We start from the raw sequence: 57,671 nt of genomic DNA, 5'->3' as shown, positions 1-57,671 counted from the left end.
CAGGCGCCGTACTGACCGAACAAATCTTCACCATCCCCGGCTTCGGCAAGCTGATCGTCGATGCGGTCTTCAACCGGGATTATGCCGTCGTCCAGGGCGTGGTTCTCTGCACTGCCATCGGCTTTATCGCAATGAACCTCATCGCCGATATTCTCTACGTCCTCCTCAATCCGCGCATGAGGGCGGCCCTATGAGCACGATCGTCCAAGCGGCCACGACCGCCCCTTCTGCCAAACGTGCTCCCAACCGCGCCTGGCGCAAGCTGCGAGCCAACAAGGGCGCGCTGGTTGGACTGGCGATCATTCTCTTCTTTACCGCGCTTGCGGTGGTCGCACCGCTGCTACCGATCCCGGATCCGGTCGCCACCAGTTGGTCGGCGATCCGCAAGGCGCCATCAGCCGCTCATTGGCTCGGCTCCGACGATCTCGGCCGCGACATTCTCTCTCGCATGATCTGGGGCGCACGGGCGTCCCTGATGGCTGGCATCTTCTCCGTCGCCATCGCGGTCGCCATCGGTGTGCCCTTGGGTCTGATCTCGGGTTACTATGGCGGCTGGATCGATCAAATCATCTCGCGCATCACCGAAGCCTTTCTGGCGATGCCCTTCCTCATCACCGCCATTGCGCTTGCCGCCTTCCTCGGCCCCAGCCTGACCAATGCGATGATTGCGATCGGATTATCGGCAACGCCCGTTTTCGTGCGGCTGACGCGCGGCCAGGTGCTGGCGGTCAAGACGGAGGATTATGTCGAGGGCGCCCGATCGATCGGCTTGCGCCATTTCAGTATCATCACCCGTTATATCCTGCCGAACGTATTCGCTCCGATCCTCGTGCAGGCAACGCTCACCATCGCAACCGCGATCATCGCGGAAGCGAGCCTCTCCTTCCTTGGCCTCGGCCAGCAGCCGCCTGCCCCGAGCTGGGGTTCGATGCTCAACGTCGCCAAGAATTATCTCGAACAGGCGCCCTGGATGGCCATGTGGCCGGGTGCCGCCATTTTTCTCGTCGTGATCGGCTTCAATCTCCTCGGCGACGGCCTGCGCGATGCGCTCGACCCGCGCGAAGCATGAATAAACTGAAAGGATGCCCCCAATGACCGCATTCACCACCCGCCCTGAAATCCTCGGCACCTTCGGCGTCGTTACCTCGACGCACTGGATTGCGTCCGCCGTCGGCATGAGCATTCTCGAAAAAGGCGGCAATGCCTTCGACGCTGCCGTTGCCACCGGCTTCGTGCTGCAGATCGTCGAGCCGCATCTCTGCGGGCCGGGCGGCGACATGCCGGCGATCCTCTATTCGAAGAAGAAGGACAAAGTCGAGGTCATCTGTGCCCAGGCACCGGCACCGGCAGGCGCAACGATAGAGCATTACACGCGCGAGGGATTGAAGCTGATCCCCGGTGATGGCCTGCTTGCGACCGTTATCCCTGGAGCCTTCGATGGCTGGATGCTGATGCTGCGCGACTATGGCCGGCTGACGGTCCGCGACGTCCTCGAACCGGCGATCCACTATGCCGAAAAAGGCCATCCCGTCCTGCCGCGCGTTTCCGCCACCATTGCCGGGCTTGCCGAATTCTATCGCAAGGAATGGCCGACATCCTACGAGACATGGCTTCCGGGCGGTGCCGCGCCCGAACCCTGGTCCAATTTCAAGAACCCGGTTCTTGCCGAAACCTGGAAGCGTATCGTCGCCGAGGCGGAGAGCAAGAGCAATCGCGAAGCGCAGATCGAGGCGGCGCGCGATGCCTATTACCGCGGCTTCGTCGCGGAAGCGATCGACAGCTATGTCAGCAAGACCGAGGTCATGGATGCGAGCGGCAAGCGCCACAAGGGCGTGCTGACGGCCGACGATATGGCCAACTGGCGCGCCACCATCGAGGAGCCGCTGACCTATGATTATCACGGCTGGACGGTCGCCAAGATCGGTCCCTGGGGTCAAGGTCCTGTCTTCCTGCAGACGCTGTCGCTGCTCAAGGGCTTCGATCTGGCCGGCATGGACCCCACAGGCGCCGACTTCGTCCATACTGTCACCGAAGCCATGAAGCTCGCCTTTGCCGACCGCGAGGTCTATTACGGCGACCCGAATTTTACGCGCGTACCGCTGGAAACCCTGCTGTCGGATGCCTATGCCGAGGAGCGGCGCCGACTGATTGCGCCAGAGGCTTCGCTTGCCTTGCGGCCCGGCAAGCTGCCCGGCTTCGAAGCCCAGTACGATCTCACCATGAAGATGCTCGAGGCGCCCGAAGCCAAGAGCGGTCCGGTCTACGAGCCGACGATGTCTCATCTGACGGAGAAGCGCGGCGACACCGTACATATCGACGTCATCGACCGCGAAGGCAACATGGTGTCAGTGACGCCATCGGGCGGCTGGCTGCAATCTTCCCCGATCATTCCCGGTCTCGGCTTCTGCCTCAACTCTCGCGCCCAGATGTTCTGGCTGCAGCCGGGCCTGCCCTCCTCGCTCGCGCCGGGCAAGCGACCGCGCACGACGCTGACGCCGACCTTGGCGCTGCACGAGGGACGCCCGACGCTTGCCTTCGGCACGCCGGGAGGCGATCAGCAGGAGCAGTGGCAGCTCGCCTTCTTCCTGCGCTATGTCCATCACGGGCTGAATCTGCAGGAAGCGATCGACAAGCCGCTGTTCCACAGCACGCATTTTCCGAGCTCCTTCTATCCACGCACCCGCGAACCGGGCGGCCTGACGGCAGAGGCGAATTTCAGCGCTGATGTCCTCGATACGCTCCGCAAGAAAGGCCACAAGCTGACCGTCGCGCCGGAATGGACCGTGGGCCGCCTCACCGCAGCGCGGCATGACACCGATGGCCTCTTGCGCGCCGCAGCAACTCCGCGTTTGATGCAAGCCTACGCCATTGGGAGATAGAGCCGATGACCTGGTCGATCGTTGCCCGAGAGCCGGAAACCGGACATCTTGCCATCGCCGTCGCCACACGCTTCTTTGCCGTCGGCAGCATCGTGCCGCATATTCGCGGCGGCATCGGCGCGGTTGCGACGCAGGCCTTTGCCAGCCCGCTCTACGGCATCGACGGACTGGCCATGCTGGCAGCGGGCCATGCGCCTGGCGAAATCGTTGAGGCGCTGAGCGCTCGCGACGAAGGCCGCGAGCAACGGCAGTCCCACCTCATCGACAGCAAAGGCAACAACGCCGCCTTTACCGGCGCCAAGTGTATCGATTGGGCAGGCCATCTGGTCGACGACAATGTGTCTGTTGCCGGCAATATGCTGGCCGGGCCGCAGGTAATTTCCGAAACGCTTGCGACCTTCAAAAAGACTGCCGGCAAACCACTCGCGGAACGGCTGCTCGAAGCGATGCGCGCCGGCGAAGACGCCGGGGGCGACAAACGTGGCAAGCAATCGGCAGCACTCGTCATCCACCGCGACCAGGATTATGCCTGGCTGAACATTCGCGTCGACGACAGTGCCGATCCGCTCGCCGAACTCGAACGGCTCTATGCGGTTGCACAGGAACGTTACCTCCATGTTGCCGAGACCATGCCGACGCGACAGAACCCCAGCGGCATGACCGACCGGCGGGAGATCGACCAGACAATCGCCGCTCTTGAGGCCAGGAGGATTGCCGAGGGCAGGCCTTCGGCTTCCCATGCCACAATGGCAGCTCCATCGTGAACAACTTCGATTGAAGCTCGACCAATGGTAAAATCATAAAAGGGAACTTCATGCCGACCGTTGCAGCGCAGATGACCAATCCGGGCACCCAGCCTGTTCTTTCTGTCTCCAATCTCACCACATCGTTTCTCGTCGATGGCGAGTGGCGCACGGTTGTCAAGGATATCTCCTTCGACGTCATGCCGGGCGAAACGGTCGCGATCGTCGGCGAAAGTGGTTCCGGCAAGAGCGTGACCTCGCTCTCGATCATGCGGCTGCTTGCCAGGGCCAGCAGCCGCATCGAGGGCTCCGTGAAGCTCAACGGCCGCGATCTCCTGGCATTGCCGGAGGCAGAGATGCGCAAGGTGCGCGGCAAGGATGTCGCGATGATCTTCCAGGAGCCGATGACTTCTCTCAATCCGATCTTCACCATCGGCCGGCAGATTTCCGAGGCGCTGACCTGCCACGGCAATATTTCCAAGGCCGCGGCGAAGGCGGAAACGATCCGCCTGCTGGAAAAGGTGCGTATCCCCAATGCGTCCTCGCGCTTCGACGAATATCCGCACCAGTTTTCAGGCGGCATGCGCCAGCGCGTGATGATCGCCATGGCGCTTGCCAGCCGCCCGAAACTGCTGATCGCCGACGAGCCGACAACCGCCCTCGACGTGACGATCCAAGGGCAGATCCTCGACCTCATCAAGGTGCTGCAGGAAGAGGAAGGCATGTCCGTCCTCTTCATCACCCACGATATGGGCGTCGTCGCCGAAATCTCCGATCGCACGATCGTCATGTATCGCGGCGAGGCGGTCGAGACCGGCAAGACCGACGATATCTTCCATCGCGGCCAGCACCCCTATACCCGCGCCCTGCTGTCAGCCGTGCCGCGCCTCGGCTCGATGAAAGACCAGCCGCAACCGCTGCGCTTCCCGGTCGTGGACGCAAGCACCGGCGAGCGCAGCGAACCGAAGGCGCTCGCCGACACCGTCGATCACGGCAAGACCCCGGTGCTGGAAGTGAAAAACCTAGTCACCCGCTTCGATCTTCGAGGCGGCCTGCTCGCCCGTCCGACGGGCGCCATCCATGCCGTCGAGAATGTCTCCTTCGATCTCGCCCAGGGAGAAACGCTGTCGTTGGTCGGAGAATCCGGCTGCGGCAAGTCGACGACCGGGCGCTCCATCATGCGCCTCATCAACCCCAAATCCGGCGAGGTTCGCCTCGACGGCTATGACGTGATGAAGCTCAATACGCTCGATCTGCGCCGCATGCGCCGCAGCATCCAGATGATTTTCCAGGATCCGTTTGCCAGCCTCAATCCGCGCATGACGATCGGCGCTGCCGTTGCCGAACCCTTCGTCGAGCATCGCTTGGGCACGCGCGCCGAAGCGCGGGAAAAGGCGGCCGATCTTCTGGAACGCGTTGGCCTGAAGGCCGATATGATGAGCCGCTATCCGCACGAATTCTCAGGCGGCCAGCGCCAGCGCATCTGCATTGCCCGGGCGCTCGCGCTTGATCCGAAAGTGATCGTCGCCGACGAAAGCGTCTCGGCGCTCGACGTGTCGATCAAGGCGCAGGTCTGCAATCTGCTGATGGATCTGCAGCAGAGCCTCAACCTCTCCTATCTCTTCATCTCGCACGACATGGCCGTGGTCGAGCGCGTCAGCCACCGCGTCGCCGTCATGTATCTCGGCGAGATCGTCGAAATCGGCCCGCGCGCCTCCGTATTCGAAAATCCGCAGCACCCCTACACCAAGAAGCTGATGGCAGCCGTCCCGGTACCGGACCCCTCGCGACGCGGCATCCGGCGCAATCTTGCCGTCGACGAATTGAAGAGCCCGGTGCGCCCGGTCGGATATCAACCACCGGCGCGACGTTACCGCGAAGTCTCGCAGGGCCATCTAGTTCGAATGGAAGAGGCCGCTTGAGGCGACTTCCGGCCTTGACGCCGCCGAAATCCGGGCAAATATCGGCATCCTGTTTTCCATCTCATCTGGAGTTGAATGATATGACCGATAATGTGCTCGATATTCCGGTAAAGAGGATCGATGGCAGCGATACGACGCTTGCCGACTATCGCGGCAAGGTCATCATGGTCGTCAACGTTGCGTCCAAATGCGGCCTGACGGTGCAGTACGAAGGGCTGGAAAAGCTTTACGAAACGAAGCGCGACGAAGGTCTTGTCATCGCCGGCTTCCCGGCCAACGACTTCAAGGGCCAGGAGCCGGGCAGCGACAAGGAGATCCTGGATTTCTGCACCCTGACCTACGACGTCCAGTTCCCGATGTTCTCCAAGATCGCGGTTACAGGTGAAGAGCGCCATCCGCTCTATAACAATCTCATCGCCTCAGGCGTCGAGACGACAGGCGACGGGCCAATGCGCGAGCGCCTGGCAAAGCACGGCCTCGAAACCGGACAGGATGGCGGCATCGTCTGGAATTTCGAAAAATTCCTCATCGGCCGCGACGGCAAAGTAGCCGCTCGCTTTGCTCCCGATGTAACGGCCGACGATCCGCGCCTCCTCTCGGTTCTGGAAGAGGAGCTGGCACGTGCCGGCTGAGGCGCCCCAGCACCTTGCGAACCTGCAAAAATAACACATCACATCAATAGGTTGCGCCTGTTTTCAGGGCATGGCTGAGCTTGTTCAGCCGGATGGCGTAATTGCCTGCCATCCGGCCCAGGAGTATCCTTCCCCATCCGAATACATCGCAATGGAACGCTGCATCAATTCTGATGGGAGGATGTCATGCGCGAACCTGATATGCAAAAACTCGATACCCTTGTCGGGCGCCTGGTCGGCGATCTCGGCGCGGCGGTCTCAGGTGTGCTGGTAACGCTCGGAGATCATTTGGGCCTGTTCAGGGCCATGGCCGATGGAACGCCGATGACCTCGGCGGAACTAGCCGACAAGGTCGGCGTCAAGGAGCGCTATGTGCGCGAATGGCTGTCCGCTCAGGCAGCCGCCGACTATGTCAGCTACGACGACAACACCGAACGCTTCTACCTGACACCGGAACAGGCAATGGTGTTTGCCGAGGAAAACAGCCCTGCCTTCTTCGCGGGCGCTTTCGATGTCGTTCAATCCATGTGGGTCGACGAGCCGAAGGTGGTCAACGCCTTCAAGACCGGCAGCGGCCTTGGCTGGCATGAGCACAGCGCCTGCCTGTTTCGCGGTACGGAACGTTTTTTCCGAACGGGCTACAACAGCCATCTCATTTCGGAATGGATACCAGCGCTCGACGGCATGAAGGAAAAACTCGAGGCCGGAGCTATCGTCGCCGATGTCGGCTGTGGCCATGGCGCCTCGACCATCCTGATGGCAGAGGCGTATCCGAACTCGACCTTCTTCGGCTTCGACTACCATCTCCCGTCCATCGAACGAGCGAAGGCGGCTGCAAGGGAAGCAGGCGTTGCGGGCCGTATCACGTTCGAGCAGGCGACTGCCAAGGATTTCCCGGCTGCCGACTACGATCTCGTGGCAATGTTCGATTGCCTGCACGACATGGGCGATCCCGTCGGTGCCGGCAAACATATCAAGGAAACCCTCGCCGATGACGGCACCTGGATGATCGTCGAGCCTTTCGCACATGATTGCCTGAAGGATAACCTCAACCCGATCGGTCGCGTCTACTACGGCGCTTCAACGATGATCTGCACACCGGCCTCGCTATCGCAGGAGGTGGGACTGGGTCTGGGCGCACAGGCGGGTGAGCTGAAACTGCGCAAGGTTGCCATGGATGCGGGCTATTCGCATTTCCGCAAGGCGACCGAAACGCCGTTCAACATGATCTTTGAAGTCAGGGCATGAAAATCGTGCCGCGGCTTCGGCTAGCGCGCGGCACGTATCTCATAGACGCTGCCCATCTTCGCCGAACAACGACGCGAGCGTCGGCTGAAAATAGACCGGCTGCTCGGTATCGAGCGCGACATCCTCATCGGCGTCGATACGCACCGACAGCGTCTCGCCGCCGACCTGACCCCAGATCAGATTGTCCGAGCCCATGGGCTCGACGATGGTGAAGGTCGCCGGCAGGCTGGCGGCCCGCCCGCCCGCGGGCTGGAACTGCATCTGCTCGGGCCGGACGCCAAGCGTCGCCTTGCGGCCCTCGCCGGGTGTACCGGAAAATTCATAGCCGTTGAGATCGATCTTGCGGCCGTCGGGCAAGGTGAAGGCCGGCACGCCGCCATTGCTCGTCACCTGCCCCGACAGGAAGTTCATCGAGGGCGAACCGACGAAGCCGGCGACGAAACGATTGACCGGGCGGCGATAGATCTCCTTCGGCGAGGCGAACTGCTGGATGACGCCTCCACTCATGACAGCGATACGATCGGCAAGCGTCAACGCCTCGATCTGGTCATGGGTCACATAGATCATGGTCGAGCCGAGGCCGCTGTGCAGGCGCTTGAGCTCGACGCGCAGCTCGGTTCTAAGCTTAGCATCGAGATTGGATAGCGGCTCGTCGAACAGGAAGACATCGACGTCACGCACCAGGGCACGGCCAATTGCGACGCGCTGGCGCTGGCCGCCGGAGAGCTCACCCGGCCGCCGCTTGCGCAAGGGATCGATCTGCAGGATCTGCACGGCGCGGTCGACACGCTGAGCGATTTCGTCCTTCGCCATGCCGGCGATCCTCAGCCCGAAGGAGAGATTTCCCTCGACCGTCATCGTCGGATAGAGCGCATAGGACTGGAACACCATGCCGATGCCGCGATCTTTCGGCTCTTCCCAGGTCACGTTCTTGTCGCCAATCCAGATCTGGCCGTCGGTGATGTCGGTCAACCCGGCGATCGCATTGAGCAGTGTCGACTTGCCGCAGCCGGACGGGCCAAGCAGCACGATGAACTCGCCGGATTGTATTTCGAGATTGAGCGATTTCAGGACGCTGACGCTGCCGAAATCGATTGCAAGTTCGCGAATGGAAACATTGGCCATGAGCTATCCCTTGACTGCACCGGCGGTGATGCCGCGCACGAACCAGCGACCCGAGCCGAAATAGACGATCAACGGCACCAAAGCGGTGAGAATGGTCGCCGCCATGTTGACGTTGTAGAGCTTCTCGCCCTGGGTCGAGTTGACGATGTTGTTGAGCTGCACGGTCATGGGGAAGTTTTCCCGGCCGGCGAAGACGACGCCGAAGAGGAAGTCATTCCAGATACCGGTCACCTGCAGGATCGCCGCGACCACCAGGATCGGGATCGACATCGGGATCATCAGCCGGAAGAAGATCTGCCAAAGCCCCGCACCATCGATGCGGGCCGCCTTGAAGAGCTCCATCGGCAGGCTGGAATAGTAATTGCGGAACAGAAGCGTCAGAACCGGCAGGCCGAAGACCGTATGGGTGATGATGATGCAGGGCAGCGTCGAATAGATGCCGACGTCGCGATAGATCAGAACCAGCGGGTAGATAAAAACCTGATACGGGATGAAGGCGCCGAGCAGCAGGATGGCAAAGAGCACGTTCGCCCCTCGAACCCGCCAGAAGGACAGCGCATAACCGGTCAGCGACGAGATCAGGATCGACAGGATCATGCTCGGGATCAGGATCTTCACCGAATTCCAGAAGCCGACGCTGATGCCGCCGCATTCAAGCCCGGTGCAGGCTGTGCTCCACGCCTGAACCCAGGCATCGGCCGACCACATCTGCGGAAAGGCGAAGATATTGCCTTGCCGGATCTCCGGCATGGATTTGAACGAGGTGACGAGCATCACGTAGAGCGGCAGCAGGAAGAACAGTGCCGCAATGACGAGAAAGAGATAAAGGCCGATGCGGCCGGGGGTCAGATGCTGCGGCTTGCGCCCAGTCGGACCCTGCATGGCACCAGTGACGGAAGATGGCGTTGTCATCAGTTCCCCCTCGGCTTTTCGCGGAAATATTCAAAGTAGAGCCAGGGCGTCACCAGGATCACCACGGTGATGAACATCACTGTCGATGCGCCCGTTGCGAGCCCGATGTTGCCGCGCCCAAAGAGGTAATCCATGATGAACTTGCCGGGCACTTCGGTCGAGATTCCCGGCCCCCCGCCCGTGGTCGCCAGCACCAGCTCATAGACCCTGACGACAGCAATCGCCAAAAGCACGCTGGCTGTGATGATGGTCGGTCTCAGGATCGGGATGACGATGTGAAGATAAACGCGCCAGCTCGGTATGCCGTCGATACGCGTCGCCTTCCACAATTCGCGGTCGACGCCTCGCAGACCCGCGAGCATGATCGCCATGACGAGACCGGACGATTGCCAGATGCCGGCAAGCACGATGACATAGAGCGCGAGATCGCTCTGGACGATCCAATCGAAGCGGAACCAGGTAAAGCCGACGCTGTCCGCAACCTTTTGCAGGCCGAGCGTCGGGTTCATGATCCACTGCCAGACAAGCCCGGTGACGATGAAAGACATCGCAAAAGGATAGAGGAAGATCGTCCGGAAGGTGTTTTCGAAACGAACCTTCTGATCGAGCGCGACGGCGAGAAGAAAGCCGAGGATCAGACAGCCGACAATGAATAGAATGCCGAAGACGACAACGTTCTGCAGCGATATCAGCCAACGCGCCGTGGCAAACAGCCGCTCATATTGCTTGGTGCCGACAAAGATATTGACCGGCAACACCTTGCTGTCCGTGAACGATATCCAGATGTTCCAGACGACAGTGACGACATAGGCCAGAAGCACAATGGCGAAAGCCGGAAACAGGGCCACATAGGGCGAAATATGCATCTTCCTGCGACTGACGCTCGCAGGTGCGACAACCGCCTTTACGGCAGTGGCGCTCGTGTCTGGGCTGCTCATGGGCGCGCTCCTCCTCAGCATTCATGGAAACCGGCGGCAGGCTCACCTGCCGCCGCATGGATGTCGATCGAAGCTTACTTCGCCTGTTCGATGACCTGCGCAAACTGCGTGGCGAATTGGTCTGCCGTCATGCTGGGCGTCGTCCAGTATTGGGCGATGAGATCGCCTTCGGTCTGGACGATGTCCTGCGGGGTCAGCACGTCAGGAGCAAGGATCTGGCGGCTCGGGTCCTTGAGCGCGTTCAGGCCCTTCTGGGCGCAGGCGTCGAGCTTCGACGTATCCACGTCGAGACGCACGGGTACGGAACCCTTCTTGGAGTTGAAGGCAAGCTGGCCTTCCTTCGACATGATGACCGTTGCGAGCAGGGTCTGGGCATCGGTGGCGGTCTTGTCCTTCAGGACCGGGAAGACGAAGATATCGCCGCCCATCATGAAGTTGGATTCGCCAGGCCCGAGAATGCAGCCGAAATCCTTGTCGGCGACGAGGCCGGCATGGATGAACTCACCCTTGGCCCAGTCACCCATGAACTGGATACCGGCCTTGCCATCGATCAGCATGCCGGTCGCAACGTTCCAGTCGCGGTTCGGGCTGCCGGGATCCTGATAGTTGCGCAATTTGGCAAAGACTTCCGCCACGTGCTTGAACTTGTCGGACTTGACAGCATCCGTGTCGAGATCTTTCCACACCTTGGCATAGAGGTCCTTGCCGCCTTCGCCGAGCAGGATGGCGTTGAACATCGACTGCAATTGCCAGGGCTGACCGCCGACGGCGACCGGGATCAGGCCGGCGGCTTTGATCTTGTCGAGCGCGGCAAACATTTCATCCCAGGTCTTCGGCTCTTCCGTCACGCCGGCCTTGGTGAAAACGGCCTTGGAATAGAAAACCCAATTCTGGCCGTGGTCGTTGATGGGAGCGCCATAGATATGACCCTGGAACTGAATGGCCTGATAAAAGGCCGGCGTCAGAACCGACTTCCAATCCTGCTCCTTGGCAAGATCGTCGAGCGGTCGCAGCAGACCCTGCTGGGCAAGTTCGTTCATCTGCGTGCCGGTGTTGAACTGCATCGCCGTCGGCGGATTGCCGCCGATGATGCGGTTGATGCCGATCGGGCGAGCGGTCGAGCCGGAGCCGGCAATCGCGGTATCCACCCATTCACCGCCGGCGGTGTTGAAGGCCTTGGCCAGTTCCTTCACGGCTGCGGCTTCGCCGCCCGAAGTCCACCAATGCAGGACCTCGGCCTTCTTGCCTTCGGCCAGAGCGCCGGTTACGCTCGCCGCGACCAGCGTCGTGGCGCCGACCAATGCCATCATCAATTTGCGCATGCGTTCCTCCTCCTTTGACGGCGTTCTCCAAACGCCTGTGTTCAGCCGCCGCCGTCGCCAGACATCGGATGCCGAATCTCCTGATCCTCCAAAACTATGCTGCAGGGCCTCCGTTCCCCGCAGCAAGTGAGCAATGCTTCACTCAGGCATTGCCCCTTCGTCAAGCCCGCAGTCCGAAAGGACCGCATTTTCTCAACTCTATAGCGCACTCAATGAGAAACGTCCCTCATTTATTGCGCGCGGTATCGGATCAGGACGGCCGCAGCTACTGTGGATTGCAACCACGCGACGCGACTGGGCGGAGCGTTCGAATGCCATCATGACTTCCAAAGCGTGGAAGGCAAGCTCCGACGATACGCGATGCTGCCGGCTCGAGCGAAGGGAATCCACCATTTCGGCCGCGCCCAATCCGCGCAGTCCGAGATGACCGGGCACACCCTCCGTATAGGGATGATCGACCGGGATCTCCTCCCACACTTCGCCGCCATCGCGGAATATCTCGACCTTGCCACTGAAGTTATTGGGGTCCGGCGTCACCATGGAGCCTTCGGAGCCGTAAAGCTCGATCTGATTGTGTTTGTGCTTGATGACATCGAAGCTGGTGGCGATGGTGACGGTCGCGCCGCTATGAAATTCCATCACACCCGTCAGATGCGTCGGCACCAATACCTTGATCGTCTCGCCTCGGCGCGGATCGGTCTTCACCGTGCGCTCGATGCGGGTGATCTTCGCGGTCCCGAAAACTTCGCGCACGGGACCGAGCAAGGCAATGAGGTTCGTGACGTAATAGGGGCCGACATCAAGCATCGGCCCGCCACCGCGGCCATAGAAGAAAGCCGGATTGGGATGCCAATGCTCATGACCGGGCAAGAGCAGCATGGCGGTCGCCGAAATCGTCTTGCCGATGCGCCCTTCATCGAGCAAGCGCCGCGTCAGCTGGTGACCACCGCCGAGGAAAGTATCTGGAGCGCAACCAAGCCGCAGGTCTCCTGCCCGCGCAATCGCCATCAACTCCTCCGCCTCGGCCATCGAAACGCCAAGCGGCTTTTCCGAATAGACATGCTTGCCGGCAAGCAATGCCTTCTTGCTGATGGCATAATGCGAGACCGGCGTCGTCAGGTTGATGATGAGGCCGATCTCCGGGTCGGAGAGCATCGCATCGAGCGCAACGGCTTCGATGCCGAACTGCTCTGCGAGTTTGCGCGCCGACGTATCATAAAGATCGTAGACCGATTTCACGCGAATGAAATCGAACATGTGCAGGGTCGCGACATAGGTAGCGCTGATGTTGCCGGCGCCGACGATGCCGACTTTCACGGGCTCGTTGTTCATTGGATTGCCTCTTAGGAAATGGTGATATCAAGTTCGGCGGCAACAGCGCGGAGATAGCTCATGCCGCGTCGCATCTCGTCATCGAATTCAGCGGTCGCTTCACGGAAATGGGTCCAATGCGATGCCCCCGGCGCATCCTCAAGCTCCAGCGTGATCGGGCCGGAATAGCCGATGGCCTGAAGTGCTGCGAAGATCGCCTTCCAGTCGATCTTGCCGCGTCCCGGCCGCCAATGAGCGTTGGTGTGGCCCTCATTGTCGGAAAGATGCGTATTGAAGATGCGATCGCCGAGCGCCAGCACGACATAATGCGGCATGTCGCCAGCCGGAAAGAGATGACTCGGATCGAAATTCAGGCCGAGATTGGGTGCACCGGTGCGCTCGATCAGGCGCAGCATGCCCTGGCCGGAGCTGACCCAGCGATAGGGATGCGGCTCGATCGCGACCCTGAGACCCGCGTCAGCAGCAATCTCGCAAGCTCGGGCAAATCCCTCGACCAAGACATCATATTCACCCGGCCAGTCCCATTGCGGCTCGACGGCCGCGCTCCACTCCTGCGAAATCGGCCGCTGCAGGATCGGTTTGACGTCGGATTGAAACGGATAGGGTGTCATGCTGGTGACGATCGGCGTGCCGATGGCCGCGGCGACATCTATTCCCCGCTTGTAGCCGTCGAGATCGACGGTCGACACGGCGGCATTCGTGGCGCGGCTGAACGGCAGATTGAAGAAGAAGTTGGTCAGAACCAGCCCCTCTCCATCGGCAATCTCCTTCAGCTCGCGAATAGTTTCGGGCGTGTAATAGGCCAGCATATCCACCGACCATGCTGTGAGCTCAAAACCCTTGCACCCGGTTCGAGCGAGCCGCCGCAAGGGCGCCTGATAGGGCGGGTTCCAGTTGAAGGTCCAAATTGGCGATCCGAAAAAAAGCGAGCCGCTGCTCACATCATCCTCCCGTGGAATACGGACCTGCCCAGTGTAGGGCTCCGCGCCTGTGTCATGGGTACTGCCAACGAGCCTCCCACTCAATTTTGGCAATCCGTAACGTTACGATTATGGAAAATGGTGACGCTGTCAATCTCTTATGATTTGGGATTTCCTACCGGCTTCCACTCAAATATCAAAATTCGTAACGTCACGAATTTCTTGCGGAGATCGGCTCATATTGTGATCGGTGGCATATTGGGGTGAGTAACAATGGGCCTAAGCGGGAGCCTTGCTTGCAATAGGCAAGGCGGTAAAACCATCAGCAGCCTCCACCGCTTCAATAAGAGCCACGGTAGCCGGTCGTGCAACACCAGCAGCGATTGCGGCGTCAGGCTCTATCAGCAATTGATTGACGCCGGGCCGTTTTAGACCCGGCGTCTTGATCAGGTCAGGCTTTTACGACACTTGCCTGATAAATCTCGTCAATGGTCTTCGCGAGGCTGGCGTCGAATTCGGCGTCGCTCATCGATACACGGAGGTCTTCGGTCAAGGCGCGCGAGAAGCTGGCGATCATTCCATGGTTATGGCTGAGCTTCTCACAGGCATCCGTGCGGCTGTAGCCGCCCGACAGCGCGACGACACGGGCCACGACCTTGTGATCGACGAGGGGCTTGTAGAAATCAGGAACCGTCGGGATCGTCAGCTTGAGCATCACCTTCACGCCTGCCGGCACAGTGTCGAGCCTCTGCGCAATCTCGTCGCGCAGGATGGCTTCGGCCTCCTGCTTGGTCGGGCTCTTGATCGAAACTTCCGGCTCGATGATCGGCACGAGACCATGGCCGAGGATCTGGTGACCGATTTCGAACTGCTGCTTCACCACCGCGGCAATGCCGGTCTTGTCGGCGTTAGCAATCACCGAGCGCATCTTGGTCCCGAAGATACCCTTCTTCACCGCACGGGCGAGCAAATCGTCGAGATCTGGCATCGGCTTCATCACCTGCACGCCGTTCTCCTCGGCTGCCAGTCCCTTGTCGACCTTGAGGAACGGAACGACGCCGCGGTCCTGCCAGAGATAGGAGGGAACCGGCTTACCCTTCGCCTCTCCATCCATGGTTCGCTCGAATAGGATGGCGCCGATCACCTTGTCTCCGGAAAAGGAAGGAGCCGTCATGATGCGCACCCGCATTTCGTGCATCAGACGGAACATTTCCTCATCGCCGCTATAATCGGAATCAGCGATCCCATAGAGACGCAGGGCGCCCGGTGTCGAGCCTCCGCTCTGATCGAGCGCGGCGATGAAGCCACCCTCACCCGACATCTGCGACAACATCTTTTCGTCAGCCATACTTTTCTCCCTATTGCGCAGCGCCGCGTGGCGCATACGGACTTTCTGGATCGGACAAGCCTTCCGGCATCACCGATCGGTTACAAATATCGACCTTGGCGAACAATCTCGCCCCTGGAGCGGTCATGCAAGCCTCCAATATCTGAGAAACCTAACGGAATTCCCTTTGTTATCCAGTCGAAATGCACAGCATTTTCGAGAAATCAATGACCACGAACCACGGAGTTTTGGGTATGACGGCTCACCAACACGGTCCTTTCCGCGCCAACTCGTCGAATAAACCGATTAAGGCGGCTATTACCGGAAGATCGCGTGCCTAGGCCCGGTCGAATAATATTTCAGCTTCGGCTTTTCGCCACCTGTGTGACTTGAGCCGTTTTGAGCTACTTCGCTTTTGGTTTGGGTTTTGCAGCACGTTTTCCTGGCGCAAACGAACGGGAAGGACGAACGGCATCGCAATTTCCGGACGCTCATGAGGAGATACCATAACCATCGAATCCTGAGACGATAGTGGCGTAGAACCTGCGACAGTTTCAGAATATCAAGTCGATATCGAACGGTGGTTTTCAGCGCTTGGATCCGGTAGCGCTACCTCATCCATCTTCAGCTATGCTCACCTGCCCACGGCATAGCATTCGCGCTTCCGCTCAGCCCACAGATTGCGACATCGCTCAAGCGCGACGCAGCTGGCTGTGGTGATCCACGAATTCGGCGCGAACGACTTCACGCAGCTCGACCGGATTTTCGCCGGCGATCGCCCGATGCAGGAAGGCGGCCAATCGCTCCCCTATCGCGTGGTTCGAGTAATAGAAGGTGCTAAGCGGTGGATTGAAGAAATCGGGCAGTGCCGTGCCGCCATAGGTGATCAGGGCGAAATCCTTGCCCGCCTGCCGCCCGGCATCGCGCAGGCCGGCAAGGAAACCGAGAGCAGCCTCTTCGCTGGCCACGAAGGCGGCCGTCGCCTCCGGGTGCGAGGCCGCGACACGTTTTGCCATCTCGCGCCCGTTGTCAGGCGTCACCGCAGTAAAATGGATGAGACTATCCGGAACACTCAAATGGCGTTCGGCAAAGGTCCTGCGCCAGCCGCGAACGAATTGCAGGCTATAGGTGAACTGGCGGCTCGGCGCAATCAATAGCGGCATGTTGTGTCCGGCATCCAAAAGCAGGCGTGCAGCCTCCGCGCCGATCACTTCATGATCGAGATCGATGCTTGGATGAGCGCTCAAGAGCTCGGTGCGGCCGAAAGTGACAAAGGGCATGCCGACCTCGAGCAGATATTTGACGCGATCGTCCTGTGGGGTCGTATGCGTGATGATGATACCGTCGACCGATCCCTCCTCGACGATATCGCGCACCGTCGCGAGCGGATCGTCGGCCTGGAGCTGCGGCACGATCGTGGTACGGTATCCCCGCGCCTTCATGTAACGCGAGGCGCCCTCGATCAGCGAGGCAACGACGATGTTCATCTCACCCTCACGCCCGAATGGCAACACGATGCCGATGGCGTGGGTCTTGCCGGTGCGCAGATTGATGCCGCCGAGATTCGGGCGATAACCGAGCTCGCCAGCGACACGCTTGACCAGCTCGATCGTCTCCCGATTGACCTCGGGACCTTCCTTCAACGCTCGGCTGACCGTCGTCACCGAAAGACCGAGCGCTGTCGCAACCGTCCGCAGCGTCACGCGCTGGCCCGCCTCGCGCCGCAAGCCGCGCCCTAGCGCCAATCCATGCACCTTCGACAAATCATCTCGCTCCGCCATGTCGGCGGGAGAATGCCCGCTGCCAGGCGAGGATGCAAGCACGGGTTACAGTCAACGCAGGAGAGATAAATGCTTGTTTAGGCCGTCTCTCCAACCACGGTCAGGCGGCACGCGGACACAACTCTAAGCATTAATATTCAGCAAGCGTTCAGAAAAGCAATTTTAAGGTGCAGATGTTTCATTTATCTGTCACCGGGGGAATCTCATGGATAAATATACGAGAACTGTTTTGACGATCATTGCCGTATCGTTGCCGCCATCGCCATTCAAAACACGATCCCGTCGGCGAAAGCCCGCGGCGGATGTGGCGAAGAATCGTATAATCCCTGCTTTGTAAAGCTCGTAAACTGATGGGATTTGGTGCTTGTCGTCCAGCGTTGTAAATGTTTGGACCTGCCGCTGCATTCATAGCGGCAGGTCCAAAACTATTCTTCGTCATCAAATAGCGCGCATCGGCTTGTCCGGAACTGCTTCGGCAAGCCTGTAAGACGTCAGTCCTGCTCTGCGATCTTGCGCGCAGCCTGAATGGCGGTGCGCGCACCTGCCCTTAGCTGTGCCGTTTCCGTGCCGGCGATAACCAGATCGAGGCCGAGCTTGAGATATTCTCCGGCACGAGCGCCGTCGCCTCCAAAGGCGCAGATCACCTTGCCGTGGGCACGGCAGCGTGCAAACACGGTCGCAAGCGCTTGATCGATCGCGGCGCTATCGGGCGCGAGCCGGGCACCGTTCGAAAGCGCAATCGAAAGATCTGACGGACCGACGAAGATGCCATCGATACCGTCAACGGCAAGAATCTCGTCGATCGCGTCCAGAGCAGTCCGGGTTTCGACCATGGCGATGGTGACGGTCAGGCTATTGGCACTCTGCAGATAATCTTCGGCTGGCAGGCCAAAATGATTGAGCGCCAGCGACGGACCCCAACTGCGTTCGCCGAGCGGCGGATACTTGGTTGCCTTCACCAGCGCACGGGCGTCATCGGCGGAGTTGATCATCGGCGCGATGATGGCAGAGGCGCCAGCATCGAGAAGCCGCGAGGCGGAGGCGAAATCACCGACGGGAATGCGAGCGATCACCGGCTTGCCGGCCAGACGCACATAGGCAATTCCGTTGGCGGCAGACTCCATGTTCCACATGCCATGCTGCATATCGAGCACAACGGTATCGAAATCCTCCTGCGCCAGATGGTTGACGAGCATCGGGTCGGGTATGCCGACCCAGCCGGAGATCATGCCGCCGTTCTCGCGGCGCTTCAGGCGTCCGGCAAAACCGCTAATGTCAGTCGTCATCGTCTTTCCTCACCTATCAACAACAGGCTCTTCTTTGAAGCCAGCCTCGACCGCCAAATCCCGGCGAGCCGTTGCAATCGACAATACCCAATTCCCGTTGCCGGGCCACTCGAAAGTGCACATGCGACAGACGCAGATGGATAAAACAAGGCTTCAACCGCAGCGCCTACCGCGCATGAAGGTGATTTCAACATGCCAGACGACCATGACAAATATGCAGCTATTTCGGTTGGTTAGGCGGTGAATCATATAGACGGCGTCGCAGGAAAGCGACTGGAAGCGGGCGATGCCGTCAGTCCAACGACATCGCCCGCCCATTATTCAAGCTCCGATGAGCGCGCGACATGCGGCGTCTAAAGGTCTCCTTTGCCCGCGACTTCAGAGAGCCTGCGGGCCGCTGCGCGAATTGGAACCCCGTTGTGGATTTTTCGCGAATTTTGAGCAGTCAACGCCCCGCAAAACGCTGCTTTGCAAAGTCCGTGACCGGCGTATAGAGGCTGATCAGCGTTCCATCAGGATCACGGATCTGGCCCGCGCGGTTGCCCCATGGCATCAGCTTCGGCTCGTGCACGACCTCCACCATATCCTTCAACCGCGCAAATTCGGCATCGACATCATCGACCTGGAATTCAATGATGAGCGAACGATTGGCTGAGGGTTCGGCGCTGCCCTCGCGAAACAGGGCAACGGTATCAGCGCTTCCGATCGCAAGCGTTGCTCCGGGAGTGACGATCTCGGCAAAGACCGGCGCCCGCCACTCGGCCGATTGACCCGTGACCATCTCATAAAAGCCGACCATCTTCTTGATGTCTGAAGCAATCAGACGCGTGGATGCTAATTTCATCGGAGGCTCCTTCAAAAATCCCGCCGACGGTGTCGTGGCGGCTCGAAGGCTCTTGTCGCATAAGGCTGTTGCCACCATACTGGCAGCAGGAGTCAGCAGGAATGCGTCGCGCCGACCGTTTGTTTCAGATCATACAGATATTGCGTCGGTCCAGCCGGCCGGTGACTGCCGCCGCGCTCGCGGATGAACTCGAGGTCTCGAAGCGCACGGTCTATCGCGACGTTGCCGATCTGATGAGCCAGCGCGTTCCGATCGAGGGCGAGGCGGGCTTCGGATATCTGCTCTCACCCGGCTATGAAATGCCGCCGCTGATGCTGACACCCGAGGAGATCGAGGCTGTCGTCCTCGGAGCACAATGGGTTGCGGATCACGCCGACAAAACCCTCGCCAATGCCGCACGCGATGTGGTTGCGAAGATCACCGCGATTGTTCCCGCACATCTGCGTCCCTTCATCCTGGAGCCGAGCGTCGGCGCCAGACCCGTCATTCCGGGAGCGGAGGAAGAAAGCATCGACCTGCAGATGCTGCGCGTCGCCGTCCGCGAAGGGCGAAAGCTTCGGCTGCTCTACCGCGCCGAAGCGGGCGAGGAAACGGCAAGGACGGTGTGGCCCGTCATCCTCGGCTATTCCGATACGAGCCGCATTCTGGTGGCATGGTGCGAGCTACGCCAGGGCTTCCGGCACTTCCGCACGGAGCGAATTCTCAAGGCTGATATGCTTGATGAAGGTCATGGCCTGCGGCCAGGCGAGCTGCGTCGCCGCTGGTCCGCCTGGCGAGAGGCCGAACTCCAGCACTCCCTGCGGAAAAAGTAAGTGTCGGGTGCCGACGCAATTGTCCGCCGGCACCCGATCATCTCAGATGATCCCACCGCCACCGGCAACCGATGCAGGGCGCTCGGCGGCGACCTTGGCGCGATAACCGCTCGCCCTGTAGGTCGCGACCGGATCGATCGCGCCGCCGGCGCGGCGACGTGCTTCAGCAAGGATGGGCTCGACATCGGCGCGATAGGCACGCTTCAGCGTTTCCGATGCCATCAGAGCGTCGTTCGCGTCCTGATAATCGCCGAGCGCGTTGCGATCGACGATCAGCGCCTGCGCATAGGCGCGGCGGATCTCGTTGGCGCTGGAGATCAGGCTTTCGATCGGGTCCGTGACATTGTGCGACTGGTCGATCATGTGAGCCGGATTGAAGTCGTTGACTCCACGCCGTTCGGCGTCGACCAGCTCGTTGAAGACGAGGAACAGGCGATAAGGCTCGATGGCGCCGGCATCAAGATCGTCATCGCCATATTTCGAATCGTTGAAGTGGAAACCGCCAAGCTTGCCGAACTGGATGAGGCGCGCGACGATCATCTCGATATTCGTGTTCGGCGCGTGGTGGCCGAGATCGACGAGGCAATGCGCCTTGGGGCCGAGCGTTTGCGCAATCAGGTAATTAGTGCCCCAGTCCTGAACCACAGTCGAATAGAAAGCCGGCTCGTACATCTTGTGCTCGGAGAACAGCCGCCAGTCATCCGGCAACGCCTTGTAGATATCGGCCATGGCGGCGAGATAGCGCTCGAACGCCTTGGTGAAATTCGTCTGGCCGGGGAAGTTCGAGCCGTCACCGATCCAAACGGTCAGTGCCTTCGAGCCGAGCGCCTTGCCGATCTCGATGCATTCGATGTTGTGCTCGACCGCCTGGGCGCGCGTTGCTGCGTCGACGTGGCTGAGCGAACCGAACTTGTAGGAATGAGCCTGGCCGGGCGCATCGGAAAATGTATTGGAGTTCATGGCGTCAAAGCCGAGGCCGAGCGCGTCGCCCTTGGCTTTGAGCTCACGCGCATCCGCCTTGTCCCAGGGAATATGCAGCGAAACCCTCGGCGTTGCCCGTGTCAGCTGCTGGATGACGGCGCAATCATCGAGCTTGTCGAAAATGCCGCGCGGCTCGCCGGTACCGGGGAAGCGGGCGAAGCGGGTGCCGCCGGTACCAACACCCCAGGACGGGACGGCAACGAAGAATTCGGAAACCTTCTTGGTGACGGCCTCGATATCGACGCCGCGACGGGCGAGCGTGGCGCCAAGCGCCTCATAGTCGGATTTCAGCGCGGCGGCGCGCTTGTCGTTTTCTGCAGCAACCAGATCGGGCGCAATTCTAAACTCGGCCATTCTTTCCTCCCAGACGATGAAGGCCCGCGCCGGCAAGCATAGCCGCGGCGCAGGCCGTTTGATATCAGCGCGTAAAGCTCTGCGCGTTGCCGGCGTCGACGTTGATGATGTTGCCGGTCGACTTGGCGGACAAATCAGAGGCCAGGAAGTAGATCGCCTCGGCAATGTCCTCGGGGAAGACATTGAGCTTCAGCATCGAGCGCTTGCGGTAATGTTCCTCGAGCTCATCCACCTCGATCTTCGAGGAGGCGGCGCGCTGCTCGCGCCATTCGCCGTTCCAGATCTTCGAGCCGCGAAGGACGGCATCGGGATTGACGGTGTTGACGCGGATGCCGGCTTCTGCACCTTCCAGCGCCAGGCAGCGGGCGAGATGGATCTCTGCTGCCTTTGCCGTGCAATAGGCGGCGGCATTCGGCGAGGAGGCCAGACCGTTCTTCGATGCGACGAAGACAACGTTGCCACCGAGATTTTGGCGGCGGAACAGCCGGAAGGCTTCGCGCGAGACGAGGAAATAGCCGGTCGCGAGAATATCGATATTACGGTTCCACATCGAAAGCTCGGTGCTCTCGATCGGCGCGGACGAAGCGATACCGGCATTCGATACGAGAATGTCGACGCCGCCGAATTCGACGCAAGCCTCGGCAAAGGAGGAGATGACGGCATCTTCCTTGGTGACGTCCAGCTTGACGCTGCGCACCGCATCCGCACCATATCTCTTGGCGAAATCGGCCTGTGTGCTTTCAAGTGCTGACTGGTCGATATCAGCCAGAACGACGCAGGCACCCTCGCCCACTAGGCGTGCCGCCGTCGCACGGCCGATGCCGCCGGCGCCGCCGGTGACGAAAGCGACGCGGCCGGCAAGGCTTTTCGGCTTGGGCATGCGCTGCAGCTTTGCCTCTTCCAGCAACCAGTATTCAATATCGAAGGCTTCCTGTTCAGGCAGGCCTTGATATTCGGAAACCGTGGATGCCCCGCGCATGACGTTGATGGCGTTGACATAGAATTCGCCGGCGATACGGGCAGTCGCCTTGTCGCGAGCAAAGGACAGCATGCCGACGCCGGGAACGAGGAAGATCACCGGGTTCGGGTCGCGCATTGCAGGCGAGTTGTCATGCTTGCAGTCGTTGTAATAGCGCGCGTAGTCGGCGCGATAGTCTTCCAACGCCTTGTCGAGGCCGGCAATGACGGCGTCGACATCAGGTGTTGCCGGATCGAAGTCTACGATCAGCGGACGAATCTTGGTGCGCAGAAAGTGATCCGGGCAGCTGGTACCGAGCGCGCCGAGCGGACGAAGGCTCTTCGAATTGACGAATTCGAGCACGGCATCCTGATCGTCGAAATCGCCGAGCTTGCGCTCGGCTTTGCCGATGCGACCGCGGATCTCCGGCATCAGCCGTGCGGCAATGGCGCGCCGCTCCGCCTGCGGCAGGCTTTCGACGACCGCGCCGCCGAAAATCGTCTTGCCTTCCGTCTTGGCGGCAAACCATTCGATCGCCTTGTTGATGATCTGAAGCGTCAGTTCATAGCATGCCTTGGCATCATTGGCCCAGGTAAAGAGGCCATGGCTTTCGAGCACGACGCCCTTGGCATTCGGGTGCGCCTTAACGAAAGCTTCGAGATCGAGACCGAGCTGGAAGCCAGGGCGGCGCCAGGGCAGCCAGCCGATGTCGTCGCCGAAGATCTCGCGCGTCAGTTCGCGGGAATTCTTGGAAGCCGCGATGGCGATGATGGCATCGGGGTGCATGTGATCGACATGGATGAACGGCACGAAGCCGTGCAGCGGCGTATCGATCGAAGCGGCGCGCGCATTGAGGTTGAAGGTGCAGTGCGGCAGGAAGCCGACCATGCGATCCTCGTCGGCAACGCCTTGGTAGATGTTCTTGAGGCTGTCGAGCTTGTCCTGATAGAGCGTCGCGAAACCGTCGAGCTTAATGGTGCCGACATCGCCGCCGGAGCCCTTGACCCAGAGCACCTTGACCTTTTGGCCGGAGAGCGGATCGGTTTCCATGACCTTGGCCGAGGTGTTGCCGCCGCCGTAGTTGGTGATACGCTTGTCGGCACCGAGCAGATTCGAGCGATAAAGCAGCTTGCCCGGCTCATCGAGACCGGCCGCATATGCATCATCCCAACGGTTTTTCAGAAGCTGAACGCCAGCCGCCATGTCATCCTCCCTTGAAAATCAAGTCCTGCAGGCGGATCGGATCATGAGTGGAACCGCCCTTTGTGAGCAGGGTATCGCTCACGCATGGTCACCTTGTCAATCGAAAACGATCAAATTCGATAATGTTGCGATGCAATATGAAAGTTTATGATCGTTTGTGATTGACACTTTGTCATATTTGCGAAATAACCGCCAATAAGGAGGAGCCGATGCACGAACGTGAACGCCATCGCATTATTCTGAGCGCCGTACAGGAAAAGTCTGTCGTGACGATTCAGGATATTTCCGAGCTGACCGAGGCTTCGGAAGCGACGATACGCCGTGATATCGCTGCCCTGCATGTGCAGGGAAAGATCCGGCGCGTGCGTGGCGGCGCGGAATCGATCCATCCCCCGCAACTTGGCAATCTGGCGGCACGGCCGTTCCGGGTCTCCGAAGCCGTCAATATCGATAGGAAACGCACAATTGCGCGCAAGGCCGCCGAACTCTGCAATCCCGGCGACGCTATCATCATCAATGGCGGCACGACGACATTCCAGCTCGTTCACTATATTTCAGCCTTCCGGCTGCAGGTAATGACAAATTCGTTCGCCATTGCCGAACATCTGGTCAAGCATTCGAAGAATACGGTGACAGTGCCGGGCGGCGCGATTTATCGCGAGCAGAGCCTGATCCTTTCGCCCTTCGACAATGACACCATTCGGAATTTCTACGCCCGGCGCATGTTTATTGGCGCACAGGGTGTTGGCCCGCTCGGCGTCATGGAAGCCGACGCACTAGTCATCCAGAGCGAACAGAAGCTCATGCGCCAGGCCGACGAGCTCGTCGTCATGGTGGATTCCAGCAAGTTCCGTCAGCGTTCAAGCCTGATCCTTTGCCCGCTCGAACAGGTTTCGACGATCATCACCGATGATGGCGTGACGGCAGAGACGGTACGCATGATCGAGGACGCCGGTGTTTCGCTTGTTATCGCAAGCGTTTCGGCTCAGGCCGAGGAGGAAGATTCCCCGTCGGTCGCATAAAATACGCGGCGATGGGGTGAGCATAGCCTATCAACTTTGGGAGGAAGTGACATGAATATAGCAAAGAAACTGGCGATCGGCGTTGCGCTCGCGGCCACGCTTTTCGCCGGTGCTGCAAGTGCCAAGGACATCAAGATTGGTCTCGTCGTGAAGTCGCTGGGCAACGGCTTCTTCGAGGCCGCCAACAAGGGCGCCCAGGAAGCAGCCAAGGATCTTGGCGGCGTGCAGGTGATCTACACCGGCCCGACCTCGACCACGGCTGAAGGCCAGATCGAAGTCATCAACTCGCTGATCGCGCAGGGTGTTGACGCCATCGCGATTTCCGCAAACGATCCCGATGCAGTCGTGCCGGCCCTCAAGAAGGCGGCGCAGCGCGGCATCAAGGTCATCTCCTGGGATTCCGGCGTCGCCAAGGCCGGCCGCATCCTGCAGCTGAACCCTTCGTCCAACGAGCTGATCGGCAAGATGTGCCTGACGCTCGCCAAGGATCATCTCGACGGCGGCAAGGGCAACTTCGCCATCCTGTCGGCAACGACCACGTCGACCAACCAGAACATCTGGATCGGCGAGATGAAGAAGCAGCTGAAGGACTTCCCGGGCCTCAATCTGGTCACGACGGTTTATGGTGACGACCTCTCGGACAAGAGCTATCGTGAGGCCCAGGGCCTCCTGACCTCGCATCCGGAAGTCAAGGTCATCGTTGCCCCGACGACGGTGGGCGTGCTTGCTGCTTCGCAGGCCGTCAAGGATGCCGGCAAGATCGGCCAGGTCTACGTGACCGGCCTCGGCCTGCCATCTGAAATGGCCGGCGCCATCAAGTCTGGCGCGACGAAGGAATTTGCGATCTGGAACCCGATCGATCTCGGCTATTCCGCAACGCAGATCGCCTATCGCCTCATCAAGGGCGAAACCGACGGCAAGCCGGGCAGCGAAATCAATGCCGGCCGCATGGGCAAGATCAAGGTTGGCGAAAACGGCGAAGCCGCCATGGCCGATCCGTTCGTCTACAACGCTTCGAACATCGATCAGTTCTCCAAGGTTTTCTGATCGAAAATCGAACTCGCAGCTCTCCGGCGGCGTCAGCCGCCGGACCTGGTTTCATTGATCCGGTACATTGCTGATGACCACAGTTCTTCAACGTTCTCTAGCGGACGCACCCACCGCGAACCATCAAGCCATCCTGGAAATGCGCGGCATTTCCCAGATCTTCCCCGGCGTGAAAGCGCTGGATGGCGTCAGCATTTCGCTCTACCCCGGCAAGGTGACCGCCCTGATCGGCGAAAACGGCGCGGGGAAATCGACCCTCGTCAAGATTCTCACAGGCATTTATCGTCCGAACGAAGGTGAAATCCTCGTCGATGGCAAGCCGATGGCTTTCTCCAATGCGCAGGCGGCAATCGATGCCGGCGTGACGGCCATCCATCAGGAAACCGTGCTCTTCGATGAGCTCACCGTCGCCGAAAACATCTTTCTCGGCCATGCGCCGCGCACATCCTGGCGAACCATCGACTGGAAGCGGATGAACAGCCGGTCGAAGGAGCTTCTCCAATCCCTTGAAAGCGCCATCGATCCGACAACCCGATTGAAAGACCTCTCCATTGCGCAGCGCCATCTTGTAGCGATTGCTCGCGCTTTGTCGATCGAGGCCCGCATCGTCATCATGGACGAGCCCACCGCCGCCCTTTCGCGCAAGGAGATCGACGATCTCTTCCGCATCGTCGAGGGATTGAAGGCAAAGGGCAAGGCCATCCTGTTCATCAGCCACAAGTTCGACGAACTCTATGAAATCGCCGATAATTTCGTCGTCTTCCGCGACGGCCGCGACGTCGGCCACGGCGAGCTGAAGGCGACGCCGCAGGATGAAATCGTCCGCATGATGGTCGGACGCGATGTCGGCAACGCTTTTCCCAAGGTTGCGGTAGCGCTCGGGGAAACGGTTCTAGAAGTCGACAAATATTGTCACCGCACGGAATTCCGCGATATCTCCTTCAAGCTGAGGCGCGGCGAGATCCTTGGCATTTATGGCCTGATCGGCGCCGGACGCTCGGAGCTTTGCCAATCGCTCTTCGGCATCACCAAGCCGCTCTCAGGTCGCCTGACGCTCGACGGTCAGGAAATCCAGGTGCGGTCGCCCCAGGACGCCATCGGTGCGGGCATCGTCTACGTGCCGGAAGAGCGTGGCCGCCACGGCTTGGCGCTGCCGATGCCGATCTATCAGAACATGTCGCTGCCGTCGCTCGGACGCACCTCGCGCAAGGGCTTCCTGAAGGCGGCCAACGAATTCGCTCTTGCCCGCAAATATGCCGAACGGCTCGATCTGCGCGCAGCCGCCCTTTCCGTGCCTGTCGGCACTTTGTCCGGCGGCAATCAGCAGAAAGTGGTCATCGGCAAATGGCTGGCGACACAGCCGAAGATCATCATTCTCGACGAGCCCACAAAGGGCATCGATATCGGTTCGAAGGCCGCCGTCCATGGGTTCATCAGCGAGCTGGCGGCCGAGGGCCTGAGCATCATCATGATCTCTTCCGAACTGCCGGAGATCATCGGCATGGCGGATCGCGTACTCGTTATGAAAGAGGGTCTGTCGGCTGGTCTTTTTGACCGCGAGGAGCTGACACCGGAAACACTCGTCCGTGCCGCCACGGGAAATGCATAGGGAGAGGCGGATGCCACGTATCCTCAAAAGACGAGAGACACTGCTCTTCATCATCATCGTCGTGATGATCGCCGGCTTTGCCACGCGTGCGGCCGGCTTTGCAGAGCCCGCCAATCTCGCCAATATCTTCAACGATACCTCGATCCTCATCATCCTGGCGCTTGCCCAGATGACCGTCATTCTGACGAAGTCGATCGATCTGTCTGTCGCCGCCAACCTGGCGCTGACTGGCATGGCGGTCGCGATGCTGAACGCGGCCTATCCCGATATTCCGCTGATCGCGCTCGTCATAACGGCGATCCTGATGGGCGCGGTTCTCGGCGCCATCAATGGCTATCTCGTCTGGGCGCTCGAAATCCCGCCGATTGTCGTCACGCTCGGCACACTCACGATCTATCGCGGCATGGCCTTCGTTCTGTCGGGCGGCGCCTGGGTCAATGCACATCAGTTCACGCCAATCTTCCTGAATGTGCCGCGCACGCCGCTTCTCGGCCTGCCGGTGCTTGCCTGGATCGGCATCGCGATCGTGCTGATGATGTTTCTGGTGCTGCGCTATACGCAGTTCGGCCGCTCGGCCTATGCGAGCGGCGGTAATCCGGTGGCGGCCGTCTATGCCGGCATCGATGTCGGCTGGACGCGCTTCCTCGCCTTCGTTCTCTCGGGTGCGCTCGCCGGCCTCAGCGGCTACCTCTGGGTCTCGCGCTATGCCGTTGCCTATGTCGATATCGCCAACGGTTTCGAGCTCGACAGCGTGGCGGCCTGCGTCATCGGCGGTATTTCGATCGCAGGCGGCGTCGGCTCGGTCGCCGGCGCCGTGTTGGGCGCCCTCTTCCTCGGCGTCATCAAGAATGCCCTGCCTGTTATCGGCATCTCGCCGTTCACCCAAATGGCAATCTCCGGCACCGTCATCATTCTGGCCGTCGTCTTCAATGCCCGCCGCGAACGCAACCGCGGCCGTATCATCCTTAGAGATCAGGCCGCGAAAGACACCGCCAGCGAGGGAGCAATCGCATGAGCAACGGTTCGCAAGCGGCAACGGCGGAAAAGCGCGCCATTCCGGATCGCCTCGGCACTCCTTTCAAGCGTATCCTGTCGAGCTGGGAAACGCTGCTCTTCGGCGTGGCAGTCGCGATCTTCATCTTCAATTCGCTGGCCTCACCCTATTTCCTCGATCCCTTCAATCTGTCGGACGCCACCTTCAATTTCACCGAAAAGGCGATGATTGCCTTTGCCATGGCGCTGCTCGTCATCGCAGGCGAAATCGACCTTTCGGTCGCGGCCATCATCGCGCTTGCCTCGACGGCGATGGGTGCGGCGGCGCAATTTGGGGTCGACACGCCCGGCCTCGTGGCGATCGGCATCGGCGTCGGCCTTGTCTGCGGCATCTTCAACGGCTTCCTCGTTTCCGTGCTGAAGCTGCCGTCGATCGTCGTCACCATCGGCACGATGAGCCTCTTTCGCGGCATCTCCTATATCGTGCTCGGCGACCAGGCCTATGGCAACTATCCGGATAGTTTCGCCTATTTCGGCCAGGGCTACGTCGTCTGGGTCTTCTCGTTCGAATTCGTGCTGTTCATCGTGCTGGCGATCGCCTTTGCGATCCTGCTGCATGCGACGAATTTCGGCCGTCAGGTCTATACGATCGGCAACAATGATTTTGCCGCGCGTTTTTCCGGCATCCCGGTGGAGCGGGTCAAATTCATCCTCTTTCTCCTGACCGGCATCATGAGCGGCATCGCCGCCGTCTGCCTCACCTCGCGCCTTGGCTCTACGCGCCCCTCGATCGCGCTCGGCTGGGAGCTGGAGGTCGTGACTATGGTCGTGCTCGGCGGCGTGTCGATCCTCGGCGGCTCAGGCACGATCGGCGGTGTCGTCATCGCCGCCTTCGTCATGGGGCTTGTCACCTTCGGCCTCGGCCTGCTCAACGTTCCCGGCATCGTCATGTCGATCTTCATCGGCCTTCTCCTCATCATCACCATCGCGCTGCCGATCGTCGCACGGCGCATCAAGACTATGAGCTCCAAATGACCGCTGCTCTCGAACGCCATGCCTTCAAGATGACGCTCAATCCAGGCATGGAAGCGGAATATCGGAAGCGGCATGACGAAATCTGGCCCGAGCTTGTGGACCTGCTGCGTCAGGCTGGCGTCAGCGACTATTCCATCCATCTCGACCGCGAGACGAACACGCTTTTCGGCGTGCTGACGCGTCCGAAGGATCACGCCATGGCGAGCCTGCCCGAGCATCCCATCATGAAAAAGTGGTGGGCGCACATGGCCGATATCATGGCGACCAATCCCGACAATTCGCCCGTCCAGAGCGATCTCGTCGCGGTCTTCCATCTGCCATGAGCGCGACCCAAGCCTATCGCCATATCGCCGTCATCGATATCGGTAAAACCAACGCCAAGGTCGTCGTGCTCGATGCGGAAACGGGCGGCGAAATTGCCGTCGTCAAGACCGCAAACAGCGTTCTGAAGTCGGGTTCCTACCCGCACTATGATATTGAAAGACTGTGGGATTTCATCATCTCGGCACTGAAGGGCTTTGCCCGCGTACCAGGCTTCGACGCCATATCGATCACCACGCACGGTGCATCGGCGGTGATGTTGGCAGCCGATGGCGGCCTTGCCATGCCGGTTCTCGACTATGAGCACGGCTATCCTCAAGCGATTCAGGACACCTATGCGCGGTTGCGGCCGGGTTTCGCCGAGACGTTTTCGCCCGGATTGTCGGTTGGCCTCAATGTCGGTGCGCAGATCCACTATCTGAAGAGTACCCTTCCGGCCGATTTCGCCCGCGTCGCGACGATTCTGACCTATCCGCAATATTGGGCATTCCGGCTGAGCGGCATCGCCACCAACGAGGTGACGTCGCTCGGCTGCCATACCGATCTCTGGAAGCCAACGACGCAAAGCTATTCGTCTCTGGTCGACACGCTTGGCATTCGCGGTCTGATGGCGCCGGTTCGCTCGGCTTTCGACGTCCTCGGACCGGTGCTGCCGGCGCTTGCTGCAAGTATGGGGCTCACGAAATCCGTACCTGTCTATTGCGGCATTCACGATTCCAACGCCTCACTGCTACCGCATCTGGTCGAAAACGAAGCGCCTTTCGCCGTCGTATCGACAGGAACCTGGGTCATCAGTTTCGGCGTGGGCGGCGATCTCGAACATCTCGATCCCGCGCGCGACACCCTTGCCAATGTCGATGCCTACGGCCGCGCCGTGCCGTCTTCCCGCTTCATGGGCGGCCGCGAATTCGAGCTTCTGGCGGCTGAAATCGGTGCAGTGGCTCCGGAGGCGATCGAAGCCGCGTTGGAGCCGGCGATCAGCAAGGGCCTCATGCTTCTGCCCAACATCGCTGAAGGTTCCGGTCCCTTTCCCGGCAGCAAGCGGCGCTGGATCGCGGATAATGCAGCGAGCAATGCCGAACGCCTTGCCGCCGTCAGCCTCTATCTCGCGTTGATGACGGAAGCTTGCCTCGGCTTGATTGGCGCCAAAGGACCGATTTTCGTCGAAGGCCCCTTCGCGCTCAACCGCGTCTATCTCAAAGCCCTATCCGCTTTGACGAACACCGACGTTATTGCACTGCCGGGCTCGACAGGCACCAGCCAGGGAGCAGCGCTACTGACGGGCATACGCCCTGCAACAACAACAGAAAGCTCACCCCTTCGCGCCGAACTGACGGGGTTGATCCGCTATCGGCAGGCCTGGCGCGACGCTTTAATCTCTTAAGCCTCGGTCCCGGATAGTTCGACAGCCGCGATTTCGGCAACGTCAAGCGTTGGCTCGACGTGCTCGTCCTCGCCATCTTCGATCAGCCAGGCGGCCGAGAGGCCGGCCCAGGCAATGATCCATTGCAGCAGTCGTCCGCGTTCCAGCCCCGCCGCCTCGGCGACGACTGCCACCTGCCGCGCAAGGCGGCCGGGAGATGTGGCGACGGCATTATCCGGATTGCAGAAGAGATTGGCGTAGTCGAAGCCGCGTTCGCCCACGAGCCCCTTCGGATCGATCGCGAGCCAGCCGCGCTCGGCAAAGTCCAGAATATTGCCGTGGTGGATGTCGCCATGCAGCGCCACGATATCGCGGGGTTCCGACAGCAGTTTGCGGGCCATGACCGCAGACCGCACGAAAGTGCCACCTTCACAGTGGGCCATCGCTTCGAGCGAACGAAACCGGTGGACCAGGGGAATCAAAGTCGGCAAGGAAATCCCGCGTGACGCGTGAAGCCCCGCAACGGCTTTGCAGATAATGCGGCTTGCCTCGTCATCCCCGCCATTCCTTACCATGTCGATGAGAGAACAGGGGCCTGTCGCCCGTTCGAGCAGGATGGCGTCGTCTGCATGCTCGAGAACGCGCGCGGCCCCGTCGCCATTCCACCAAACCATGAGTTCGGCGCCCCCCTTTTCCTCGGGCGAGACCGCGATCTTCAGCATGGCTGGCTCGCCATCACGGCGCACGGGAAAAAGCCGGCTGGAATGCGTCACAATCGGAGGACCATCGGGGACTAGCCGCCAGAGGTCAAAATAGGCTTTCGAATTGTCATTCTCATTCACGCGACATCGATCTCCTCGGCATGGGTCGCGCCATGACAGGCGCCACTGCTTATGTGGATCGGCGGCAGCGAAACTTCCACCTCTAGATCCATCTCGTCCCACCGCCACATCGCCTCAGTCTTGGCAGCAGGCACACAACAACCATCCCTCGTCAAAATTTTCGAAAAACCGCTAAAATTGTCTTCGCGACGGTTATTTTCTTGCGGAATCGTCGCAATATTCCTACACAAAATACCCTCATGGGCGCTTTCGAGATCAAAAAATGTCCGAAAGCGATCATCGGCTTCGATATCAGCTTTGTCTCTTTAAAAAGAACGCCTCACGGCAGTTTGCGCGTCGAGACAGGTGATTGCGGGCGGGTTCAAAGGGCGCTGCCGCGCTCATCCAAGGAGAGCTAACATGAGTCTGAAGACATTGACGGCCGCGACCTTCGTCGCTTCGCTGGCCTTCGCACCTCTCGCGCATGCGGACATCACCATCGGCCTCATCGCGCCGCTGACCGGCCCGGTCGCAGCTTACGGCGAGCAGGTCAAGAATGGCGCGCAGACCGCCATCGACGAAATCAACAAGAGCGGCGGCGTTCTCGGCCAGAAGCTCGTTCTGAAGCTCGGCGATGATGCCGGCGATCCGAAGCAGGGCGTATCCGTCGCCAACGGCTTCGTCGGCGACAGCATCCGCTTCGTCGTCGGCCCGGTCACCTCCGGCGTTGCCATTCCGGTTTCCGACGCGCTCGCCGAAAACGGCATCCTGATGGTCACGCCGACTGCGACCGCTCCGGGCCTCACCAATCGCGGCCTGACCAACGTCCTGCGCACCTGCGGCCGCGATGACCAGCAAGCTGTCGTTGCCGGCGAGTATGTGGTGAAGAACTTCAAGGACAAGAAGATCGCCATCCTCAACGACAAGGGCGCCTACGGCAAGGGCCTGGCGGACGCCTTCAAGGCAGCCATCAACAAGGGCGGCATCACCGAGGTCGTCAACGACTCGCTGACCCCGGGTGAGAAGGACTACAGCGCGCTCACGGCAAAGCTGAAGCAGGCTGGTGTCGAGGTGATCTACTTCGGCGGTTACCACCCGGAGGCAGGTCTGCTTGCCCGCCAGCTGCATGACATCTCCGTCAAGGCACAGATCATCGGCGGCGACGGCCTTTCCAACACCGAATATTGGGCGATCGCCAACGATTCGGCTGCCGGCACGCTCTTCACCAACGCATCCGACGCCCTGAAGAACCCGGATTCGCAGAGCGCCGTTGCCGCCCTCAAGGAACGCAACATCCCGGCCGAAGCCTTCACGCTGAATGCTTATGCTGCCGTGCAGGTGCTGAAGGCCGGTATCGAAAAGGCCGGCAAGGCAGACGATGCCGAAGCCGTCGGCGCTGCCCTCAAGAAAGGCGAGCCGATCGACACCGCCATCGGCAAGGTCACCTACGGCGAAACCGGCGACCTGACTTCGCAGAGCTTCTCGCTCTACAAGTGGGAAGGCGGCAAGATCGTTTCGGCTGAATAAGCCGTCACATTATCGCCTTGAAAGAGAGCCGGGCCACTTGCTGGCCCGGTTTTTATTTGGTGATGCTGTCTGAGCCGTGCAGCGGCTCAACAAACGCTACGGAAGCGCTCGACGCAGGTGGAGAGAACCTCCTCGCCCGGCCGTTTCCACCAGTTATTCTCAGAGAAGATCTCGACCTCCTGCAGGCCGAAAAAGCCTGCCTTCTCGATTTCTGCGCGGATGCGCTTGAGATCGATGACGCCGTCACCCATCATGCCGCGATCGAGCAGCAGGTCCGTCGTCGGCACCAGCCAGTCGCAGATGTGATGAGCCAGGATGCGGCCACCGGCGCCGGCGCGCGCGATCTGCTCGTCGAGCTTCGGATCCCACCAGACATGGTAGACATCGATGGCGACACCGATGCCTTCACCCAGAAGATCGCAGATGTCGAGTGCCTGCTCCAGCGTGTTCACGCAGGCGCGATCTCCGGCATACATCGGATGCAGAGGCTCGATCGCGAGCGGAATTCCAGCACTTCGGGCATGCGGCAGGATCGCGGCAATGCCATCTGCCACCATCTCGCGGGCACGGGCGATATCCTTGGATCCCTCCGGCAGGCCACCGACGACAAGCACGAGGCAATCGGCATTGAGCGCCGCCGCTTCATCGATCGCGCGCTTGTTGTCGTCGATCGCCGCCGCCCTGCCCTCGACGTCGGCCGCGGGAAACATGCCGCCGCGGCAAAGGCCGGTGACCTTGAGCCTGTTGTCGGCAACGATGCGGGCGGCTTCCGAGAGCCCGATCTTGTGGACCTGATCGCGCCAGGGCGCGATCGCGACGATATCCTGCTTGAGGCAGGCTTCTACCGCCTGGCGCATGTCATATTGCTGGCGCACCGTCGCCAGATTGATGGACAGACCCTCTACGGCCATTGCGATGATCCTCCCCGATCCTCTTATCCGCTAGAGCCCGATGACCTTCATTCGACACATCATCGAACTCTAGCTATTTGATATTGCATAATCTTATCCAAAAACCGCCTGGCACTTTTTGGGATCATGCATTAATCGATGCCAACAGTCGCAAGGATTGCCTTCATCCGATAAGTCGCCAAATCCGGATCGCGCAGCACGCGCGCTGTATCGGCCAGCCGGAACAGCTCCGAGAGATGCTGGATCGAGCGTGTGCTCTGCTGGCCGCCGAGCATCTGGAAGTGATCCTGGAAGCCGTTGAGATAGGCGAGGAAAACAACGCCCGTCTTGTAGAAGCGCGTGGGCGCTTTGAAGATATGGCGCGACAGCGGCACAGTCGGCGCCAGGATCGCATGGAACGCGTCGAGGTCATTCTCAGCGAGCTTCGCCAGAGCAGCACTCGCGGCCGGCGCGACGGCATCGAAGATGCCGAGCAAGGCATGCGAATAGCCCTGTTCGTCGCCGGCGATCAGTTCGGCATAGTTGAAATCGTCACCAGTATACATCTTGACCGACGGATCGAGCCGGCGGCGCATGATGATTTCCTTCTCCGCCGAAAGCAGCGAGATCTTCACCCCATCGACCTTGGCCGCGTTCTGATTGATGATCGCGATCGCCGTCTCCATGGCCTGCATGTCATCGCCCGAGCCCCAATAGCCCGCCAGCGCCGGATCGAACATCGAGCCTAGCCAGTGAATGATGACAGGCTCTTTGACCTGGCCGAGGATGCGGTCGTAGACGCGTATATAGTCATCCGGGCTCCTGGCGGCCGCAGCAAGTGCCCGGCTCGCCATCAGGATGACGCGGCCGCCCTGCCCTTCCACATAGGCGATCTGCTCCTCGTAGGCGCGGATAACGTCATCAATCGTGACATCGGGACCGGGTTGCAGATGATCGGTTCCGGCGCCATAGGCGATCACGGCATCCGGCCGGCCGCGGGCCGCCGACTGCGCATGAGCGATCAGCTCCTTCGCGCCGCTCCAGTCGAGACCCATGCCGCGCTGCGCGGTATCCATCGCTTCAGCAACGCCGAGACCAAGGCCCCAGAGATATTCGCGGAAGGCGATGGTGCGCTCCCAATCGATGTTTCGATCAAGCCATGGGTCATTGTCCGCAAGTGCATCGACCACGACATGCGCCGCGGCATAGGCGACGCGATTGAAGCGATGACCGCCCGCCGGCTTCACGGGCGCAATCAGCGGTTCATTGGCGGGTGCGAAAGCAGCAATGGTGCCGTCCGCCATCGGCAAACGAAGGCTTCTCTCCATGAGACCGGCCTCCTAGCGAGCCGAAAGCGAGGGCACGTCGATCCAGCGACGTTCCGCCCAGCTCTTCTGCGCAAGCTCTGCCAGCTGCACGCCCTTGGCGCCCTCGCGAAGCGTGAACTTCCAAGGTGCGTCCTCGGCCACATGGCACAGGAACTGCTCCCACTGCGCCTTGAACCCATTGTCGAAGGCCTGCGTCTCCGGCACCTCTTCCCAGGTGTCGAAGAAATTGATCGGCTGCGGCTGATCCGGGTTCCAGACGGGCTTGGGCGTATTGACCCGATGCTGCGTCCAGCAGCGCATCAGGCCGCAGACGGCCGATCCGTGCGTGCCGTCGACCTGGAACGTGACGAGATCGTCTCGGCGGACACGCACGGCCCAGGAGGAATTGATATGGGCGATGACGCCGCCTTCGAGCTCGAAGGTGGCATAGGCTGCATCGTCGGCATCGGCGGCATAGGTGTTGCCGTTCTCATCGACGCGGCTCGGAATATGCGTCGCGCCGAGGCAACTGACGGATTTGACCTCACCAAACAGATTATCAAGCACATAGCGCCAATGCGGCAGCATATCGAGGATCATGCCGCCGCCATCCTTTTTGCGGTAATTCCATGACGGACGCTGTGCCTTCACACCCCAATCGCCTTCGAACACCCAGTAACCGAATTCGCCCCGCACGGAGAGAATCTTGCCGAAGAAGCCGCTGTCGCGCAGCATGGCGATCTTGCGCAAGCCCGGCAGGAACAGCTTGTCCTGGACGACGCCGTTCTTGACACCCCGACGCTCGGCGGAAGCAGCGACCGACAACGCCTCCTCAAGCGTCTCGGAAATCGGCTTTTCGCAATAGACATGCTTGCCGGCGGCAATCGCCTTTTCCAGAAGCTCGACGCGCATCTGTGTCGAACCGGCATCGAAGAAGATCGTATTGCTGGGATCGGCAAGAGCAGCGTCGAGATCGGTCGTCGTCTTCGACAAACCGTGCTTGCGGGCGATCGCTTCGATCTTTTCGGCATTGCGGCCGACAAGCACCGGCTCGGGCATCAGCCGGTCGCCGTTCGACAAAAGAACACCGCCCTGTTCGCGGATCGCCAGAATGGAACGCACGAGATGCTGATTATAGCCCATGCGGCCGGTAATGCCGTGCATGATGATGCCGATCGGCTTCGTTGCCATGAGTTTCTTCCTCCCGTAAATAACTATATAGTTACATAACTGACACGGCAGGGCGATGCTGTCAACGGCCATCGTCAATGGCCGCAGCGACAATCATCTATCGTTGCTGAGCTTGTTACCCTAGGATTTTTAGGGGCGTAGATAGGCGAAAATCACGTCGACGATATGCTCGCCCCAGGCGTCGATTTCGCTCTTTTCCGAGAGGTTGCGGCGGAAGATCGTCGAGAGCGTCCAGCGGTTCGTCAGGAAGAACGAGCCGAGTGCCGCAATGCTCATATAGATCTTGACGGGATCGCAATCGCTGCGGAATACGCCCGCCGCCGCACCGCGGTCGAGCAGCCCGGAAATCTCGGAAACGAGCGGCGAATGTAGCTCGAAAATGCGTGCCGATCGCTTCAGGAAACGAGCCTTGTGCATGTTTTCCGTGCTGAGAATTCCCAGGAACTCAGGGTGGTCCAGAAAATATTGCCAGGTGAAGACGACAAGCTCGCGCATGCCTTCCGCAGGCGAGCGGTGTGAGAGATCGAGCCGCGCCTCCGCCGAGCGGATGGCGATGTAGCTGCCTTCCAGAACGGCGACATAGAGCGCATCCTTGCCGCCGAAATAATGATAAAGCATCCGCTTGTTGATCTTGGCGCGTTCGGCAATGGCATCAACACGGGCGCCGCCATAGCCGCGCTCGGCAAACTCCTTGGTCGCGGCAGCCAAAATCGCCTTGCTCGTGCGCTCCGCATCCCTGAGACGTGGCCGTTCCGAAGCTGCACGCGGAGAGGTTTTTTCTGTTTCCACAGGCTCTGCGCTCTTGGCGCTGCGCTTCACGGTCTTGGCTTCTGACATCACGGCTCCCGGCGGCATTTCGTAAGGCTTATGCGGCCCATCCTCACGTCGATAAGTAACCGATCATCGCATAAGTTGACAGCCCCCGGTAAATCGAAGGCTGTAGTAACCATATGGTTATATCGATTTAAATGTTGATATGCTCGCAGATGCTGACTGTAACGATGCGATTGCGGCCACTGCCATTACGGCCTGAATGAAGGACCAAATGGGCCATGGCATGGCGACGATCTTGCCTTCGAGGCCCATCCGGCCCTAGAGAGCAATAGGCAAGCGGCACCGGGTAAGCATGACCAAGAAACAAATTGCAATCATAGGCGGGGGTCCCGCAGGATTGATGGCGGCAGAGACCCTATCGCTGTTCGGCCATCGTATCGCTGTCTATGACAGCATGCCGACGGTGGCGCGCAAGTTTCTGCTAGCCGGAAAATCCGGCCTCAACATCACGCATTCGGAAGACTACAGCCTTTTTACCACCCGCTTCGGCGCTGCTTCGCCTCGATTGCGCGCAGCGCTTGACGACTTCCAGCCTAATGACATCAGAGCTTGGGCACAGGGTCTGGGAACGGAAACCTTCGTCGGTTCTTCCGGCCGCGTCTTCCCGAAAGTCATGAAGGCATCGCCGCTCCTGCGCGCCTGGCTTGCGAGGCTGGAAGCGCGAGATGTGAGCATCATGACGTGGCACCGCTGGTGCGGCTTCGAGGATGGCGGCCTGACATTCGAAACGCCGCAGGGGCGCGAGCTTGTCCGTCCCGACGCCATTCTCCTCGCGCTCGGTGGTGCAAGCTATGCCCGGCTCGGATCGGACGCGACATGGGTCGGCGGGCTCCGTGACAAGGGGGTCGACATCGCCGCGTTCCAGCCGGCCAATTGCGGTTTCGACGTCACCTGGAGCGCGATGTTCAGCGAACGCTTTGCCGGCGAACCTCTCAAGGCCGTGACGGCGACATCGGAGGCGGGGAGTTTTCCGGGCGAGTTCGTCATCTCAAAAACGGGGATCGAGGGCAGCCTGGTCTATGCGCATGCCGCCGCGCTGCGTGACCGCTTGACGAAGAAAGGCGAGGCTTCACTCATTGTCGATCTGGTGCCCGGACGCGATGAGGAGCGTTTGGCGCGCGATCTGGCACGGCAGGACCCCAAGGCCAGCTTCTCCAATCGGCTGCGCAAGGCCATCGGCATCGAGGGCGTCAAGGCGGGCCTTTTGCGCGAGCTCGCCGAGCCGGTCGTCCTTTCTCATCCGGAGGGTCTCGCAAGTCTGATCAAGGCGCTACCAATCCCACTGCTGAGAACAAGGCCGATCGCGGAGGCTATCTCGTCCGCCGGCGGCATCCGTTGGAATGAGCTCGACGAGGGATATATGTTGAGGAAGCTCCCAGGCACTTTCGTCGCCGGCGAGATGATCGACTGGGAGGCACCGACCGGCGGCTATCTCCTGACGGCCTGCCTTGCGACCGGGCGCGCGGCGGCGAAAGGCATGGATGCCTGGCTCAAGACCAATTGATTAAGCCTGAATGCCTGAGCTTCAGCCGATCCGGCCCTTCTCCATCAGCCAGGCGACCGCCTCCTGAACGGCCTGCAGCGAGGTGTAGCGAGGCCGGTAATCAAGCAGCCGTTCAGCCTTCGCGATCGAGCAATTCGGGCTTCTGGCAATGTGCTCCCAGGTCGCCTCCGCATCTTCCGCCGACTGGCCTTCGGCCCATTTCCCATAGGGCTGAAATTCCAGCTTCGGCTCATATCCGAACCAGCGCGACATGGCCTCTGCATAGCCCCTGAGCGTCAGTGCACCACCTGAAACCGCATGGAAAGCCTCTCCCGTCGAGGCTCGCCAGTTGGCGATGGCGCCCATGAACATCTGCGCTACGTCATCGGCATGAACGTGGTGGACTGTCTCCAGGCCGAAATTCGGCAAGACAAGGGTTTCGCCTCGCGCCAAAGTCGAGAAGGCGGATAGATTGAAATGCCCGGCGGGATTGAGGGGCGCCCAGCCCGGACCGACAATATGGCCGGGATGAATCAAGGTTGCGGGAAATCCTCTACGGCGCGCCTCCTCAAGCAGATGCACTTCGATCGCGGCTTTCTGGATACCATAGTCACCGAACGGCTGCTTCGGCGCTTCTTCCGGCGTCGGCACGACGGTCGAAAATCCATGCGTCCAGATCGTGCCCGTATGCAGGAAATGGCCGACATGATCGGTGAGCGCCTCTGTCAGATGCCTTGCGCTGTCGAGCGTAAAGCAGATCATGTCGATAACGATATCCGGCTTCAATGCGCGAATGGCTGGACCGAAACTGCCGTCCTTCTCCATCGCAGCGCGATCCATCGCCCGCATCTCCACATCATTCCACGCCTTGTTCGGCGAATACGGTTTGGCCTGGCCACGGCTGATCGCCGCGACTTCGTGACCTGCCTCGATCAGCCGCGGCACGAGATAGGTGCCGATATGGCCCGTTGCACCGATAATCACCGTGCGCGTCATGATGTCCTCCCAAGGATCAGGATCGAAATCGGCGGCTGCCGACATTCGAGAAGTGAGCTGCCCCGTGAGAATAGGAGAGCGGACGGCTTTGTCATCCCCTCTCATGGCTGAAAAGTCATTCATCGCCGTCTTCACTGCAGGAGGCGGTGACGAATGCATCCAGGCATCACTTTGCGGCAGACAGCAGTGTAATGCGCTGCGCATTGAGATTGGCGATCGCACTCGCAGACAACCCAGCACGTCATGCAATGGCAGCAGCATCTTGCGGACTGCATCGGTGACCGAATCGCCACTTTTTCCATCACCTATACAAGGGCACGCGAATTCATAGGCGTTGACGGGGCAAAAGCCGAAGATCGGCCTTTTGGAATCCTTGCGGCCAGGGCGCCAATGAACTGATTTATTCTCAATAGATACAACAGCTTAAATTGAATTCCCGCAACTGCAACTCTTTATGGCATCGGTATTGCATGCCTGGTTTTCCAGATCACGCCGCCAGGATTTACCCATGCCGAACAAGACATCATCACCATCGCTACGACAGCCGATACCGGAACTCGGATGACGGGATACCTTTCGAGAGCCAAGGCTCAGAACTACCGGAAACATCGCTGAAGCTCACTCATGACTCTTTCCAACAGACAGACCACTCGAACCAATTCGCCATCGTCCGGTGCCATGATCGCGACGCCGCATTGGCTGGCCAGCGAAGCTGGCGCGAAAGTGCTCAGGCGCGGCGGCAATGCGATCGAGGCGCTGGTTGCCGCCGGAGCTGCGCTATCGGTCACCTATCCCCATTTCTGCGGGCTCGGCGGCGACGCGGTCTGGCTGGTGGCGGACGAAACAGGCAATGCACAGACTTTCCTCGGCATCGGGCAGGCGGCTGCGGCCATCCCGCATGGAGATATAGCTTTGCGAGGCGCAGCCTCCACACTGACGACGGCCTGCCTCGTGGATAGCTGGGAGAAAGTGCTTGCCTATTCCGCCGACGAATGGGGCGGCACAGAGCGCTTGCCAGCTCTTCTCGACGACGCCATTGCGCTCGCGGACGGTGGCTTCGAAGTCAGTCGGTCGCAGGCCTTCTGGTACGAATTCCGGCGCAATGAACTGAGTGGCTGGCCCGGCTTCACCGGGCTCTTCCGATCTGGCGGCGCCCAGCACCAGCCCGCCTTGGCGCGGACGCTCGAGGCCATAGCTCGTCAGGGCACCCGCGAATTCTATGAGGGGGCTCTCGCTCGTCGAATTGTGAACGGGCTTGCAGAGGCAGGTTCTCCTCTTTCGGCCACGGATCTTGCCGCCACACGAACTGATGTTGCGGCTCCCCTCCAGCGGGCCTATCGCGACACGATACTTCTTGCTCCACCTCCGCCGACGCAGGGGATAACTACTCTCGGGATCATGGGCGTGGTCGACCATTTGCCGATGGCGGCTTTCCCGCCCGACAGCCCAGCCTATTATCATGCGCTCGTCGAAGCCGTGAAACAGGCTTTTCTCGACCGGCATGCAATTGCCGATCCTCGCTTCGCCGAGGACGCCTCGAAATACCTCCTCGATCCGGCACGCCTTGCCGCCAAGGCTGCGGCAATCGACCCGGAACGAGCCCTGCCCTGGCCACAAGATTATCGACACGGCGACACGGCGCTACTTGCGGCCGTGGACGCCAATGGACGATGCGCATCACTGCTGCAAAGCCTCTATTTCGACTGGGGCAGCGGCGTCGTGGTCGGCGACACCGGCCTCCTCTGGCAAAACAGGGGGGCAGCTTTCAGCATCGATCCAGCAAATCCCAATTGCGTCCAACCGGGGAAGCGGCCTTTCTACACGCTCAATCCGGGCCTTGCGCTGAAAGACGGACGCCCGCATCTCATCTATGGTACACAGGGCGCGGACGGTCAGCCACAGACGCTGTCGTTGCTGCTCAGCCTGCTTATCGACCATGGCCTTGATCCGGCTGTAGCGCTTGCACGCCCGCGGTTCTTGCTCGGTCGCACCTTCTCGGACAGCCGTAACAGCCTGAAGATCGAGGAAAATATCGGCATTGAAGTGGTTTCCGCGCTCGCAGCGATGGGGCATGAGATCTCGACCATCGACGCACTTAGCCCGCTTGGTGGCCAAGCCGGCGTGATCCGCATCGGCGAAGACGGAGTGATCTACGGTGCGCATGATCCCCGCAGCGACGGAGGCGCGATCCTGCTGTGAACACCGTGAACCCGCCGCTCGATCTCGTCATCCGAAATGTCCGCGTCGAGGAAGATGGCGATCTCGTCGACATCGCTGTGCGGGGCGACCGGATCACAGCTATTGGCCCCGGCATTCGGTGCGACGCGGTATCGGACGTCGACGGCCAGGGAAGCTTCGCCTTCGGTGGATTTGCCGATACGCATATCCACCTCGACAAGGCCTGCATTCTCGACCGCTGCACGATTTGCGAAGGCACACTTGCCGAGGCAGTAAGAGAAACGGCCAAAGCCAAGACAGGTTTTGACGATGACGATGTTTATGTCCGAGCCGCACGCGTCGTCGAGAAAGCGATTTCTCACGGCACGACGCGGATGCGGACCTTCGTCGAGATCGATCCTCGCGCCGGTTTCCGTTCCTTCGAGGCAATCAAGCGCATCCGAAGGGACTATGCTTTCGCGGTCGACATCGAAATCTGCGCCTTCGCTCAGGACGGGCTCACGAACGAGCCCCAAACACACGACATGCTCGTTACAGCACTTGCAGATGGTGCCGATCTGGTGGGCGGCTGTCCGTATACGGACCCATCCCCTGGCCAGCATATAGACATGATTTTTGCTTTGGCAAAAAAGCACAATGTTTCAGTCGACTTTCATCTCGACTTCAGTCTCGATCCCGATCGAGCCGATCTGCCCAAGGTGATCGACGCGACGCTGCGTCATGGCTGGCAGGGTCGCGTATCGATCGGCCATGTTACCAATCTGTCGGCCATGCCCAACGCCCGGATTCTTGCCATCGCCGATAGTCTCGCAGAGGCCGGGATCGCTCTATCCGTGCTTCCGGCAACCGATCTGTTCCTGATGGGCCGCGGGCATGATCGGCTGGTCCCGCGTGGTGTCGCACCAGCCCACGTGCTTGCAGCTCGCGGCGTTGTAACCTCTATTGCGACCAATAATATTCTAAACCCCTTCACGCCCTATGGCGACGCTTCATTAATCCGCATGGCCAATCTGTACGCCAATGTCGCCCAGCTCGCACGCGACGACGAGATGGCTCTGGTCTTCGACATGGTGGGCGAAATGGCAGCAAGCCAGCTCGACGGCAGCGCGCGTCTGCAAGCCGGCGGCGAGGCGACGATCGTGCTTCTCGACAGCCCCGGCCCCCGCGCTGCCGTGCGCGAGATCGCCCGGGTGGTAGCCGGCTGGAAAAGAGGGCGCAAGAGCTTCGACAATGGCCGCCCCATGCTCCACAAAGGCACCTGAAACGCCGCGTCATTTTATCGAACAATTGAACGGTCCATGCCTGGAGAAGCGAAGCTGAGATCGCCGTTGGACGCGCCTTTAAGGCCGAACGCTCAATCGTGCCGTTGCAGGAAGCCTGAGACCGTCTTCAGGCAAAGATCCTTCTCTTCGACATGCGGCATATGGCTCGAATTTTCGAAGAGCACCCATTCGCAGCCCGGGACGCGATCGAGATAGGGCTTGACGACCAGTGGCGTCGCCTCGTCGTATTTGCCTGAGATCAGCAGGGTCGGCGCTTCGATGAGGGGAAGCCTGTCTTCGATCGTCCAGTCCCTCATGGTGCCGATGACGTGAAACTCGGTCGGACCGTTCATGTTGCGGTAAACGGTATTGTCTTCGTCCATGGTGGCGAAGGTGCGGGCAACCTCTGCCGGCCAGGGCACGACGCGGCAGACATGGCGATCGTAGAAGACGCGGGAGGCGGCGATATAATCCGGATCGGTGATCGTTCCGGCCCGCTCATGCCTCAATAGCGTGTCCTGCACCTGCTGCGGCAGCTCCTCGCGAAGACGGTTCGCTTCGGCGACCCAGGTGTGCATGTTGGCCGGCGAATTGGCGATCACTAGCGCTTTCAATCCCTTCGGTCGACGCACCGCATGTTCGGCGCCCAGCATGCCGCCCCAGGACTGCCCGAGAAAGGCGTAGCGATCCTGAATGCCGAGATGCTTCAGCAGCGTATCCAGCTCATCAAGGAACAAAGCCGGCGTCCAGAAGTCCGGACCTTTCTCCGGCAGTCGCGTGGACTTGCCGTTGCCGAGCTGGTCGTAGTGGATGACAGCGCGACCATCGATCTCGGCAATGCCCTTGAAACTGTCGACATAATCATGGGTGCAGCCCGGCCCGCCATGGGCGACGACGAGCGGCAGCCTGCCGGAATCGAGTGAACCGGTGATGCGGTACCATGTCCGATATTCACGAAAGGGCAGAAAGGCTTCCTGCGTCGGGATTGCGGCCACGTGTCTCTCCATCTCCAGGCTTCGATGGACAAGACCATAACGCGGCCGAAACGGGTGCGGCAGCTATCACAAGTTATAGGATGGCTGTGCATCCAGCAGGCGATAATGCGTGGCGCGAACGACCGCCTGCGTGCGGTTCTTCGCGCCGAGTTTCTTTGCCGCGGCATTGAGGTGCATGACGACCGTCGGTACCGAGCGGTCGATGATGCGTGAGATCTCCTTGGCGGAATAACCTTCGGCGGAATAGCGCAGGCATTCCCGCTCCCGCTCCGTCAACCGGATCTTGCCGACACTGAGCGCTGCGGTATCGAAGAGCGAATAGGCCGTCTCGTGGAAGACATGGGCGAGCAAGTTGAAATCGGCGATATAGCGCAAAGCATCGCGCTCGAACGCCTTGTTGGCGCCGAAACGGATTCCTGTGACCGTCGCATAATCGCCGCGTGGCATGTGCACCGGTACGGTGACACCCGTCGACATGTCACGCTCGCTCAAGTAACGCGCAACAGGAACCGTATCCTCGCTCATGAAACGCTTAATCAGCGTATCGGCATTGGAATCATAATTCCAGAAGAACGGCGCCGAGGTGCGTAGCGCCACCTGCTGCACAGGATCGATGCGGAAATAGCCGCGATCAAACCAGTATTCGTACATGTCGTCGGAGATATTCCTGAGCTTCAGAAGCGACGGGATCATGATCTTGCCGTCGAGGTCGTAGGGCACAGGCGAATAATCGTAGATCAACGCCTCGAAACCGATTGCCTTCATGCTTTCGAAGATATGGTCGATGCGGCCGTCCAGCGTTTGATGCGCCGTGAACTGGCGCCTGATGGTTCCGATTTGATCGAACATGCAGCGGTTCCCGTCTGTGCCTGCGACCGCCCAACCTATCACTTCTTATAGCTGGTGCGGAGCCCGGTTTAAGGTAAAAATTTAGCCATGCTCAAATATTGAGCAAGCAGAATCTTTCGCCGGAGTTGTCAATGTGGCGTGAAATCGAGCCCGAGGCGCGGCACATCGTCGAAGTCGATGGCCACAAGGTGGTCGCCTACAGCTTCGGCAGCGGACCGGAGACGGTCTTCTGCCTGAACGGTGGCCCAGGCCTTCCCTGCGACTATCTGCGCGAGGCGCATTCCTGCCTGGTCGATAGGGGTTACAGGGTCGTTGCCTTCGACCAACTCGGCACCGGCGCCTCCGACCGTCCCACAGACAAGAGCCTCTGGACCATCGGTCGCTATGTCGAGGAGACGGAAACCGTCCGCAAGGCGCTTGGCCTCGGCAAGGTGCATATGCTCGGTCACTCCTGGGGCGGCTGGCTGGCGATCGACTATGCGCTGACTTATCCCGAGAACCTGCAGACGCTTATTCTCGAAGACACCGTTGCCGATATGCCGCATCTGATTTCCGAGCTGGAACGACTGCGCGCGGCGCTCGGGCCGGAAACGGTCGCGATGATGCAGAAGCATGAGGCACAGGGCACCTACGATCACCCAGAATATCTCGCCGCCGTCACCATCCTCAACTATCGCCATGTCTGCCGTCTGCCGGAATGGCCGGCACCTGTTCGCCGCTCGCTCGATGACTGGAACATGGGTCCCTACGAGACGATGCAGGGGCCGAACGAATTTCTCTACATCGGCAACCTCAAGGACTGGAACCGTATTTCGGACCTTCCGCGGCTTGCCATGCCGGTGCTGATCACGACGGGCGAACATGACGAGTTGACGCCGGCCTGCGCGCTCAGGATGAAGCTTGCTTTGAAGGATGCCGAGCTCAAGGTCTTCGCCAATGCCAGCCACATGCCTTTCTATGAAAACCCGCAGGATTACTATCCGGCACTCCTCGATTTCCTGTCACGGCATAGGGCAAGCTGATGCAAGGTAAGGCGATCCAATCCCACCGACGACAAGGGGGCGATCGCCGCCATGCATCGCTATAAATTCGTATTGACGCGACCGCTGCAGTTCCTGCCTGTTATCTTCGGCATCAGCGTTATCACCTTCGTGCTGGTCCGCCTCATTCCCGGCGATCCCGCACGCAATATCCTCGGCACGCGCGCTACACCGGCAGCACTTGCCAGCATTCGCGCGCAATATGGCCTCGATCAGCCGATGTGGCTGCAATATTTCTATTTCATCAAGAATCTCGGCAATGGCGAGATGGGCAAATCGATCCTCTACAAGATTGACGTTTTGCCGCTGATTTCGACCCGGATCGAGCCGACCATCGCGCTGGTCGTCACAAGCGTTATCCTCTCAATCGTGATTGCCGTGCCGATGTCGGCGATCGCGGCGCGCAATGTCGGCCGCGCGCCGGACCATATCGTGCGTGTCGTCTCGACCTTCGGCATCGGCTTCCCGCCCTTCTGGCTGGGGCTGATGCTGATCATCCTCTTCAGTGTCCAGCTAGGCGTCCTGCCGGTCTCGGGCTACGGCACGTCGATCGGCGAGAAGATTGCCCATCTCATTTTGCCGGCCCTGACGGTGGCGCTGTCGCTCTCAACCGTGCTGACCCGCAGCCTGCGGGCGGCCATGATCGAATCGCTTAAATCGGACGTGGCGACCGCGGCTCGTGCTCGCGGCATGCCAGAGGGTATCGTCTTCTGGCGGCATGTCGTGCCGAACTCTCTGGTGCCGACGATCAACCTGCTTGCAGTCAACATCGGCTGGCTGATCGGCGGCACGGTCGTCGTCGAAAGCGTCTTTGCCCTGCCCGGCATGGGTCAGTTGCTGGTGCGCGCCATCTTCTCGCGCGACTACATGGTCGTCCAGGGTGTTGCGATGGTGTTTGCCTGCGCCACGGTGCTCGTCAACTTCCTCGCCGACATAGTGACCGTCGCAGCCGATCCGAGGGTGAGACTATGAGCATCGATAATACGATTGCCGATCGCGGCATCGACTGGAGGAAGTTCATCGGCAAGCACCTGACGCTGACGCTTGGCGGCGGGATCCTGCTGTTCTTCCTCTTTCTCGCGATCTCCGCCCCTCTCGTCGCGCCCTATGATCCGATCTTCCAGAATGCCGATGTCCGCCTGCAGGCGCCGTCGCTGCCTCATCCTTTCGGCACCGATAATTTCGGGCGCGATATTCTGTCCCGCGTCATCTGGGGTGCGCGCATCGATCTGCAGATCGCCATCATCGGCGTACTCTTTCCCTTCGTGATCGGCACCACTGTCGGCACCGTCGCCGGCTTTTTCGGCGGTATTGTCGACGCGCTCTTCATGCGCATCGTCGATATCATCCTCGCCTTCCCTTTCCTGGTGCTGATGCTGTCGATCATCGCCATCCTCGGGCCGGGGTTGAGCAGCTTCTACATTGCCATGGCCCTGGTCGGCTGGGTATCCTATGCGCGTCTCATCCGCGCGCAGATGCTGATCCTGAAGGGCAGCGACTATGCTGTTGCCGCCGTCAGTCTCGGCTTCAGCCGGCCACGCATCATGTTCCGTCATCTCTTGCCGAACGCCATTGCGGGTTCGATCGTCTTTTCCATGTCGGATGCCGTGCTAGTGCTCCTGAGCGGCGCGGCCGTCAGCTATCTCGGCCTCGGCGTGCAGCCGCCGCTTGCCGAATGGGGCGTCATGGTCGCGGAAGGCCAGAGCTTCATCACCACGGCCTGGTGGATAACGCTTTTTCCCGGCCTTTCCATCGTCTGCCTCGCCTTCGGCTTCAGCATGCTGGGCGATGCGCTCGGCGAACTGCTCGGGGTGCATGAATGAGCGAGCCCGTCCTTTCCGTTCGCGACCTCGTAGTCAAAGCCCGTCTCGACGGCGGTGCACGCACGCTGATCGATGGCGTTTCGCTCGATCTCGGCAAGGGTGAGATTCTCGGCCTCGTCGGCGAGAGCGGTTCCGGCAAGAGCCTCTTGTGCCGCTCGCTGGTACGGCTGCTGCCATCGTCGCTGCTGAAGATCGAAAATGGCTCGATCCGGCTCGATGGCCGCGAGCTCACGGAAATCAGCGACGCCGAGATGCTCAAGGTTCGCGGCGGCGAGATCGGCATGATCTTTCAGAATCCGACAAGCCATCTCGATCCCGTCATGCGCATCGGCGACCAGATCGCGGAGGGCATCCGCTACCATCAGGGTCTCAAAGCGCGCGAGGCCCGCGCAGCCGCGACCGAGATCCTTGCCCAGGTCGGCTTTCCCGATCCCATCAGGCAGTATGACAGCTATCCGCACGAGTTTTCCGGCGGAATGCGGCAGCGTGCGATGATCGGCGTCGCGCTCTCCTGCAACCCGAAGATCCTGATTGCCGATGAGCCGACAACGGCCCTCGACGTCACCATCCAGGCGCAGATCCTGCGCCTCCTGATCGACATTCGCGACAAGCGCGGGCTTTCAATCATCCTCATCACCCATGATCTCGGCATTGTCGCCCAGACCTGCGACCGGATCGCCGTCATGCGCGGCGGCCGGCTGCTGGAACAAGGCCTCAAAAGGACGATCCTAGGCCAGCCTGAAAATCCCTATACGATCGAACTAATCAAGAGCCACCCCTCCTTGCCCGACGAAGCAGCAGTAACGCAGCCGGAGCCGGCCCGACCGGACATGGCAGCCAGGCCGCTGCTCGAAATCGACGACCTGCACGTCCGCTTCAAGGTCGGCGGCGGTCTCTTCAAGGGCAGCGGTGCGAAGACAATCAGCGCTGTCTCTGACGTCAGCCTCCAGGTCATGCCGGGTGAAACCATCGGCATCGTCGGCGAATCCGGGAGCGGCAAGAGCACGCTTGCCCGCGCCATTCTCGGCCTTACCCCGATCTCTTCCGGTCATGTCACTTTCGATGGTGTGGATCTCACCCAGCAGAAAAGCGCCGGCCTTGCCAGGTTGAGACGCGAAACCGCCATGGTTTTCCAGGACCCGTTCAACGCACTCAACCCGCGCCTGACGATCGGCCAGACGCTCGCCGAGGTCCTGAAAGTCCACGGCAAGGTCGCGAGGGCCGACATCCCCACACGCATAGCCGAGCTTCTCGATCTCGTCGGGCTGGAGCGTGAATTCGCCGACCGCAAGCCACGCAGCATGAGCGGCGGCCAATGCCAGCGCGCCGGCATTGCAAGGGCGCTGGCGATCGACCCGAAACTCATCATAGCCGACGAGTGCGTGGCCGCTCTCGATGTCACCATCCAGGCGCAGATCGTCGATCTATTCCGCGAATTGACGCGCAGGATGAGCCTGACATTGATCTTCATCGCCCACGATCTCGCCATCGTGCGCAATCTCTGTGAGCGGACCGTCGTGATGTATCGCGGCGAGATCGTCGAGGAAGGCCGCTCGCAGGAGATCTTTTCTCACCCGAAGCATCCCTATACCGCGGCGCTCATTGCAGCGATCCCCGATATCGATCCGGACAGGCCGCTGCATGGCGAACGCGATGCGACGCCGGCCGGGCAGACCCAATCAGCAAAACGCATGCGATAACAACGAAGGGAACGAATTCATGACCAACAGGTGGAAAACAATCGGGCTTGCCGCAATTCTTGTCGGCTTGACGCTAAGTGCCAGCTACGCCGAAGCTGCCGGCGTGCTGACCATCGGCCGCCGCGAGGATTCGACAACGTTCGACCCAATCAAGACGGCGCAGAATATCGACAACTGGGTGTTCTCCAACGTCTACGACGTGCTGGTGCGCGTCGACAAGACGGGCACGAAGCTGGAGCCGGGCCTCGCAGAAAGCTGGACGGCCTCGGATGACGGCCTCAGCTACATCTTCAAGATCCGCGACACGAAATTCTCGGACGGCTCACCGCTGACGGCTGATGACGCGGCCTTCAGCCTGCTGCGCATCCGGGACGACAAGGCATCGCTCTGGAGCGATTCCTACAAGGTGATCGACACCGCGATTGCGACCGATCCGCATACTCTAACGATCAAGCTCAAGCACGCCTCGGCGCCTTTCCTATCGACGCTCGCCTTGCCGAACGCATCGGTGATCTCGAAGGCCGGGATGGAATCGATGGGGCCGGACGCCTATGCCGAAAAGCCGATCGCCTCGGGAGCCTTCTCCGTTGAGGAATGGCGGCGCGGCGACCGCATCATCCTGAAGAAGAATCCGAATTTCTGGCAGGCGGATCGCGTCAAGCTCGATGGCGTCGAATGGATCTCGGTGCCCGACGACAATACCCGCATGCTCAACGTGCAGGCAGGGCAACTCGATGCGGCGATCTTCGTGCCCTTCTCGCGTGTCGAGGAGCTGAAGAAGGATCCGAATCTCAGCGTGCTGATCGATCCTTCCACGCGTGAGGATCATCTGCTGATCAATCACGCCCACGGCGATCTTGGCAAGAAGGAGGTCCGTCAGGCCCTGGACCTGGCAATCGACAAGAAGGCGATCGTCGACGCGGTCACCTTCCACCAGGGCACGGTCGCCAATTCCTACATTCCAAAGGGCGCTTTGTATTATTATGCGGATAATCTGCAGCGACCCTACGATCCGGAGAAGGCCAAGCAGATGCTTTCGGCAGCCGGCGTCTCCAATCTCACCTTAAAGTACCTCATTCGCGCTGGCGACGAGGTGGATGAGCAGACGGCCGTGCTGGTTCAGCAGCAGCTAGCCAAGGCCGGCATTACCGCCGACCTGCAAAAGGTAGACCCCAGCCAGGAATGGGACATGACCGTTGCCGGCGATTATGACATCTCGGTCAACTACTGGACCAACGACATTCTCGATCCGGACCAGAAGACGACATTCGTTCTCGGCCACGATTCCAACAACAACTACATGACCAACTACAAGAATGAAGCGGTAAAGGATCTCGTCGCCAAGGCGCGGCAGGAGCTGGACCCGAAGAAGCGCGAGCAGATGTATATCGACCTGCAGAAAATGGCGAAGGACGACGTGAATTGGGTCGATCTCTATTACAGCCCGTATATCAACGTCTCGCGCAAGAACATCGAGAATTTCCACCAGAATCCACTTGGCCGCTTCTTCCTTGAAGACACAGTCAAGAATTGACATCTCATCATCCGAGCCGAAGCTCCGCTGTCACAAAGACAGCGGAGTGTTGCTGTGCGAGACGACCCCTTTCGCAAACTCACGAAGCGGTTATTCTGCTATCCTGATGTGAAGCAAGGATCGTTGACGGATGCAGGCGCCGCAAGGTGAATTTCGAGAACACATGACGATACTGGGCAACCTTAACGTGGCCTCATTCGTCCCGTGGATCCAGCGTCATGCCAAAAAACTCGGACTTACGCAGACATTCTTCCATTCCGATGCGGATCGGATCGAGCTTGAGGTCACCGGGCCTGCGGAACTGATCGACATGCTGGAAATGGGCTGCTCGCTGGGTCCGATCGACGTCTGGGTCGAGGAGATCAAGCGCAGGGTCATGGACAGCGCCGAACCGTCATATCTTAGGAATTCCTGATCTACTGCCTTTTATTTAATCATTGTTGCCAATGCGAATTATTTATGCAAGCTTTTGAAGGCTGTGGGGATGCAGGGATCGGCGCCTGCCTATGACTGGTGGCGCTAAGCCATTGGTGAAATTAAGAGAGTTAAGGCTATGCCATTTGATGGGGTCGGATCCTGGGCACCAGTCGCCCTTTCCTCTGATCTGCCACCAGGAACCGTCATACCGGCCTGGACATCGGTTGGCCCGATTGCCCTGTGGCGCAGTCAGTCGGGCCGCGCAACCGCATCTTCCGATCGCTGTCCGCATCGCGGAATGAGATTGTCGCACGGCTTCGTCCGCGGCGAGGCGCTGTCCTGCATCTATCATGGCTGGAGCTATTCGCTGTCAGGCGGATGCATTCGCATTCCCGCGCATCCCGACCTGGTTCCTCCCGAAACCATCCGTGTCGCCGTCCAGCAGGTACAAGAGGCTGATGGCATCTTATGGGTAGCCGTCGGACAACCGGCAACGCAGCCCCCGCAGCTCGGCGAACTCATACCGTTGCGCTCGCTAACGGTGGAAACCGATGTTGCGGCGATCGAGGACACAGCCGGCGCGAAGATCGACAAGGACGGGCTGATCTGTCTGCCCGAATTTCCCTGGATCGGGCTGCTGCTGGCGCCTCAGGCGAAGCATACGCTCATTCTTCTCATGATCGAAAAGGATCGCAGCCCGGCAGACCGCCTTGCGGCATCCCGGATTGTCGAATCCCTCCGCCGCCGAGCGGAAGAGCGCCATAGGGAGATTGCAGAATGAAAGGCGGCGCGATGATCGACGAATGGTATCCGGTCGGCCTTTTCAGCCAGCTCAGCGAAAAGGGAAACAAGACCTGGCTGATGGGCGAGGCGATCGAGGTCGCGCGCGATCAGGATGGCAATGCACGGGTGGTGGCTGCCGAGGGAAAAGCCCTCCCTGTCCGCGTCCGATATGGCCATGTCTGGTCTTCGCTCGGAAAGCCCGACAAGGAACTTTTCGCCATTCCGGAGGCCGATCAGCCAGGTCGCCGTTTCGTCGACGTCGGCGTCGTCCGCGTACGCTGCTCGCCGCTTCGCGCCGTCGAGAACTTTCTCGACATCGCGCATTTTCCCTTCGTCCACACCGACATCCTCGGCGCGGAACCGCATACGGAGGTCGAAAACTACAAGGTCGAAATCCGCGAGGGCGTGGATGAAGTCTGGGCAACGCAGGTGAAGTTCTACCAACCGCAGGCTGCCAAGTCCGCGACCGGCGGCATTACGACCGAGTACATGTATCGCGTGCCGGCCCCGACCTGTTCGGTCCTCTACAAGACATGCCCTCCGCGACCCAGCGAATGGGATGTCATAACCCTGTTCGTCCAGCCTCTTGCCGAAGATGTATGCGACGTATGGCCGTGGATGGCGCTCTTCGACGACGAAACGCCGATGACGGACCTCATTCACTTTCAGCAGACGATCTTCCTGCAAGATCGTTCGATCCTTGAAAACCAGATCCCTTCACTTCTTCCGCTTGATCCTGGCATGGAAATCCCGACAAGGGCCGACCTCACCTCGATCGCTTACCGGCGATGGCTCAAGCGCCACAACTATACCTATGGCGCACAATTGGTCGCACAATGAAGCTCTACGACTATATTTTATCGCCAAGCTGCTACAAGGTGCGCTTGATGGCCGCCATCCTGGGCATCAAGCTTGAAATCCGGTCCGTCGACTTCCATCCCGGCGCGGAACATCGTGGGCCGGAGCTTATGGCGCTCAATCCGGCAGGCTCCATCCCGATCCTCGAGGATGGCGATCTCGTGCTGACCGAATCCTCGGCAATGCTTGCCTATCTTGCCGCCGATGGTGGGCCGGAGTGGCTGGGCCACGGCTCACCGCAGGAGACGGCGCGCGTGCAGCAATGGCTCTCCTTTTCGCATCGCCTGACGGCAAACCTTGGCGGCGCGCGGCTTCATGAAATGCTGCTGCGGCCAGGAGATATCAAGGCATTGCAGGCTCAGGGGATTGCGGCACTGCGCGAGCTCGAAGCAGGCCTCTTCGAACAAGCCGAGCGCGGCATGCGGTTCCTTGTAGGAAGCCGGGCGACCATCGCCGATATCGCCTGCTTCCCCTACGTGGCACTTGCGCCTGACGGCGGCATCTCGCTTGATCCGTACCCCTTGATCCGGCTCTGGATGCGCGCCATCCGCAGCCTGCCTGGTTTCATCGAAATGCCCGGCATTCACCGCCTGCACGAACTGAAACCCGATCCGCATCCGGCAGGGGAGACATGATGGAATGACCGGCTATCTCCTGAAGAATTGTGCAGCCGTTATCGTCGACGAGGGCAATGGGCCGAGCGTACGCCGCAACGTCGACCTGCTCACCAAAGGCCCGGCGATCCAGGCGATCGGCGAGAACCTGTCGTTGGATCCGTTACCCGAGGGCACCATCGTCCAGGATGCATCAGGCTGGTTCGTCTATCCGGGGCTCGTCAATACGCATCACCACTTCTTTCAGTGCTTCGTGCGAAACCGGGCCGAGCTCGACTGGACGAAGCTTTCCGTCATCGAATGGCTCGATCGGATCTATCCCATCTTCTCGCGATTGACCGAAGATTGCTTCTATCACTCTTCGGTCACCGCCATGGCCGAGATGATCAAGCACGGATGCACGACCGCCTTCGACCACCAATATTGCTTTCCCCGCCATGCGGGAAAGCGCCTGATCGATCGCCAGTTCGAGGCGGCCGACCTTCTGGGCATGCGCTTTCACGCCGGTCGCGGCGGCAACACCCTGCCGAAATCCGAGGGGTCGACGATCCCGGATGCCATGCTCGAAACCACGGATGAATTCATCGCCGATTGCGCGCGGCTGATCGACAGCTATCACGATGCCGGCCCCTTCAGCATGCGCCAGGTGGTCGTCGCCCCCTGCCAGCCGGTCAACTGCTATCGCGAAACCTTCGTCGAGTCGGTCGCGCTGGCGCGCGATCGCCGCGTGCAGCTGCACACACATGTCGGCGAAGGCGAAAGCCCGGTCATCAAGGCACGGCATGGCATGCGCACGGTCGACTACTGCACCGAATTGGGCTTTGCAGGCCCGGATACCTTTTATGCCCATTGCTGGGAACTGACGCATGACGAGCTACGTAAAATGGCGGCAAGCGGCACCGGCGTCTCGCATTGCCCGGAGCCAGTCTATCTCGTCGGCGCCGAAGTGACTGATATCCCGGCGATGCAGGCCTTCGGCTTGCGTATTGGCCTTGGTTGTGACGGAGCGGCATCGAACGACAACTCGAACCTCATGCACTGCATCCATTCCGCCTACATGCTGCAGTGCCTGACGGCCTCGACGCGTCAGCACGCCGTCCCCGCTCCGCTTGACTTTCTCCAGTACGCGACAAGCGGAGGCGCAAGCCTGCTGGGGCGCACCGATATCGGGCGCCTCGCTCCGGGCATGGCGGCCGATCTCTTCGCAATCGATACGCGGCGGATGGACTATGTCGGGACGCGGCATGACCCGCTGAGCCTGATCGCCAAGGTCGGGATCGGCATGCCCACCGATCTGACCATGATCAACGGACGCATCGTCTGGCAGGGCGGCGAATTCACCGGACTGGATGAGGCCGCGCTGTTTGCCGCGGCCGAGGCGGCACTTGCAACAGTAGAATTCTGAAAAACCAAAAAGGGGAACTGGGATGCAGAAAAATCTAACCCGCAGAACATTGATGAAGAGCGCGGCTGTCGCAGGCCTCGCAACGGCCTTTACCGGCCGCTCCGCCTTCGCCGCCAACGAACCGCTCGGCATCACGCTCGTCGTGCCCTCGCCGATCGGTGATGTCGGCTGGGGACATGCGCTGGCCGCCGGGCTCGATCCGATCAAGGCTGCCTATGGCGACAAGGTCAAGGTGACCGTAATCGAGAACATTGCCGAAGGCCCGGATGCGGATCGCATCATGAACAAGACGGTCGCCGACGGAAACCACTTCCTGATCGCCGGCTCGTTCGGCTATCAGAACGGCGCGCTTCAGATTGCCCGCCGCAATCCCAAAGTTACCGTTTTGCATGCCTCCGGCTTCCAGGTCGCACCGAATTTCTCGCCCTTCGCCGCCAAGTATTTTCAAGGGACCTATCTGCTCGGCATGGCCGCTGCCGCAGTCTCCAAGACCGGCAAACTCGGTTCGGTCTCTGCCTTTGCCATTCCTGAACTGATCACGTCAATCAACGCCTTCACGCTCGGTGCGCAGGCCGTCAAGCCCGACATCGAAGTATCGGTCGTCTGGGTCAATTCCTGGTTCGATCCGGCCAAGGAGCAGGAGGCGGCCAAGGCTTTGATTTCGCAGGGCTGCGACGTGATCTTCTCGAACGCACAGGATACGCCCTCGGTCATATCAGCCTGCGAGGCGGCCGGTGTCTACGCCTTCAACCTGAATTCCTCGATGAAGAAGTATGCGCCGAAGACCTATCTCGGCTGCATCTCCACAGACTGGTCGCCCTTCTTCAAGGCATCGGTCGATGCGCATCTCGCCGGCACCTTCAAAGGTGCCAACGCGTTCCTCGGCGTCGCGGACAAGGTCGTCGAAGTCGTCGACTGGAGCCCGGCGATCCCGGCCGAGACCATGGCGAAAATCAAAGAGGCCGAAGCAAAAATCGCCAGCGGCGGCTTTTCGCCGTTCACCGGTCCGATCACCAAGGCCGACGGCAGCGAGGGCGCGGCTTCCGGCGCGACGCTGACGGATGCGCAGATCGTTGCGATGGACTGGCATGTCAAAGGTGTGAAGACGCCTTTGCCGAAGTAATCAAGTCATGACCATCCCGCTGCTGTCGCTGCGCGGCATCTCCAAAAGTTACGGCCAGGTCCATGCCAACCAGCATATCGACCTGGACGTAGCCCTGGGCTCGATCCATGCCATCCTCGGAGAAAACGGCGCCGGCAAATCGACCCTGATGAAGCTGATCTACGGCGTCGAACAACCGGACGATGGAAGCATCGCCTGGCATGGGAAGCCGCTCAGCCTTGCTTCCCCCGCGGAAGCGAGGCGTACAGGCATCGGGATGGTCTTTCAGCATTTCTCGCTGTTCGAGAGCCTGACGGTTGTCGAAAACATCCGCCTGATCGTGTCCGGCCGCCGGGCCGAACTTGCGCGGCGCATCCGCACGCTGGGGGATGAATTCGGACTTGAAGTCGATCCGCTGGCCCATGTGCATGAACTGTCGGTCGGCGAGCGGCAGCGGGTGGAAATCATCCGATGCCTGATGACCGATCCGAAGCTGCTGATCCTCGACGAGCCGACATCGGTCCTGCCGCCGCAAGCCGTCGAGAAGCTGTTCGACACGCTACGCCGGCTGCGTGACGGCGGCGTGTCGATCCTCTTCATCTCGCACAAGCTGGAGGAGATCCAGTCGCTGTGCGACCGCGCCACGATCCTGCGCGGCGGACGCGTTACCGGGCATGTGGATCCGCGCGAGCATGACGCCCATGATCTCGCTCGCATGATGATCGGCCGCGACATGCCGAAGCCGATACCCGCATTGCCTTTGGTCGAGGGCGAAAAGCGCCTGGAGATCATTGGTCTCGATCACCGGCCGGACGATCCCTTCTCGGTGCCGCTGTCCACCATCAGCCTGACCGTTCGCAGCGGCGAGATTCTTGGCATTGCCGGTATTTCCGGGAATGGGCAAAAGGAACTTGCCGCGCTGATTTCGGGAGAAACGACGCTGCCACGGGACAAGCGCGACCAGATCTTCATGATGGGACAGGATGTGGGCAACCTCGATGCCGCCAGCCGTCGAAAGCTGGGCTTTGCCTTTGTCCCGGAAGACCGGCTTGGGCACGGCGCAGTTCCCGAAATGTCGCTGACGCTCAACAGCCTGCTGACGGCTCATCCCTTGAAGCTCGTCAGGCATGGCCTCATCGACAATGCAAAGGCA

At 60.2% G+C, this 57,671-nt stretch carries 52 protein-coding genes (2 of these 52 cut by a window edge); 31 read left to right on the top strand and 21 right to left on the bottom strand.

Annotated elements, in window-relative coordinates; genetic code table 11:
* The 7 genes from AC13Q5_RS17080 to AC13Q5_RS17050 all read left to right on the top strand — a co-directional run.
* On the top strand, positions 1–194 hold the 3' portion of the coding sequence (locus AC13Q5_RS17080; RefSeq protein WP_457879516.1) for an ABC transporter permease. The gene continues 754 nt to the left of window position 1, outside the view; 194 of the gene's 948 nt are visible here — the last part of the coding sequence; the start codon falls outside the window, past its left edge; its stop codon occupies positions 192–194.
* Positions 191–1,069, top strand: a complete 879-nt coding sequence (locus AC13Q5_RS17075) for an ABC transporter permease (protein WP_075853935.1) — start codon at positions 191–193, stop codon at positions 1,067–1,069. Before AC13Q5_RS17080 ends, AC13Q5_RS17075 begins: the two co-directional genes overlap by 4 nt.
* A 22-nt stretch (positions 1,070–1,091) precedes the next feature.
* Positions 1,092–2,879 carry a gamma-glutamyltransferase family protein gene (locus AC13Q5_RS17070; protein WP_488502520.1) on the top strand — a complete coding sequence of 596 codons (1,788 nt, stop codon included), beginning with the start codon at positions 1,092–1,094 and terminating at the stop codon, positions 2,877–2,879.
* 5 nt (positions 2,880–2,884) lie between these two features.
* Positions 2,885–3,643, top strand: coding sequence for a DUF1028 domain-containing protein (locus AC13Q5_RS17065; protein WP_488502519.1), 759 nt, complete (start codon positions 2,885–2,887; stop codon positions 3,641–3,643).
* 50 nt (positions 3,644–3,693) lie between these two features.
* Positions 3,694–5,544 (top strand): ABC transporter ATP-binding protein, encoded by a 1,851-nt coding sequence (locus tag AC13Q5_RS17060; RefSeq protein WP_488502518.1) that lies wholly within the window; start codon positions 3,694–3,696, stop codon positions 5,542–5,544.
* An 80-nt stretch (positions 5,545–5,624) separates the two neighbouring features.
* On the top strand, positions 5,625–6,176 hold the full coding sequence (locus AC13Q5_RS17055; protein ID WP_075853931.1) for a glutathione peroxidase: 552 nt from the start codon (positions 5,625–5,627) through the stop codon (positions 6,174–6,176).
* Between the two features lie 186 nt (positions 6,177–6,362).
* Positions 6,363–7,424 (top strand): class I SAM-dependent methyltransferase, encoded by a 1,062-nt coding sequence (locus AC13Q5_RS17050; RefSeq protein WP_488502517.1) that lies wholly within the window; start codon positions 6,363–6,365, stop codon positions 7,422–7,424.
* A 39-nt stretch (positions 7,425–7,463) separates the two neighbouring features.
* On the opposite strand, the gene AC13Q5_RS17045 is transcribed toward AC13Q5_RS17050, so the two are convergent.
* From AC13Q5_RS17045 to AC13Q5_RS17000, 10 genes are all read right to left on the bottom strand, one after another.
* Complete coding sequence (locus AC13Q5_RS17045; protein WP_488502516.1) at positions 7,464–8,549, bottom strand: ABC transporter ATP-binding protein; 1,086 nt, start codon at positions 8,547–8,549, stop codon at positions 7,464–7,466.
* Between the two features lie 3 nt (positions 8,550–8,552).
* Entirely contained in the window at positions 8,553–9,461 is a 909-nt protein-coding gene (locus AC13Q5_RS17040) for a carbohydrate ABC transporter permease (RefSeq protein ID WP_457879473.1), read from the bottom strand.
* The gene (locus tag AC13Q5_RS17035) at positions 9,461–10,327 is read right to left on the bottom strand and encodes a carbohydrate ABC transporter permease (RefSeq protein ID WP_075853927.1); all 867 of its coding nucleotides are present in this window, start codon (positions 10,325–10,327) and stop codon (positions 9,461–9,463) included. Before AC13Q5_RS17035 ends, AC13Q5_RS17040 begins: the two co-directional genes overlap by 1 nt.
* A 146-nt stretch (positions 10,328–10,473) precedes the next feature.
* Positions 10,474–11,721 carry an ABC transporter substrate-binding protein gene (locus AC13Q5_RS17030; RefSeq protein ID WP_488502515.1) on the bottom strand — a complete coding sequence of 416 codons (1,248 nt, stop codon included), beginning with the start codon at positions 11,719–11,721 and terminating at the stop codon, positions 10,474–10,476.
* Positions 11,722–11,919: 198 nt separating this feature from the next.
* On the bottom strand, positions 11,920–13,053 hold the full coding sequence (locus AC13Q5_RS17025) for a Gfo/Idh/MocA family protein (protein ID WP_488502514.1): 1,134 nt from the start codon (positions 13,051–13,053) through the stop codon (positions 11,920–11,922).
* 11 nt (positions 13,054–13,064) lie between these two features.
* Complete coding sequence (locus AC13Q5_RS17020; RefSeq protein ID WP_488502513.1) at positions 13,065–13,994, bottom strand: sugar phosphate isomerase/epimerase family protein; 930 nt, start codon at positions 13,992–13,994, stop codon at positions 13,065–13,067.
* A gap of 430 nt (positions 13,995–14,424) precedes the next feature.
* Positions 14,425–15,321, bottom strand: a complete 897-nt coding sequence (locus tag AC13Q5_RS17015; protein ID WP_488502512.1) for a fructose bisphosphate aldolase — start codon at positions 15,319–15,321, stop codon at positions 14,425–14,427.
* Between the two features lie 671 nt (positions 15,322–15,992).
* Positions 15,993–17,054 carry a LacI family transcriptional regulator gene (locus AC13Q5_RS17010; protein ID WP_488502752.1) on the bottom strand — a complete coding sequence of 354 codons (1,062 nt, stop codon included), beginning with the start codon at positions 17,052–17,054 and terminating at the stop codon, positions 15,993–15,995.
* A 518-nt stretch (positions 17,055–17,572) separates the two neighbouring features.
* The gene (locus tag AC13Q5_RS17005; RefSeq protein ID WP_488502511.1) at positions 17,573–18,367 is read right to left on the bottom strand and encodes an HpcH/HpaI aldolase family protein; all 795 of its coding nucleotides are present in this window, start codon (positions 18,365–18,367) and stop codon (positions 17,573–17,575) included.
* Between the two features lie 445 nt (positions 18,368–18,812).
* Complete coding sequence (locus AC13Q5_RS17000; protein WP_075853921.1) at positions 18,813–19,211, bottom strand: VOC family protein; 399 nt, start codon at positions 19,209–19,211, stop codon at positions 18,813–18,815.
* A 101-nt stretch (positions 19,212–19,312) separates the two neighbouring features.
* Between AC13Q5_RS17000 and AC13Q5_RS16995 the strand changes: the two genes are divergently transcribed.
* Positions 19,313–20,023: a helix-turn-helix transcriptional regulator gene (locus tag AC13Q5_RS16995; protein WP_075853920.1), complete on the top strand. Its 711-nt coding sequence runs from the start codon at positions 19,313–19,315 to the stop codon at positions 20,021–20,023.
* A gap of 42 nt (positions 20,024–20,065) precedes the next feature.
* On the opposite strand, the gene rhaI is transcribed toward AC13Q5_RS16995, so the two are convergent.
* On the bottom strand, positions 20,066–21,358 hold the full coding sequence (rhaI, locus tag AC13Q5_RS16990) for an L-rhamnose catabolism isomerase (protein WP_488502510.1): 1,293 nt from the start codon (positions 21,356–21,358) through the stop codon (positions 20,066–20,068).
* 64 nt (positions 21,359–21,422) lie between these two features.
* Positions 21,423–23,519, bottom strand: coding sequence for a bifunctional rhamnulose-1-phosphate aldolase/short-chain dehydrogenase (locus AC13Q5_RS16985; RefSeq protein WP_488502509.1), 2,097 nt, complete (start codon positions 23,517–23,519; stop codon positions 21,423–21,425).
* 209 nt (positions 23,520–23,728) lie between these two features.
* On the opposite strand from AC13Q5_RS16985, the gene AC13Q5_RS16980 reads away from it, so the two are divergent.
* The 7 genes from AC13Q5_RS16980 (at position 23,729) to AC13Q5_RS16950 (ending at position 30,930) form a co-directional block, all read left to right on the top strand.
* The gene (locus AC13Q5_RS16980; protein ID WP_488502508.1) at positions 23,729–24,541 is read left to right on the top strand and encodes a DeoR/GlpR family DNA-binding transcription regulator; all 813 of its coding nucleotides are present in this window, start codon (positions 23,729–23,731) and stop codon (positions 24,539–24,541) included.
* Positions 24,542–24,592: 51 nt separating this feature from the next.
* A complete protein-coding gene (gene rhaS, locus AC13Q5_RS16975) occupies positions 24,593–25,588 on the top strand; it encodes a rhamnose ABC transporter substrate-binding protein (protein WP_488502507.1) in 996 nt (331 codons plus the stop codon).
* A 73-nt stretch (positions 25,589–25,661) separates the two neighbouring features.
* Positions 25,662–27,197: a sugar ABC transporter ATP-binding protein gene (locus tag AC13Q5_RS16970; protein WP_075854302.1), complete on the top strand. Its 1,536-nt coding sequence runs from the start codon at positions 25,662–25,664 to the stop codon at positions 27,195–27,197.
* 10 nt (positions 27,198–27,207) lie between these two features.
* Positions 27,208–28,212, top strand: coding sequence for an ABC transporter permease (locus tag AC13Q5_RS16965; RefSeq protein ID WP_488502506.1), 1,005 nt, complete (start codon positions 27,208–27,210; stop codon positions 28,210–28,212).
* Positions 28,209–29,225, top strand: a complete 1,017-nt coding sequence (locus AC13Q5_RS16960) for an ABC transporter permease (RefSeq protein ID WP_488502505.1) — start codon at positions 28,209–28,211, stop codon at positions 29,223–29,225. The genes AC13Q5_RS16965 and AC13Q5_RS16960 overlap by 4 nt, the downstream gene beginning before the upstream one ends.
* Positions 29,222–29,548 (top strand): L-rhamnose mutarotase, encoded by a 327-nt coding sequence (gene rhaM, locus AC13Q5_RS16955; protein WP_075853913.1) that lies wholly within the window; start codon positions 29,222–29,224, stop codon positions 29,546–29,548. The genes AC13Q5_RS16960 and rhaM overlap by 4 nt, the downstream gene beginning before the upstream one ends.
* Entirely contained in the window at positions 29,545–30,930 is a 1,386-nt protein-coding gene (locus AC13Q5_RS16950; RefSeq protein ID WP_488502504.1) for an FGGY-family carbohydrate kinase, read from the top strand. The genes rhaM and AC13Q5_RS16950 overlap by 4 nt, the downstream gene beginning before the upstream one ends.
* Here AC13Q5_RS16950 and AC13Q5_RS16945 read toward each other — a convergent pair.
* Together AC13Q5_RS16945 and AC13Q5_RS16940 are read right to left on the bottom strand one after the other, a co-directional pair.
* The gene (locus AC13Q5_RS16945) at positions 30,927–31,751 is read right to left on the bottom strand and encodes an aminoglycoside phosphotransferase family protein (RefSeq protein ID WP_075853911.1); all 825 of its coding nucleotides are present in this window, start codon (positions 31,749–31,751) and stop codon (positions 30,927–30,929) included. The genes AC13Q5_RS16950 and AC13Q5_RS16945 overlap by 4 nt on opposite strands.
* Complete coding sequence (locus AC13Q5_RS16940) at positions 31,748–31,885, bottom strand: hypothetical protein (RefSeq protein WP_488502503.1); 138 nt, start codon at positions 31,883–31,885, stop codon at positions 31,748–31,750. The genes AC13Q5_RS16945 and AC13Q5_RS16940 overlap by 4 nt, the downstream gene beginning before the upstream one ends.
* A gap of 265 nt (positions 31,886–32,150) precedes the next feature.
* Here AC13Q5_RS16940 and AC13Q5_RS16935 point away from each other — a divergent pair, with 265 nt between their 5' ends.
* A complete protein-coding gene (locus AC13Q5_RS16935) occupies positions 32,151–33,257 on the top strand; it encodes a branched-chain amino acid ABC transporter substrate-binding protein (protein ID WP_488502502.1) in 1,107 nt (368 codons plus the stop codon).
* Between the two features lie 86 nt (positions 33,258–33,343).
* On the opposite strand, the gene AC13Q5_RS16930 is transcribed toward AC13Q5_RS16935, so the two are convergent.
* From AC13Q5_RS16930 to AC13Q5_RS16915, 4 genes are all read right to left on the bottom strand, one after another.
* Positions 33,344–34,168, bottom strand: a complete 825-nt coding sequence (locus AC13Q5_RS16930) for a sugar phosphate isomerase/epimerase family protein (RefSeq protein ID WP_488502501.1) — start codon at positions 34,166–34,168, stop codon at positions 33,344–33,346.
* A 131-nt stretch (positions 34,169–34,299) separates the two neighbouring features.
* Positions 34,300–35,475 (bottom strand): dihydrodipicolinate synthase family protein, encoded by a 1,176-nt coding sequence (locus AC13Q5_RS16925; protein WP_488502500.1) that lies wholly within the window; start codon positions 35,473–35,475, stop codon positions 34,300–34,302.
* Positions 35,476–35,487: 12 nt separating this feature from the next.
* On the bottom strand, positions 35,488–36,645 hold the full coding sequence (locus AC13Q5_RS16920) for a Gfo/Idh/MocA family protein (protein ID WP_075853907.1): 1,158 nt from the start codon (positions 36,643–36,645) through the stop codon (positions 35,488–35,490).
* A 129-nt stretch (positions 36,646–36,774) separates the two neighbouring features.
* Positions 36,775–37,482 carry a TetR/AcrR family transcriptional regulator gene (locus AC13Q5_RS16915; RefSeq protein ID WP_488502499.1) on the bottom strand — a complete coding sequence of 236 codons (708 nt, stop codon included), beginning with the start codon at positions 37,480–37,482 and terminating at the stop codon, positions 36,775–36,777.
* Positions 37,483–37,771: 289 nt separating this feature from the next.
* On the opposite strand from AC13Q5_RS16915, the gene AC13Q5_RS16910 reads away from it, so the two are divergent.
* On the top strand, positions 37,772–38,983 hold the full coding sequence (locus AC13Q5_RS16910) for a TIGR03862 family flavoprotein (RefSeq protein ID WP_488502498.1): 1,212 nt from the start codon (positions 37,772–37,774) through the stop codon (positions 38,981–38,983).
* A gap of 21 nt (positions 38,984–39,004) precedes the next feature.
* Here the strand turns inward: AC13Q5_RS16910 and AC13Q5_RS16905 are convergent, their stop codons facing one another.
* Positions 39,005–39,958, bottom strand: coding sequence for an NAD-dependent epimerase/dehydratase family protein (locus tag AC13Q5_RS16905; protein WP_075854301.1), 954 nt, complete (start codon positions 39,956–39,958; stop codon positions 39,005–39,007).
* Between the two features lie 624 nt (positions 39,959–40,582).
* On the opposite strand from AC13Q5_RS16905, the gene AC13Q5_RS16900 reads away from it, so the two are divergent.
* Both AC13Q5_RS16900 and AC13Q5_RS16895 read left to right on the top strand, forming a co-directional pair.
* Positions 40,583–42,157 carry a gamma-glutamyltransferase family protein gene (locus tag AC13Q5_RS16900; protein ID WP_488502497.1) on the top strand — a complete coding sequence of 525 codons (1,575 nt, stop codon included), beginning with the start codon at positions 40,583–40,585 and terminating at the stop codon, positions 42,155–42,157.
* Positions 42,154–43,398 (top strand): amidohydrolase family protein, encoded by a 1,245-nt coding sequence (locus AC13Q5_RS16895; protein WP_083961373.1) that lies wholly within the window; start codon positions 42,154–42,156, stop codon positions 43,396–43,398. The genes AC13Q5_RS16900 and AC13Q5_RS16895 overlap by 4 nt, the downstream gene beginning before the upstream one ends.
* 92 nt (positions 43,399–43,490) lie before the next feature.
* Here AC13Q5_RS16895 and AC13Q5_RS16890 read toward each other — a convergent pair whose 3' ends face one another.
* Both AC13Q5_RS16890 and AC13Q5_RS16885 read right to left on the bottom strand, forming a co-directional pair.
* On the bottom strand, positions 43,491–44,405 hold the full coding sequence (locus AC13Q5_RS16890; protein WP_075853903.1) for a proline iminopeptidase-family hydrolase: 915 nt from the start codon (positions 44,403–44,405) through the stop codon (positions 43,491–43,493).
* Between the two features lie 54 nt (positions 44,406–44,459).
* A complete protein-coding gene (locus tag AC13Q5_RS16885; protein ID WP_075853902.1) occupies positions 44,460–45,242 on the bottom strand; it encodes a LuxR family transcriptional regulator in 783 nt (260 codons plus the stop codon).
* A gap of 131 nt (positions 45,243–45,373) precedes the next feature.
* Between AC13Q5_RS16885 and AC13Q5_RS16880 the strand changes: the two genes are divergently transcribed.
* From AC13Q5_RS16880 to AC13Q5_RS16825, 12 genes are all read left to right on the top strand, one after another.
* Positions 45,374–46,264 carry a proline iminopeptidase-family hydrolase gene (locus tag AC13Q5_RS16880; RefSeq protein ID WP_075853901.1) on the top strand — a complete coding sequence of 297 codons (891 nt, stop codon included), beginning with the start codon at positions 45,374–45,376 and terminating at the stop codon, positions 46,262–46,264.
* A 51-nt stretch (positions 46,265–46,315) separates the two neighbouring features.
* Positions 46,316–47,254 (top strand): ABC transporter permease, encoded by a 939-nt coding sequence (locus tag AC13Q5_RS16875; protein ID WP_075853900.1) that lies wholly within the window; start codon positions 46,316–46,318, stop codon positions 47,252–47,254.
* The gene (locus tag AC13Q5_RS16870) at positions 47,251–48,105 is read left to right on the top strand and encodes an ABC transporter permease (protein ID WP_075853899.1); all 855 of its coding nucleotides are present in this window, start codon (positions 47,251–47,253) and stop codon (positions 48,103–48,105) included. The genes AC13Q5_RS16875 and AC13Q5_RS16870 overlap by 4 nt, the downstream gene beginning before the upstream one ends.
* Complete coding sequence (locus AC13Q5_RS16865; RefSeq protein ID WP_488502496.1) at positions 48,102–49,805, top strand: dipeptide ABC transporter ATP-binding protein; 1,704 nt, start codon at positions 48,102–48,104, stop codon at positions 49,803–49,805. The genes AC13Q5_RS16870 and AC13Q5_RS16865 overlap by 4 nt, the downstream gene beginning before the upstream one ends.
* A gap of 19 nt (positions 49,806–49,824) precedes the next feature.
* A complete protein-coding gene (locus AC13Q5_RS16860) occupies positions 49,825–51,339 on the top strand; it encodes an ABC transporter substrate-binding protein (RefSeq protein ID WP_488502495.1) in 1,515 nt (504 codons plus the stop codon).
* A 130-nt stretch (positions 51,340–51,469) separates the two neighbouring features.
* The gene (locus tag AC13Q5_RS16855) at positions 51,470–51,754 is read left to right on the top strand and encodes an acylphosphatase (protein WP_488502494.1); all 285 of its coding nucleotides are present in this window, start codon (positions 51,470–51,472) and stop codon (positions 51,752–51,754) included.
* Between the two features lie 138 nt (positions 51,755–51,892).
* On the top strand, positions 51,893–52,537 hold the full coding sequence (locus tag AC13Q5_RS16850; RefSeq protein WP_488502493.1) for a Rieske 2Fe-2S domain-containing protein: 645 nt from the start codon (positions 51,893–51,895) through the stop codon (positions 52,535–52,537).
* Positions 52,534–53,379 (top strand): aromatic ring-hydroxylating dioxygenase subunit alpha, encoded by an 846-nt coding sequence (locus AC13Q5_RS16845; RefSeq protein WP_488502492.1) that lies wholly within the window; start codon positions 52,534–52,536, stop codon positions 53,377–53,379. The genes AC13Q5_RS16850 and AC13Q5_RS16845 overlap by 4 nt, the downstream gene beginning before the upstream one ends.
* Positions 53,376–54,032 carry a glutathione S-transferase family protein gene (locus tag AC13Q5_RS16840; RefSeq protein ID WP_488502491.1) on the top strand — a complete coding sequence of 219 codons (657 nt, stop codon included), beginning with the start codon at positions 53,376–53,378 and terminating at the stop codon, positions 54,030–54,032. Before AC13Q5_RS16845 ends, AC13Q5_RS16840 begins: the two co-directional genes overlap by 4 nt.
* A 4-nt stretch (positions 54,033–54,036) precedes the next feature.
* The gene (locus AC13Q5_RS16835; protein WP_488502490.1) at positions 54,037–55,416 is read left to right on the top strand and encodes an amidohydrolase; all 1,380 of its coding nucleotides are present in this window, start codon (positions 54,037–54,039) and stop codon (positions 55,414–55,416) included.
* A gap of 22 nt (positions 55,417–55,438) precedes the next feature.
* Positions 55,439–56,539: a BMP family ABC transporter substrate-binding protein gene (locus tag AC13Q5_RS16830; RefSeq protein WP_075853891.1), complete on the top strand. Its 1,101-nt coding sequence runs from the start codon at positions 55,439–55,441 to the stop codon at positions 56,537–56,539.
* A 7-nt stretch (positions 56,540–56,546) separates the two neighbouring features.
* Positions 56,547–57,671, top strand: partial view of an ABC transporter ATP-binding protein gene (locus AC13Q5_RS16825; protein ID WP_488502489.1) — the 5' portion only. 399 nt of this gene lie beyond the right edge of the window; 1,125 of the gene's 1,524 nt are visible here — the first part of the coding sequence; its start codon is at positions 56,547–56,549; its stop codon lies beyond the right edge, outside the window.

This window comes from Martinezella sp. CNPSo 3964, from assembly GCF_057784375.1.
Note: the sequence above shows the minus strand (reverse complement) of the source record. Positions and strands in the feature narration are given on the sequence as shown.

Bases quoted from the DNA above. Each gene is read 5' to 3' on its own strand.
- AC13Q5_RS17075 (WP_075853935.1), top strand. From the start codon at position 191: ATGAGCACGATCGTCCAAGCGGCCACGACCGCCCCTTCTGCCAAACGT.
- AC13Q5_RS17070 (WP_488502520.1), top strand. From the start codon at position 1,092: ATGACCGCATTCACCACCCGCCCTGAAATCCTCGGCACCTTCGGCGTC.
- AC13Q5_RS17065 (WP_488502519.1), top strand. From the start codon at position 2,885: ATGACCTGGTCGATCGTTGCCCGAGAGCCGGAAACCGGACATCTTGCC.
- AC13Q5_RS17060 (WP_488502518.1), top strand. From the start codon at position 3,694: ATGCCGACCGTTGCAGCGCAGATGACCAATCCGGGCACCCAGCCTGTT.
- AC13Q5_RS17055 (WP_075853931.1), top strand. From the start codon at position 5,625: ATGACCGATAATGTGCTCGATATTCCGGTAAAGAGGATCGATGGCAGC.
- AC13Q5_RS17050 (WP_488502517.1), top strand. From the start codon at position 6,363: ATGCGCGAACCTGATATGCAAAAACTCGATACCCTTGTCGGGCGCCTG.
- AC13Q5_RS17045 (WP_488502516.1), bottom strand. From the start codon at position 8,549: ATGGCCAATGTTTCCATTCGCGAACTTGCAATCGATTTCGGCAGCGTC.
- AC13Q5_RS17040 (WP_457879473.1), bottom strand. From the start codon at position 9,461: ATGACAACGCCATCTTCCGTCACTGGTGCCATGCAGGGTCCGACTGGG.
- AC13Q5_RS17035 (WP_075853927.1), bottom strand. From the start codon at position 10,327: ATGCATATTTCGCCCTATGTGGCCCTGTTTCCGGCTTTCGCCATTGTG.
- AC13Q5_RS17030 (WP_488502515.1), bottom strand. From the start codon at position 11,721: ATGCGCAAATTGATGATGGCATTGGTCGGCGCCACGACGCTGGTCGCG.
- AC13Q5_RS17025 (WP_488502514.1), bottom strand. From the start codon at position 13,053: ATGAACAACGAGCCCGTGAAAGTCGGCATCGTCGGCGCCGGCAACATC.
- AC13Q5_RS17015 (WP_488502512.1), bottom strand. From the start codon at position 15,321: ATGGCTGACGAAAAGATGTTGTCGCAGATGTCGGGTGAGGGTGGCTTC.
- AC13Q5_RS17005 (WP_488502511.1), bottom strand. From the start codon at position 18,367: ATGACGACTGACATTAGCGGTTTTGCCGGACGCCTGAAGCGCCGCGAG.
- AC13Q5_RS17000 (WP_075853921.1), bottom strand. From the start codon at position 19,211: ATGAAATTAGCATCCACGCGTCTGATTGCTTCAGACATCAAGAAGATG.
- AC13Q5_RS16995 (WP_075853920.1), top strand. From the start codon at position 19,313: ATGCGTCGCGCCGACCGTTTGTTTCAGATCATACAGATATTGCGTCGG.
- rhaI (WP_488502510.1), bottom strand. From the start codon at position 21,358: ATGGCCGAGTTTAGAATTGCGCCCGATCTGGTTGCTGCAGAAAACGAC.
- AC13Q5_RS16985 (WP_488502509.1), bottom strand. From the start codon at position 23,519: ATGGCGGCTGGCGTTCAGCTTCTGAAAAACCGTTGGGATGATGCATAT.
- AC13Q5_RS16980 (WP_488502508.1), top strand. From the start codon at position 23,729: ATGCACGAACGTGAACGCCATCGCATTATTCTGAGCGCCGTACAGGAA.
- rhaS (WP_488502507.1), top strand. From the start codon at position 24,593: ATGAATATAGCAAAGAAACTGGCGATCGGCGTTGCGCTCGCGGCCACG.
- AC13Q5_RS16970 (WP_075854302.1), top strand. From the start codon at position 25,662: ATGACCACAGTTCTTCAACGTTCTCTAGCGGACGCACCCACCGCGAAC.
- AC13Q5_RS16965 (WP_488502506.1), top strand. From the start codon at position 27,208: ATGCCACGTATCCTCAAAAGACGAGAGACACTGCTCTTCATCATCATC.
- AC13Q5_RS16960 (WP_488502505.1), top strand. From the start codon at position 28,209: ATGAGCAACGGTTCGCAAGCGGCAACGGCGGAAAAGCGCGCCATTCCG.
- rhaM (WP_075853913.1), top strand. From the start codon at position 29,222: ATGACCGCTGCTCTCGAACGCCATGCCTTCAAGATGACGCTCAATCCA.
- AC13Q5_RS16950 (WP_488502504.1), top strand. From the start codon at position 29,545: ATGAGCGCGACCCAAGCCTATCGCCATATCGCCGTCATCGATATCGGT.
- AC13Q5_RS16935 (WP_488502502.1), top strand. From the start codon at position 32,151: ATGAGTCTGAAGACATTGACGGCCGCGACCTTCGTCGCTTCGCTGGCC.
- AC13Q5_RS16930 (WP_488502501.1), bottom strand. From the start codon at position 34,168: ATGGCCGTAGAGGGTCTGTCCATCAATCTGGCGACGGTGCGCCAGCAA.
- AC13Q5_RS16925 (WP_488502500.1), bottom strand. From the start codon at position 35,475: ATGGAGAGAAGCCTTCGTTTGCCGATGGCGGACGGCACCATTGCTGCT.
- AC13Q5_RS16920 (WP_075853907.1), bottom strand. From the start codon at position 36,645: ATGGCAACGAAGCCGATCGGCATCATCATGCACGGCATTACCGGCCGC.
- AC13Q5_RS16915 (WP_488502499.1), bottom strand. From the start codon at position 37,482: ATGTCAGAAGCCAAGACCGTGAAGCGCAGCGCCAAGAGCGCAGAGCCT.
- AC13Q5_RS16910 (WP_488502498.1), top strand. From the start codon at position 37,772: ATGACCAAGAAACAAATTGCAATCATAGGCGGGGGTCCCGCAGGATTG.
- AC13Q5_RS16905 (WP_075854301.1), bottom strand. From the start codon at position 39,958: ATGACGCGCACGGTGATTATCGGTGCAACGGGCCATATCGGCACCTAT.
- AC13Q5_RS16900 (WP_488502497.1), top strand. From the start codon at position 40,583: ATGACTCTTTCCAACAGACAGACCACTCGAACCAATTCGCCATCGTCC.
- AC13Q5_RS16890 (WP_075853903.1), bottom strand. From the start codon at position 44,405: ATGGAGAGACACGTGGCCGCAATCCCGACGCAGGAAGCCTTTCTGCCC.
- AC13Q5_RS16885 (WP_075853902.1), bottom strand. From the start codon at position 45,242: ATGTTCGATCAAATCGGAACCATCAGGCGCCAGTTCACGGCGCATCAA.
- AC13Q5_RS16880 (WP_075853901.1), top strand. From the start codon at position 45,374: ATGTGGCGTGAAATCGAGCCCGAGGCGCGGCACATCGTCGAAGTCGAT.
- AC13Q5_RS16875 (WP_075853900.1), top strand. From the start codon at position 46,316: ATGCATCGCTATAAATTCGTATTGACGCGACCGCTGCAGTTCCTGCCT.
- AC13Q5_RS16870 (WP_075853899.1), top strand. From the start codon at position 47,251: ATGAGCATCGATAATACGATTGCCGATCGCGGCATCGACTGGAGGAAG.
- AC13Q5_RS16865 (WP_488502496.1), top strand. From the start codon at position 48,102: ATGAGCGAGCCCGTCCTTTCCGTTCGCGACCTCGTAGTCAAAGCCCGT.
- AC13Q5_RS16860 (WP_488502495.1), top strand. From the start codon at position 49,825: ATGACCAACAGGTGGAAAACAATCGGGCTTGCCGCAATTCTTGTCGGC.
- AC13Q5_RS16855 (WP_488502494.1), top strand. From the start codon at position 51,470: ATGCAGGCGCCGCAAGGTGAATTTCGAGAACACATGACGATACTGGGC.
- AC13Q5_RS16850 (WP_488502493.1), top strand. From the start codon at position 51,893: ATGCCATTTGATGGGGTCGGATCCTGGGCACCAGTCGCCCTTTCCTCT.
- AC13Q5_RS16845 (WP_488502492.1), top strand. From the start codon at position 52,534: ATGAAAGGCGGCGCGATGATCGACGAATGGTATCCGGTCGGCCTTTTC.
- AC13Q5_RS16840 (WP_488502491.1), top strand. From the start codon at position 53,376: ATGAAGCTCTACGACTATATTTTATCGCCAAGCTGCTACAAGGTGCGC.
- AC13Q5_RS16835 (WP_488502490.1), top strand. From the start codon at position 54,037: ATGACCGGCTATCTCCTGAAGAATTGTGCAGCCGTTATCGTCGACGAG.
- AC13Q5_RS16830 (WP_075853891.1), top strand. From the start codon at position 55,439: ATGCAGAAAAATCTAACCCGCAGAACATTGATGAAGAGCGCGGCTGTC.